This is a genomic window from Niveispirillum fermenti (genome assembly GCF_052474395.1).
The window spans coordinates 57,672-114,617 of record NZ_CP156679.1; the positions used below are offsets into that span (position 1 = coordinate 57,672).

Consider the following 56,946-nt stretch of genomic DNA (forward strand, 5'->3'; position numbering starts at 1 on the left):
GGACGCGCCTGTTTCCTCTGGCGCAATGGTTTTTCACCTATCCTTCCGGATGGTGGTCTTGCCATGCTTGCGCAGTACGCTGTTCCCGTTGTGGTTTCTGATCCAAATTGGCGTTCGCAATTGGCAGAACTCTGCACTAAATGTTAAAGAAACAGCGGAGTCCGTACCGGCTGCCTGATGGCCGGTATCGGCCACGCGGTCGATCCAGGGAGGGTGCGTCCACCCCATGTCCGACAAGTTGTCCCAGCAGGACGTGCAGCGTCTGCTGACCGATCCATCCCCCACCACCCGCGCCGAGATGGCGGGGAAGGTGGCCAAGCATTTCGCCCAGCCGAACCTGACGGCGTCGGAGCGGGTGCTGGCGGAGGACATCGTGCGCATCATGGCGCGCGATGTGGCCACGCGCGTGCGTTCCGCCCTGGCGGACAGCCTGAAGACGAACGCCGGCATCCCCCGCGACGTGGCCATTGCGATGGCCCGCGACGTGGAGGAGGTGTCGCTGCCCTTCATCGAGGTTTCGACCGTCCTGACGGATGAGGACCTGGTGGAGATCATCCGGTCCGGGTCGTCCGACAAGCAGACGGCCGTGGCCAAGCGGGCGAATGTCGCCGAATCGGTGGCCGATGCGCTGGTGGAACGCGGCAGCGAGAAGGCCGTCGCGACCTTGCTGTCGAACGAAACGGCGGCGGTCGGCGAAAAGGCCATGGTCAAGGCGCTGGACCGGTTCCCGGACAGCGAGGCTGTGGCCGCCCCGATGGTCAACCGGGCCAAGCTGCCCGTGACCGTGGCCGAACGGCTGGTGGCGCTGGTTTCCGAACAATTGCGTGAACGGCTGGTCGCCAAGCACGAGTTGCCCAACGATGTCGCGGCCGATCTGGTTCTCCAGACGCGCGAGCGGGCGACCTATGGCCTGGTGGGCGGTGCCGGTGATGTGGAGCTGGAAAAGCTGGTGGCGCAACTGCGCCGCAGCCACCGGTTGACCCCGTCGCTGCTGCTGCGGGCGCTGTGCATGGGCGACGTGCCGTTTTTCGAGACGGCATTGGCGCAACTGGGGCAGGTACCGGTGGCCAATGCGCGTCTGCTGATCCATGATGCCGGCCGGCTGGGGCTGAAATCCCTGTTCGACCGGACGGGCCTGCCGCCGAAGCTCTATCCCGCCCTGCGCATTGCGCTGGATGTGGCGAACGAGACGGATTTCGATGGGCTGGACCATGACCGGGAGCGGCACCGCCGCCGCATGCTGGAACGCATCCTGACCCAGTTCGAGGAACTGGCCAGCGAGGATGTGGATTACCTGCTGACCAAGCTGAGCGACCTGACGGCCGCTGCCTGAACCGTGTGGCGGCCTGGCCTGATGCGGGCGGGGCCTTTCGCGGTCCCGCACCGTGATGTCAGCCCCGAAGGTACCATTCCCATTCCAGCGGCGTGACCTGCTGGTTGAACTTGGCGCGCTCCGCCCGCTTGGTGATGGCATAGGTGTCGACGAACGCCTGGCCCAGCCAATGCCGCAGCACGGGCGATCCCTGGAACAGATCCAGGGCCACGCCCCATTCGGTCGGCAGGTGCGGCGCGTCGGCGGCATAGGCGTTGCCTTCAAGCGCCGGCCCGGGATCGATCCTGCCATCCAGCCCGTGCAGCAGGCCGGCCAGCATGCCGGCCAGCACCAGATAGGGGTTCGCGTCGGCACCGGCGATACGGTATTCCACGCGGCGGCTGTCCGGCCCGCCGGCCGGAATGCGCAAGGGGGCGGTGCGGTTGTTGACGCCCCAGGCGATGACCGTCGGAGCATAGGACCCGGCCTGGAAGCGGCGCCAGCTATTGGCGCCGGGCGCCGCCAGCGCCATGCAGGCGGGCATCGTCTCCGCCATGCCGCCGATGGCGTGCGCCAGCAGGGGCGAGCCCTGCGGCGCCTCGGCGGCGAAAATATTCTGTCCCTCACGGTCCAGCACGCTCATATGGATATGCATGCCGCTGCTGGCCTGATCGCCATAGGGCTTGGCCATGAAGGTCGCCTCGTACCCGTGGCGCCGGGCCACGCCATGGACCACGCGCTTGAACAGCACGGCATCGTCGGCGGCGCGCAGGGCGTCGGGCCGGTGGGCCAGCGTGATCTCGTACTGGCCGGGGCCATATTCGGCAATGGCGGTCCCGGCGGGGATGCCCTGGGCCTGGGCCGCCGCCGTGATCTCGTCCAGCACCTCCTCGAAATCCTCCAACTCGGCCAGCCCATAGACCTGCGTGCGGTTCTGGATCAGGCCGCTGCGCCTGGACACGGGCGGCGACGGGCGCACACCCGCCGGCCGGTCACGGTCCAGCAGGTAGAATTCAAGCTCGATCGCCACCATGGGCGTCAGGCCGCGCCCCGCCAGTTCGCCGACCAGCCTTTCCACCAGCGCGCGCGGCGCATAGGGGAAGGGGGAGCCGTCCCCGTCGCGCATGGACAGCAGAACCTGGCCCATCGGCCGGGCGGCCCACGGCACCGGGGCCAATGTGCCAGCAACGGGAAGACAGACGCGGTCGGGCACGCCCTTCTCCACCGACATGCCGGTTTCCTCCACCGTGTCGCCGGTAATGTCGACGGCGAAGGTGCAGCCGGGGAATGCGACGCCGTCCTTCCAAACCTTGTCCAGTTCCGCCACGGGCACACGCTTGCCACGGAAGACCCCGCAGAGATCGGGCAGCAGCACATCGACGGCCGTCACGGCCGGATAGTGCTGCCGGAAAAGATCGATCTCGCGAAGCAGGTCGGCGCTGGCGGTCATTCCGGGGACGATCCCATGTTGGTTCAGACGGCTGCATGGCAGCAGGGGCGGACCGCGCTGTCAAGGCGGTGACGGGTCGGGGCGGGCTGACGGCTTGCGGCATCCTGCCTCCTGCGCGCATAAAGGAACGGTATTTCAGGCACGGGGCCGTCCGGCATGCTCAGAACCATCCGTTTCAAGCTGGCGGCGGCTTTCGCGGTGGCGGTCCTTGCCGCCGTGATCATCGGGGTCGTTGCTGTCCTGGTGGTGCGGTCAACCGGCGATTTAGTCATCCGCATGTATGATCAGCCGCTTCAGGCCATCAATTATGCCCGGCTGGCACAGACCGATTTCGTCATGCTGGACCTGATGGTCGATCGGGCTCTGAAATCCCCTGGAGGGTTGCCGGAGACCTTCCGCGAGGATCTGGAGATCAGCGACGAGAATTTCCTGGCCAGTCTGGCGGTTGCCGAGGAGCGCGGCCTCAACCCGGAGATCGGCCGATATGTCGCCCGCATCCGTGAACAGAACATTGCCTGGATCGAGGCCGTTCGCGGATTGATCGACATGCCCGGCGGCGCCAGTCGTGAGGATGCGATGCGGTCGATGGAGCGGCTGGGCATCGGCATCATCAACAATCTGGAGATTGTCACCCAGATGGCGGCGGAGGATGGGTATCGCTTCCGGCTGTCAGCGGAGGAGACGATCAGGGCGGCGGCCGATCGCACCAGCATGCTGATCGCGGTGCTGTTCACGCTGGTGGTCGGCATCACCATCGCCCTGATCCGCAATATCGTCACGCCCCTTGACCGTCTGACCCGCGCCACGATCCAACTGGCCGGCGGCGATATGGAGGTAACGGTTCCGCACATGGCGCGACGGGACGAGATCGGCCGGGTGGCCGGCGCGCTGGGCGTGTTCAAAGGTGCCATGGCCGTGGTGCGGGAGGCCCAGGAAAAGGCCGAGGCCGCCACCCGTGCCAAGTCCGAGTTCCTGGCCATGATGAGCCACGAAATCCGCACACCCATGAACGGCGTGCTGGGGCTGACGCGGCTGCTGTTGCGGTCGGGTCTTGACGAGGAGCAGACGAAACTGGCGTCGACGGTCCTGCTGTCTGGTCAATCGCTGCTGCGCATCCTCAACGACATCTTGGATTTCTCGAAACTGGAGGCCGGCAAGGCCGATATCGAGGTGCTGGATTTCGAATTGGCGTCACTGGTTGCCGGCACGACCATGCTGATGCGCAACCGGGCGGAGGAGAAGGGGCTCTGGCTGCAGGAAGAGGTGGAGGAGGGGCTGCCCCCCTATCTGAAGGGCGACCCCAACAGGCTGCGCCAGGTGATGCTGAACCTTGTGGGCAATGCCATCAAGTTCACCGAGGAGGGCGGCGTCACCTTGCGTGCCCTGATGCTGCCCGATGGCGCCCGCCTGCGGGTGGAGGTGGCCGACACCGGCATCGGCATATCGGAAGCGGCGCGCGCCAAGCTGTTCGGCAGCTTCGTGCAGGCGGACAGTTCCATTACACGGCGATTCGGGGGCACCGGCCTGGGCCTGGCGATCTGCAAGAAGCTTGTGGAGGCCATGGGCGGGACCATCGGCGTCGACAGCGTTTCCGGCCAGGGCAGTACATTCTGGTTTGAAATCCCTCTGGTGGAAGGCAACCCGGTCGCGGGTGACGCGACAGCCGGCTTCGACGACCATGTCGTGAGGCCGTTGCGTGTGTTGGTGGCCGATGACAATCCGGTTAATCGCAAGGTTCTGGCCGGCGCCCTGGCGGAACATGGACATGAGGTGCTGTTTGCCACGGACGGGGAACAGGCGGTCGCCGCCGTCCGCGACGCCGTTCCGGCGCTGGACCTTGTGCTGATGGACGTGCATATGCCCCGCATGGATGGGATGACCGCCACGCGCGCCATCCGCGCCCTGCCGGGGCCGGCGTCCGGCGTCGTGATCGTTGCCGCGACGGCCAGCGTGGGCACCAGCGGCATTCAGCGCTGCCTGGATGCTGGCATGAATGGGCATGTCGCCAAGCCGATCGATCCGGCCAATCTGTTCAAGGTGATCCATCGCCTGTTCCCAGATGGGACCGAAGCAGCCGGCCAGGAAGAGATGGCATCGTCGCCGCATGATGATAGGGCCGCAGAGGCGGGTGCCGTCTCCCTGCTGACGGGAACCGATCCGTTCGTGCCGGAAATGCTGACCGACATGGCAGACAGCATGGGGCCTGAGATGGTCCTGGATCTGATCGAGACCATCCTGTCGATCCTCCCGGAGGTGGAACCCGATCTGTTTCCCGCCAACGGCATGCCGGACCCCCAGCAGGTCGCGGAGGTAGCCCATTCCCTGAAATCCGCGGCGGGCAGCCTTGGAATGGCCGGGGTCTATCGAACGGCGTCGAAGGTGGAGCTTGCGGGGCACGGGGGCGATGTCCCGTCCCTGGCCGTGCTGCTGCCGGCACTGCGCCATGATCTTGACGAAGGGCTGATCTGGCTGCGCGGGCAGCGCGACCGCCTGCTATCGCTATCCCCGGTCCCCGCGGAAGATGGGACATGATCCGGTTGGATACGTTGACTTCATTTGCCGGTTGCGGCCTGATGCCTGACGGCCTGTTCCAAGATAACCTGATGCTGAACCGTGACCAAATACCCGGCTTCGAGAAACTGAGCGTGCTGCTGGTGGAGGATAATGTCTTTGCCCAGCGCCTGGCGCGTCAGGTGCTGATCCATCTGGGAATCCAGAACATCCATATCGTCAAGGACGGAAAGGCGGCTATCGAGGCGTTGGAAGACAGCGAATTGCGCTATGACCTGATCATCTCGGACTGGAACATGCCCAACGTGACGGGATTGCAGTTGCTTCAGCATGTTCGCAAGACGTGGGAGAACATGCCGTTCCTGATGCTGACGGGGAACCAGACGGCGGATTTCGTCCATGCCGCCCGCGCCAACAAGGTCGATGCCTATATCGTGAAGCCGTTTTCCCCCATGCAGTTGCGCCAGAAAATCTGCGCCATTTTCAACATCAAGCCATGATCGCCTGCCCTTACGGATAGGTGACAGGCGCTTTCATTCTTCTACCTTATCATGCGGCCGACAATGGCATTGGGCCGGAGTCGTGTGGGGAGGACGCAATGAACAGGGGACGGGCGATCATTCTGACCGCGCTGGCATGGGCCGGCATGGCAGTTCCGGTGCAGGCGCTGGAAATTGCAGGTCTTAATCAGCGCAATGAACTGCTGCTGTTTTCCGACACGTCGCCGGGTATGGTGAAAGTGCTGCCCGTGACAGGTGTGAAGGGCAAGCTGCTGGGCATCGACGTGCGTCCGGCCAATGGTGCGCTTTATGGGCTGGCCAGCGACAACCATCTCTATGCCATCGATCTGGCGACGGGGGCGGCCACGGCTGGGCCCAGGCTGTCGGTCGCGCTGACGGCCATCGACCATGTGGTGGTCGATTTCAATCCCCAGGCGGACCGTTTGCGTGTCATGGGATCGGACGGCCAAAATCTGCGCGTCAATGTGGAGACGGGAGCGGCGGCCGTGGACAAGCCGCTGGCCTACCACCCGAAGGACAAGGTCAATGCAGGCAAAAAGCCTGCCGTCTATGCCGGCGCCTATATCAATTCCTTCGCCGGGGCGACGCAGACGCAGCTTTTCGACGTCGATAGCGCCGCCGGAGCGTGGCTGTCGCAGGACCCGCCGAACGATGGCGTCCTGCGCACCATCGGACCGCTCGGCGTGCCGGCCGGCACGATCGTGGAAGGGGTGGATATCTTCACCGATGCCGAGGACGAATATCACGGGCGGGCCGTTGCCGGCGGCATCCTCTATGATCTGGACGTGCAGCGGGGCGCGATGAAGCGCATGGGGCGCATCGGGGATGGAAGCGATGTGATCGACATCGCCATCCTGGACAAGCGCTGATCGGACGGGGGCGGGTTGATGGTCGGTCGGCGCAACCGCGTCTTCGCGCTTGTCCCGTTGGTGGCCCTGGGCATGCTGACGGGATCCGGTGGCGCCCAGGCACCCATGGTGATCGCCCAGCGGGACATCGCTTTCGCTCCCCGGTCGGTCACCATCAAGGTGGGTGATCAGGTCATCTTCCGGAACGAGGATCCGTTCGGCCACAATGTCTATTCGCCCAGCATGAACGGCGTCTTTGATATCGGGCTGCAGGACCCCGACACGGAAACGCCGGTGACCTTCACCGCGCCGGGCGAGTTCATCATCCAGTGCCGTATCCATCCCAAGATGCGGGCAAAGGTGCTGGTGGAGCCATGATCACGCCACCGCCGGCCGCACCTTCCGCCACGGCAGGATGGTGATGACGATCCCGGCGAACAGCAGCGCCATGCCGGTCAGACGCATGGGGCCGAAGGTCTCGCCAAAAGCAAAATGGGCCGCCACGGTGCCGGTGACCGGCACCAGCAGGGAGAAGGGGGCCACCAGGCTGGCCTTGTATTCCCGCAGCAGCATGCCCCAGATGCCGAAACCGACCAGGGTGGACAGCACCACGATGTAGAGCAGGGCCAGCCCGGCCGTCCAGGTGACCCCCGTCAGCGCCGCGGCCACTCGTTCCGGCCCTTCGAACAGCAGCGACAGGGTGAACACGGGCAGGGGCGGCACGACCGACAGCCAGACCATCAGCGGCAGGGTGGGGCTGGGCGGCAATTGCCGCATCAGCACATTGCCCATCGCCCAGCTTGCCGCGGCCAGAAGGGTCAGCCCGAAGCCGATCCAGGTCACATCCAGGCCCACCGTGGTGGCCGTGACCAGAAGACCCACGCCGGCCACGCCGGCCCCCAGCAATTGCTGGGGCCGCGGCCGTTCCCCCAGCATGCCTGCCGCGATCAGCATGGTCATGAAGGCCTGGCATTGCAGCACGATGGAGGCCAGACCCGGTGCCATCCCCTGGTCGATACCCATGAACAGGAAGACGTAATGGCCCGTGAACAGGAAGGTCGATACGGTGGCAAGCTGCTTCCAGCCGATCCCCGCCGGTCGGGCGATGAACAGGGCGGGCAGTGCCGCCAGGGCAAAACGCAACGCCGTCAGCAGGATGGGCGGGAAGCCGGTCAGCGCCAGCTTGATGGAGACGAAATTGACGCCCCAGATGATGGCGACCAGAAAGGCGAGGGCGATGTGGCTGGGGCGCATGGCGGTCACGTCGGTTGTGGATTTTGCGATGGAGACACCGGACCCGGCCTTGCGGCAATGCAAAACATGTCGGCATGACAATCGGCTTGCCGGCAGCATCGCGCCATATACGCATCTGCATTGATCAGAACCTATGGTGCTGATCAATGTATCCCCGATGCCGGGCGCCGCCATCCGGCGGCTTTGGCTTACGCGCGCATGGGCGCGCAGCGCAGCTTGATATTACACTGTTTCCCGGTGAACTGTACTCACCGGGGACTGTAATTATGGATAGGGTGAAGGTTTTTCATCCGTTGCCGGCAGGAAACGCCGGCGGATTTCCATGAAAACGGGCAGTGCATCCTGGTTCAGCACATGCAGAATGGTCAGGAACTCCAGAACATCGACCCGGCGTTGCCCATTCTCATACGATGATATGAAAGATTGAGGCTTGCCCAGGCGTGATGCAAGTTCCTGTTGTGTCACATGCGCGCCTTTTCTGGCGCTCTCCAGGCATTCCCCGACCAGACAATGCTCTCGCGGCGCAATCCACACTGCCTTCCTCCGGGCGTCATGTTATCCGAGCGCTGATAAATCGAAAAATCCGATATTGAAAAAACCGATATTGCTCGGCAAAGTGGGGCCGATCAGCCTGGAGAAAGGCAAAACAAGTCTAAAATTGTTGATACTGGTGCCGGGGAACAGTGAACATCTGTAGGGGGTTTGTATGTTTCGTGTTGTCGATATACGGATAAGTGTCAGGATACTGGCAATAATCTCCGTTATGATCTTGCTGTCTGGTGTCATATTCTTCATTGGCCAACGAAACATGGCCCATGGAAACAGTGAATATTCTTCCCTTATCAAAGATGAGGTTGCCGTGATGGTCAATCTCGCCCGTACTAACCGGACGGTTATTGCGATCGGAAGGCATACATACAAGGCAGTGCTGCTGAGCGGTACGGAACATGTGGCGTCCGCCGCCCGTGATGCTGTTACCGATTTCAATCAGGCCGCCGCCGATTATGCTGAAATGCGCGCCCGCCTGCCGCGCTGGAGCCGGGATATCCAGGCGCTTGAACAGCAACTGGCAGGATTGCGAGCCGAATTCGACAAGATCATGCCCCTGGCCACGGCCGGCCGCGGTCAGGATGCCGAGGATCTGGTGATGCGGTCCTTCGATCCGCGGATGGAAGGGCTGCGTGACGCCAATATCGCGCTGACGGACAATATTCGTAAGGCGATAGACGATGGCGCTGCCGCTGCCGCCGCCAATGTCGATGCGGCCACCTATTCCATGCTGCTGGTGGCGGGGATCGGGTCGCTGCTGTCCGTTGCCCTGTCGCTCTATGTGGCGATCATCACCATCACGCGGCCGCTGGGTGCCGTGACCGACGCCATGGACAAGGTGGCCAGGGGTGATCTGGCCCTGTCCGTGCCGGGCCTGGACCGGGGGGACGAGGTCGGGCGGCTGGCAACGGGACTGGAGCAGTTCCGGCAGAACGCATTGGAGTCACGCCGCATGCGGGAGCAGATGGAGGAAGCGGAAAAGCAGGCCGCCGCGGACCGCCGCCGTGCCCTGCACCAGATGGCCGACCAGTTCGAAAGCAGCGTCTCCTCGGTGGTGTCGCAGGTGGCGTCGGCCGCCACGCAGCTTCAGGGCAATGCCCGCGACCTGTCGGGCATGGCGGAAACGACGCGCAACCAGACCGGCATGGTCGCGGCCTCCACCGGCCAGACCTCGGCCAATGTCCAGACCGTCGCCGCCTCGGCGGAGGAAATGACAGGGTCCATCGGCGAGATCACGCGGCAGGTCGGCTCGGCCGCCACCATCTCCCGCACGGCCACCGAAAGGGCGGAGGAAACCAACCGCACCATCCAGGCCCTGGCTTCGGAGGCCAATGCCATCGGGACCGTCGTGCAGTTGATCGCCGACATTGCCAGCCAGACCAACCTGCTGGCGCTGAACGCCACCATCGAGGCAGCCCGCGCCGGGGAAGCCGGCAAGGGTTTTGCCGTCGTGGCGTCGGAGGTGAAGTCGCTTGCCACGCAGACTGCCAAGGCCACGGACGACATCGCCTCCCGCATCGCCTCCATGCAGCAGGCCACCAACAGCGCGGTGTCGGCCACGGTGGAGGTGACGCACACGATCGGGGAGATCAACGAGATCGCCACGGCGATTGCGGCGGCGGTGGAGCAGCAGGACGCGGCCACGCGCGAAATCGCCCGCAATGTGCAGCAGGCGGCCGTCGGCACGCAGGAGATCGCCACCAACATCAGCGTTGTCGATGAGACGGCGCAGAATACGGGCCAGGCCGCGAACCAGTTGCTGGGCGCTGCCGGTGAATTGTCGCGGGAGGCCGACCGGCTGCGGGTGGAGGTCGACCGCTTCCTGGCAGAGGTGCGGGCGGCCTGACGGCATCCGGACGGGCGGCGCCTTTTGGGGGGTTGCCGCCTGTCGCGGGGCCGGGCACTCTGGCGCCTGACAGCGGGCCATCCGCCCGCGCCGGATGCCATTGCCAAGGAACGATCCCATGGACGCCCTATCCGCCACCGACTGGCAGGACCGCGCCGCGCGGCTGAGTTTCCGCACCCAGGCCTTCATCGACGGGGCCTTCGTGCCCGCCGCCAGCGGCAAGCAGTTCGACTGTATCAGCCCGCGGGACGGCAAGGTGCTGACGCGCGTCGCCGAATGCGACGTGCAGGATGTGGACCGTGCCGTCGCCGCCGCGCGGCGGGCCTTTGAAAGCGGCGTGTGGCGCGATGCCCACCCGCGCAAGCGCAAGGCCGTGCTGCTGAAGCTTGCCCGCCTGATCGAGGAGAATGCCGACGAGCTGGCCCTGCTGGAGACGCTGGACATGGGCAAGCCCATCCGCGACAGCCGGTCCATCGACGTGCCGCTGTCTGCCCGCTGCGTGCAGTATTACGCGGAGGCGATCGACAAGCTCTATGACCAGGTCGGTCCCAGCGGGCCCGATGCCATGTCGCTGATCCTGCGGGAGCCGCTGGGCGTGATCGGTGTCGTCGTGCCCTGGAACTTCCCCCTGATGATGGCGGTCTGGAAGCTGGCGCCGGCCCTGGCCACGGGCAATTCCGTCGTGCTGAAGCCGGCCGAGCAATCGCCGCTGACCGCCCTGCGCCTGGCCGAGCTGGCCGATGAGGCCGGCGTGCCGAAGGGGGTGCTGAATGTCGTGCCGGGCTTCGGGGAGACGGCGGGCCAGGCCATTGGCCGGCACATGGATGTGGACATGCTTGCCTTCACCGGATCGACGGAGGTGGGCAAATTTTTCATGCGCTATTCGGGGGAAAGCAACCTGAAGCGCGTGTCGCTGGAATGCGGCGGCAAGACGCCGCATATCATCATGCCGGATGCCGCCGACCTGGACAAGGCGGCGGCAAACGCCGCGGGTGGCATCTTCTTCAACCAGGGGGAGGTGTGCAATGCCGGCTCCCGCCTGCTGGTGCATGAAAGCATCAAGGACGAGTTCCTGGAGCGCGTCATCCACCATTCCCGGCGCTGGCAGCCCGGTGACCCGCTGGACCCGGCCACCACCATGGGCGCCATGGTTGATGCCCGCCAGCACGAGCGCGTTCTGTCCTACATCGCCAAGGGCACGGCGGAGGGGGCGGCGCTGCGCCTGGGCGGCAATGCGGCGCGCACCGATACGGGCGGCTTCTACATCGAGCCGACCCTGTTCGACGGCGTGGACAGTTCCATGACCATCGCGCGGGAGGAGATTTTCGGGCCCGTCCTGTCGACCCTCACCTTCAAGACCACGGAAGAGGCCTTTCGCATCGCCAATGACACGATCTATGGCCTGGCCTCGGCCATCTGGACCCGCGACATCTCCGTTGCCATGAAGGCCGCCCGCACAATCAAGGCCGGCAGCGTCTGGATCAACTGCTTCGATGCGGGTGATATCACGACGCCGTTCGGCGGTTTCAAACAGTCCGGCTTCGGCCGCGACAAGAGCCTGCATGCGATGGAGAAGTACACGGACTTGAAAAGCGTGTGGATCGACCTTTCATAACAGGCGGCGGGCCCTTCCGGCCGTCGTGCCGCCAATGACCTGTTGAACCGCGACCGATTTCCCGCTAGGTCAGAACATGAGATCGAGTTACCCAACCAGGAGTGCCGCCTTGCTCGTCAATCCGATGCGTCTTGAGGACGAAAAGCCGGGGTCCGATACCCAGGACGAAAAGGCGAAGACGCCGCCGAACGTGGCGCAGAACCTGTTCAAGGCCCGCACCATCCTGCTGTTCGGCGAGATCAACCAGAAGGTCGCTCAGGCCGTGACGGCCCAGCTTCTGGGGCTGGCCGCCGAGAATGACGAGCCGATCAAGCTCATCATCAACTCTCCCGGCGGGCACGTCGAATCCGGCGACACGATCCATGACATGATCCGCTTCGTGAAGCCGCGGGTCCTGGTGCTGGGCACGGGCTGGGTGGCCTCGGCCGGTGCGCACATCTTCCTGGGTGCCGCCAAGCAGGACCGGTTCTGCCTGCCCAACACGCGCTTCATGATCCACCAGCCGGCCGGCGGCGTGGGTGGCCCCGCTACCGACATCGCGATCGAAGCGAAGGAAATCATCAAGATGCGCAAGCGCATCAATGAAGAGATCGCGCGGGAGACGGGCCAGCCTGTGGAACGGGTTGCCGTCGATACCGACCGTAATTTCTGGATGTCGGCGGAAGAGGCCAGGGAATATGGCATCGTCAGCCACATCATCGAGAATGCGGACGCCTTCAGGTAGGGCCGGGCTACGGTGGTGACCTGAAATGGGGACGGGCCGTCCGGGTCCGCCCCCATTTTCATTTCCGGGTCAGGCACTTTCCGCGGCGGCCCCGGTCGCCTTGGCGGCGGCGTTCAACCGGCGGCGCTGGTTGGCCATTTCCAGGATGGCGGCCCGCACCTCCCCATGCTGGCGGGTGAACTGGTTGAAGTCGCGCCGGTCCAGCACCAGGAACTGGCAGTAATCCACGGCGGTGACGTCGGCATTGCGGCGGTTGCCGCTGAGCAGCGCCATCTCCCCGAAGAAGCTGCCGGTCTCCAGGCGGAAGGTGGTGCGGTCTGGCAACTGCACCTCCACGGCGCCGGAGGCGATGAAATACATGCTGTCGGCGCGGTCGCCATTGCGGATCACGCGGGCCCCCGGTGTCGCCGATCCCGGCCGGAACATCAGCAGCAGCCGGTCCAGTTCCGCCATGTCCAGTTGCGCCAGCACGGGGAAGGTTTCCACCAGCTTGCGAACCTGCAGGCTGTGAGCCTTTTCCCGTTCGGCCATCTTGTCGCGGACACGGTTGACCTCCTGCGTCAGTTTCCGGAACTTTTCCTGTCCATAGGATGATGCCTGTCCCCGCTGGGTCTTGCGTCTGACGGCCACCTTTTCCACCGCGGCGAAGACCAGGGGGTTCAAGGTGATGGACAGGAGCGCGCCGGCCAGCACCAGGTCGCGCCCTTCCTCGGGCAGGAGGCCCAGGGCCACGCCCATTCCCGCCAGGATGAAGGAGAACTCGCCGATCTGCGCCAGGCTGGCCGACACCATCAGGCCCGACGCGACGGGATAGCCCAGCAGCAGGACGATGCCGAACGCCACCAGGGACTTGCCGACGATGATGGTTAGCAACACGGCGGCGACAGCCAGCGGCTCCCGCAGCAGGATCGACGGGTCGAACAGCATGCCGACCGACACGAAGAAGATGACGGAAAAGGCGTCCTGCAGGGGCATGCTGTCGGCCGCGGCCTTATGGCTGAAACGGCTTTCGCTCAGCACGACACCCGCGAAGAAGGCGCCCAGCGCGAAGGACACGCCGAAGACATGGGCCGACCCGTAGGCGATGCCCAGGGCGGCGGCCAGGACGGCCAGCGTGAAGAGTTCCCGCGAGCCGGTGCGGGCCACCTGGGTCAGCAGCCACGGCACCACGCGCGGCCCCAGAAGCAGGGCCAGCGCGGCGAAGATGGCGACCTTGCCCAGCGTGATGGCCAGCGTCAGGGCCACGGACCCGTCCTGCACCCCGTCGCCCATGCCCTGTCCGCCCAGCAGGCCCGCCGTGGCCGGCAGCAGCACCAGCGCCACGACCATGGCCAGATCCTCCACGATCAGCCAGCCGACGGCCACCCGCCCGTTGGGCGTCTGCAGCAGGTTCCGCTCCTCGAGCGCTTTCAGCAGCACCACGGTGCTGGCCACCGACAGGCTGAGCCCCAGTACAAGCCCTGCGCCAAGGCCCCAGCCCCAGAACTCGGCCAGCCCTACCCCCATCAGGGTTGCGATGGCGATCTGAGCCACGGCACCCGGGATGGCGATGCCCTTCACGGCCATCAGGTCGGCCGTGGAGAAATGCAGGCCGACACCGAACATCAGCAGGATAACGCCCATTTCGGCCAGTTCGATGGCCAGGTCGCCATCGGCCACGAAACCCGGCGTGAAGGGGCCGACCAGCACCCCGGCCAGAAGATAGCCCACCAGGGGCGGCAACCTCAACCGGTCGGCTGCTAGGCCGAAGGCGAAGGCAAGAACGAAGGCGACCGACAATGTCACGAGAAGATTGGCTTCGTGCGGCACGCAAATATTCCTGCGGACGAAAGTGATTGGGCAGCAGTATGCGGGCTGGCGTCACGGCGGCCACGGAAAAAAGCCGGTGGCCGGCCTATATCTTGCGTATAGAGGATATCCGTGTGGCGATCCGGCACCATGTTCGTAACTGCTCACGGGGCTGGCGAAATGAGTTGCGCGCGCTCGTTGGATATGAGTCAACGTTCGGATGGAAGAGCGGTCGCGCTACCGTCTGAGTGAAGCCGAGAAGGACGCCCTGCTTTTGGAGCAGGCGGCGTTGATCGAGCGCTTGGCCGCGCGGATCAAGGAACTGGAGGCGCTGGTCGGCAAGCCGCGCAAGAATTCGTTGAATTCCCACACTCCGCCGTCGCAGGACGGTCCCGGCCGCCCCGGCCGCCCCGGCCGCCCCGGCCGCCCCGGCTCGAAGGCGGTGGCCAAGCGCCGGCACAAGCCGCGCCTGTCCCGTTCTGGCGTATCGCGCCCGCTGGCCGAGGAGCCGGACAAGACGGAACGGTGCCTGGCCGCGATCTGCCCCCATTGCGGGATGGCGGCCTCAGGGCTGCCCCAGCGCTGCCGACACCGCTACGACCACATCGACCTTCCCGTCATCCGCCCGGTGGTGACGCGGGTGGAACTGTTCGGTGGGCGCTGCGGCGACTGCGGGCGGCGCTACCGGGCCGAAGCTCCGGCCATGATGCCGCCGGGCACGCCGTTCGGGCCGGGGATCCGCTCGCTGCTCGCCTACCTTCACCACAGCCATCACGTCGGCTTCGAGCGTCTGTCGCGGATGCTGAAGGAACTGTTCGGGCTGACCATCTCCGAAGGCGCCATCGCCAACAGCTTCCGGCGGATGGGGGCAACGTTCGACACGGCTCGCGCGGCGATCAAGGCCAGGCTGCTGACGGCGCCGGTCATCGCGTCCGATGAAACCACCACGCGGGTGAACGGCGTCACCCAGTGGCAATGGGTCTTCCATTCCGACAAGGCGGTGCTGCACGACATTGTCCCCAGCCGGGCCCGGAGCGTGGCAGCCCAGCTTCTCGGCGATCATCGGCCCGAGGTCTGGGTGTCGGATCGCTATGCCGGGCAGCAGGAACTCGCCCGCGCCCACCAGGTCTGCCTCGCCCATGTCCTGCGCGATGTCCAGTACGCCATCGACTGCGGCGACACCGTCACCGCCCCCAAAATCCGTGACCATCTGCGCTGGGCCATCCGCATCGGCAAGCGACGCCCCACCTTGAAGGATAGCACGCTCAAAGCCTACGCCGCCAGGGCCGACCGCGGCCTCGATGCCCTGCTCGGCGTTCCCGCCGCCCATCCCGCCGGCCGCGACCTGCAACGCCAGATCAAAGCGTGGCGCGGCAAGTTCTTTGTCTTCCTCGACGACCGCCGCGTCCCCCCAACCAACAACGGCAGCGAACGGGAAATCCGACCTTCCGTCATCTTCCGCAAGGTCACCAACGGCTTCCGATCAACCTGGGGGCCCGGCATTCATGCCGGTTACCGATCCGTCACCGGAACCGCTCGCTTGCATGGCCAGTCCCCCTGGAACGCCATTCGCGCGCTCATCGACGGCAACTTCGCCCTCGCCTGAAACCTCCCGCCGCCAGCCACGTGAGCAATTACCCATGTTCCGGCCGGGTGCACAGTCGCAAGGGGTCCGACACCATGTGGCGTCGGACCCCGGTGGAAATCAAAGAATATCAGCCTTCCAGGCTGCGGGAGACGATCTCGTACACGTCGCGCGACAGGTCCGGCGTATGGGCCACCCGTTCCAGCGCCACCTTGGCGGCGGCCTGCCGTTCCGCATCATAATTGCGCCAGCGGGCGAAGGCCTTGGCCATGCGGCTGGCCACCTGCGGGTTCAGGCGGTTCAGCTCGATCACGCGGTCGGCCAGGAATTCGTAACCGGCCCCGCCCGCGGCGTGGAAGGCCACGGCATTGCCCGTGAACGCGCCGATCAGCGCATAGACCTTGTTCGGATTGCGGATGTTGAAGCCGGGGTGCGACAGCAGCGCCCTCACTTCGGCCAGCGTCTCGGGGCGAGCCGAGGTGGCCTGGATCATGAACCATTTATCCATGACCAGCGGCTCCTGCCGCCATTTGGCGGCGAAGGCGGAGAGGGCGTCGGCCCGTTCCGGCATGTCGCTGTCTGCGATCAGGGCCAGCGCGGCGATCACGTCCGTCATGCCCGTGGCCGTGCGGTACTGCGCCAGCGCCAGTGCCCGGCCTTCCCCGTCCCCGGCCGCCATCAGATAGGCCAGCGCGGCATTCTTCACGGCGCGACGGCCGATGGCTTCGGGGCTGACGCTGAACGCGCCCTGCCCGGCATTGCCGTGATAGGTGGCCAGCAATGAAGCGCGATGGCTGCGGCCTATCGTGCCGCGGACCAGTTCGCGCGCGGCATGGATACCATCCACATCGATCACGCCCATCAACTGGCCCAGATAGTTCTCCGACGGCAGGGTCAGCGCCAGGGCCGTGAAGGCCGGGTCCTCGCCCGCCCGGCTCAGCGTCTGGCCGATGGCGTCGACGAAGCTGGCCGGCACGATCATGTCGTGGCCGGCCGCCCGATCGGCCACCAGGCCCAGCAGCAGGCGGGCCGCCAGCGTCTGCCCCGCTTCCCACCGGTTGAACGGGTCGCTGTCATGGGCCATCAGGAATGTCAGGTCGGCATCCGTATAGTCGAAGCTCAGCTTGACCGGCGCGGAAAAGCCGCGGAACAGCGACGGCACGGGGGACGCCGCCACGCCGGTGAAGGTGAAGTCCTGCTCCGCCTCCCGCAGGGCCAGGACGCGGGTGCCCGTCACGGCCTCGTCCTCCCCGGCCAGCTTCAGCGGCAGGTCGCGGCCATCGGGGCCGACCAGCCCCATGGAAACGGGGATCAGCATGGGCCGCTTATCCGGCTGGCCGGGCGTGGGGGCCAGGGTCTGGCGCAGGGTCAGGCGGTAGGTGCGCGACGGTGCGTCATAGGTGCCTTCCCCGCTGACGGCGGGCGTGCCGGCCTGGGCATACCAGCGGCGGAACTGATCCCAGTCGACGGCCCTGTCGGGGTTCGCGTCGCGCATGGCGGCCAGGAAATCATCCGTCGTCACGGCCTGACCGTCATGGCGGGCAAAATAGAGGTCGATACCGCGCCGATAACCCGCCGCGCCCAGCAGCGTATGGTACATGCGCAGGACCTCCGCCCCCTTCTCGTAAACCGTGGGCGTGTAGAAGTTGTTGATCTCGATATAGCTTTCGGGTCGCACGGGATGGGCCGTGGGGCCCGCATCCTCTGCGAACTGCACCTGACGTAGCCGCGTCACGTCCTGGATGCGCTTCACGGGGGCCGAATTCATGTCCGCGCTGAACTGCTGGTCGCGGAAAACGGTCAGCCCTTCCTTCAGCGAAAGCTGGAACCAGTCGCGGCAGGTGACGCGGTTGCCTGTCCAATTATGGAAATATTCATGCGCCACCACGGTCTCGATGCCCAGGAAATCGGTATCGGTGGCCGTGTCGGGGCGGGCCAGGATGTATTTCGTGTTGAAGATGTTGAGCGACTTGTTCTCCATGGCGCCCATGTTGAAATCGCCGACGGCTACGATGTTGAAAATGTCCAGATCATATTCCAGGCCATAGGCCTCCTCGTCCCAGCGCATGGACTTGATCAGGCTTTCCATGGCGTGGCCGCACTTGTCCTCGTTCCCCGGCTCCACATAGATGCGCAGCGCGACGTCGCGGCCGGACCGGGTGCGGTACCGGTCCTCGATATGGACCAGCTTGCCGGCCACCAGCGCGAACAGGTAGCAGGGCTTGGGCCAGGGGTCCTCCCAAAGGGCCCAATGGCGGCCGTCCGCCGCATCCCCCTGGTCCACCAGATTGCCGTTCGACAGCAGCACGGGATAGGCCTGCCGGTTCGCCTCCACCCGCACGCGGTACGTCGCCATCACATCGGGACGGTCCTGGAAATAGGTGATCTTGCGAAAACCCTCCGCCTCGCACTGGGTGCAGTAATTGCCCGAGGATTTGTATAGCCCTTCCAGCGCCGTGTTGCTTTCCGGGTGGATGCGGGTCACCATCTCCACCACCGCCCCGTCGTCCGGCAGGTCGTTCAGGGTCAGGTGGTCGGGGGTGCAGGCATAATCATCGGGTCCCAGCGGCCGGCTGCCGACGGCGACAGACAGCAGCTCCAGCTCCTGTCCGTCCAGCACGAGCGGGCCGCGCGGCACTTCATGGTTGCGGCGGATGCCCAGACGGGCGGTGACGATCGTCTCCCCCTCATGCAGATCGAACGACAGATCGACCGTATCGATCCACCAGGCCGGGGCGACATAATCCTTCAACAGGATGGCCTTCGGCGAACCCTTGTCCATGACCAGCATCCCTAAATGTCAGAGGGCGCGGAGGCGGTCTCCGCCCCCCCGCGCGGCCCCCCCGCGCGATTGCCGGGCAGGATAGGGCATCGGCGGTCACGAGGGGTGAAAAATTTAACACGCACTTTCATACAACCACCCTATCATTGTACCCCATCGGAGGGACCGCAATTCGCGCGGGCAGGCGGGAGGTGCAATGTATCTGGAATTGTCGGCGGCCGACGTCGTGATCCTGTCCACCGCCGCGGCCAGTCTGGTCGCCGCCGTGATCCTGGAAATGCTGCGGGTGGTGATCCCCGACATCTATGAATGGGTCGCCGACCATCAGAAGATACGGCGCGAGATCGCCGAAGGGCAGGTGGCCCTGGCCCGGCTGCGGGAGACGAACCGCGTTCAGGCCGCCCACCGCGACCGGCGCAATGCCGAGCGTTTCCGCATGAAATCGCAGTTGAGCCGGCTGGAGATGACCCTGGCTGCCGTGGAGCGTGAGCGGGTGGAGGTCTGGCACGAACGGGGCCAGCAGGGCGTGGCCGATCAGTTGTTCACGGCCAGGCTTGCCAATCGGCGCCTGGCCGACCAGTCGGCGCGTGACTTCGACAGCGCCCCCGTCATCTGGCGTTACGGCAACAATATCCGCGTCTGGGCACCCGCCGAGCGGGTGGCGCGTCAGATGCTGTCGGCGGCCTTTCCCGCCGATGACGGGTTCATGATCCTGGATTTCGCATCGGCCGGCAGCACGGCGGCGCGGCCATGATGGTTACCTGGATGAACCTGACCAACCTGTTCGCCCTGGCCATCGCCGGATCGGCCCTGGTCATGGCGGCCCGCCGCATCATGCGCGTCATCCGCACCACGGAGCGCAAGCTGTCCCGCGCGGTGGACGAGAAGAACATGGTTGCCGCCGCCCTGCGCCATGCCAAGCGGGAGGAGACGGCGATTCGTCAGGCGCTGGATGAGGCGGACCACCATATCAGCCTGATGACCAGTGTCATCGCCACGGCAGAAGGCCGCATCGAGCGGCTGCGGGCCCAGCCCCGCCGCACGGTGACCATGATCGATGGCGAGTGGCAGCGATTCGACCGGCTCTGGTCCGTTCTGGTCACAAATCCCGCCCTCGCTGCGGGCCGCCAGTCGGGTGGCGGCTGGGCCGACGGAAAGAGGCTGTACGGATTCGCACGCTCGGGCGATGATCTGGCCCTGCGGGTCGGGACGCAGTATCGGCCCGGTGATGGTTTCATCATTGGCGCACCAGCCATCGTCGATCTGACGGATGACGGCGGCGGGTCGGTCGCGGTAGACCCATCCGGGCGCGGCGCATGACAGAAGGCGGGGGGAAGATGGATTTCCAGGTGGCCGGTGACACGCTAGACGAGGCGGAACGCAGCCGAATCGCAGTGGAACTGGGCCTGCCCTTAGCGCGGCCCGGTGCCACCATCCCCGACGCCGCCCGGGTCCGGGTGACGGCGGAGGGGGCGGCGGTCGAGCTGGTGACGGCTTTGCGCGGGAATAGTGCCGCCATCGTGGAACAGGGGCCGCCCGGAACCCTGCCCGTGGGGGCGTTGCGTGCGGCACTGGACGGTGGACGGCTGCTGATCTCCATGACCACGCGGCTGGCCTGGACGCTGGATACCGCCGCCCAGATTTGCGAGGGACTGCTGGCCCGCGGCATGCTGCCGGCGGCGCTGCGCCATGATGTGGAATTGTCGCTGCACGAGGCGATCATCAATGCCGTCCTGCATGGGAACCTGGCCATGGGCGGTTCCCTGGTCGATGACCCCCGGCAGTTCGATGCCTTCTGCCAGCGCCTGACGGCAACCCTGGCCGATCCCGAGCGGGCGGCCCGGCGCATCGATGTCTTCGTCTGGCTGGCCGACGGCTTGCTGCATATCAGCATCAGTGACCAGGGGGCCGGATACGACCCCGCCGCCATCCGACCCCCCGTCAATGTGGAGGCGAAGTCGGGTCGGGGGCTGGAGATCATGCGGGTGATGTCGTCCGGCCTGACGGTCACCGATGGCGGGCGCACGGCCACGCTGGTCTTTGCCATCTGACCATGACACCCGCCCTGGCGGGTGGTCGGGGCCATCTGACCATGACACCCGCCCCGGCGGGTGGTCGGGGAGGGGGGACGGTGGCGGGAACCGGTGGCCCGGCCACCTGTTTCCCCTGATATGGGGTCCGGTCTGGTGTGCCGGCCTTGGCGGCCGGCGGCATCGGGCATAGTCTGGATGCGATCCATCGCCCCGTAGCGCAGAGGGAGGCGTCATGCCCGTACTTGTCATATCCGGTGCCAATCGCGGCATCGGGCTGGAATTCGTCCGGCAATATGCCGCCGATGGCTGGACCATCGTCGCCGGCGTCCGTGATCCGGGCAAGGCCGGGGATCTGGCGGGGCTGAAGGGGGTGGAGGTTGTGGAACTGCGGGTGGATGACCCGCTGTCCATCCGGGCCTTCGCGGATGGACTGGCCGGCCGGCGGGTCGATCTGCTGATCAACAATGCCGGCGTGATGGGACCGGAGGGTCCCGACCAGTCGAAGGAGCGTATCGACGTGGCAGGCTGGATGCAGACCCTGCAGGTCAATGCGCTGGCGCCCATCCTGCTGGCCCAGGCCCTGAAACCCTCGCTGGCGGCGGGGGCGAAGGTGGTGACGCTGTCCAGCCAGCTTGGCTCCATCACAGAGAATGAAGGGGCCGGCCTGTACGCCTACCGTGCGTCGAAGGCGGCCGTGAACATGGGCAATCGCTGCCTTGCCGTGGATTGGCGTGATGACGGGATCACCTGCATCGTCCTGCATCCCGGCTGGGTGCAGACCGACATGGGCGGTCCCAAGGCACCTGTGAAGCCGCCGGACTCGGTGGCCGGCATGCGCCGGGTCATCGCCGGGGCCGGTCCGGCCGACAGCGGTGCCTTTTTCGGCTTCGACGGTCGTCGCATCCCCTGGTGATCCCTGGTCCGGAAAGGACAAGCGTCGCATGAAGGCCCCCATCGAGTTCTATTTCGATTTCGCCTCTCCCTATGCCTATCTGGCGGCCACGCAGGTGGAGGCGCTGGCCGCCCGGCTGGATCGGCCGTTGCACTGGCGCGCCATCCTGATGGGGGCCGTGCTGAAGGTGACGGGCGGTGTTCCCAACCTGGCCAAGCCCCTGCAGGGTGACTACCTGCGCCGCGACGTGCCGCGCTGCGCCCGGCGGCTGGGGGTGCCGCTGGCCCACCCGCTGCCATCCCCCTTCGCGTCGCTGGCGGCATCGCGGGCTTTCTACTGGCTGGACGCCGTGGGCGGCGAACATTCACCTGTGGCCCTGGCCCATGCCGTCTTCAACGCCCATTGGGCCGACGGCCGCGACATGGCCATGCCGGAGAATGTTCTGGATGTGGCTGCCGGGCTGGGGCTGGACCGGGCGGCCGTGGAAGCCGGGCTGGCCGACCCGTCGGTGAAGGAGCGGCTGCGCGTGGAAACGGAAGCGGCCATCGGCCGCGGCGTTTTCGGCGTGCCCTATTTCATCGTCGATGACGAGCCCTTCTGGGGCGCGGACCGGATGGGCGAACTGGAAGCCTGGGTCGGCGGCGGCTGGTAGCCGCCCCGGCATCAGTGCAATAGCCAGCGCGTCATGGCCGGGAACGGGGCCAGGCCGTTTTGATGCAGCAGCGCCATGACCCCGCAGGGCCCCGTCATACCCAGCATGGCCAGGTGCGCGATGCCGAACTGGTTGCCTGTTTCCAGCAGGTACATGAACCGGTCCCGCTGTTGTTCTTCCAGCCGGTAGCCGCCTGCGAAGAAAAGGGTTTCCGGCGGCAGGTCCAGCGCCTTCATCGCGGCGTAGGACCAGGCGATGGCGGCCGTTTCCGTATGCATCAGCGCGATCCGCGCCTGCGGGTCGGGGTCGTCGCCGGCCGCCTCGCGCAGGCTGGTTTCCAGGTTGGTGCCCAGCAGGGGGCGCAGACGGGCCGGCACGATGGCAATGTGCCCCGCCTCGTGCAGCAGGTCTCCGGATACGTGGAGATGATCCGGATCGACATGCATCACCCCCTGCCGGATGGTGACGCCGGGCAGGAAGCCCTCCGGCCCGAACGGCCCCACCTCCAGCGGCAGCCCGATGCCGCGCAGGAAATCCACGATCCTGTCGAAATGCTCTGCCCCCAGCATATCAGGTCCTGTTCTGTTGTGGTTTTGCAACCATAGCTTACAGTTGGGCCGATGACCATGCCAAGCCCATACAGTGCCGCCTGACCCGCCCGTCCGCCCGGTGCCGGGGAGGGCGGAGAATTGTTTCTGGATCATTTCAAGGGGAGCAGGCCCCTTGCAGCCCCATGGCGATGCGCTAGGCTGGCAGCCGCGCAATCCAGACACGCCGGTTGGCGAAGAAACAAGGATAAAAGACGTGCGGACTATCGGACATTGGGCGCGGGGCAGTGCCCTGGCCCTGGTTATGGCTCTGACAGCCACGGCTCCCGTGCTGGCCCAGGCCAGCGCCCCCGCGGTGGAGCGGGTGCAGAACGGCAATCTGGTCACGGAGAATGTGCCCGCCATCGATGCGGCACTGGGAGAGCGGCTTTCCGCCTACCTGAACGCGCGCTCGGCCGGGTTTCTGGACTGGACGCCGGATGGCAAGGGCATCCTGATTTCCACCCGGTTCGGGGAGACGGCACAGCTCCATCTGGTGTCCGGCCCCATGATGGCGCGCCAGCAGCTCACCTTCGCGGCCGAGCCGATCACCCGCGCCAGCTTCCGTCCGGCCCGCGACAGCAGCGATCTCGTCTATGTCTGGGACAAGGGCGGGTCGGAGAATTTTCAGTTCTTCCACATGGACATGTCCACGGGCGTGTCCACGCTGATCACCGACGGCAAGTCGCGCAACCAGGGACTGGTCTGGAACCACAAGGGCGACCGCTTCGCCTTTTCCAGCACGCGCCGCGATGGCCGGAACACCGACGTCTATGTCGCCGGCCTGAAGGATGCGGCCACGGCGGCGCCCCTGGTGGCGCAGACGGGGTCCTACGGCGCTGTCGCCTTCTCTCAGGATGACGGCAAGCTGCTGGTCGGCCAGTATCTGGCCATCACCAAATCCTATCTGTCGGTCGTAGATGTGGCCACGGGCGCCATCACCCGCATCAAGCCGGAGCGCGACGATATCGCGCTGGGCGGCATCGGCTTCACCCCTGATGGCAGGGGCGTATTCCTGACCTCTGACGAGGAGGGGGAGTTCAAGCGTCTGGGCCTGCACGATCTGGCGTCGGGACAGACACGCTGGATCACCGCCGACGATCCCTGGGACGTGGAGGAAGCAGCCCTGTCGCATGATGGCCGGCGCCTGGCCTATGTGCTGAACGAGGGGGGCTGGTCCACCCTGCGCGTCATCGATACGAAGTCGCTGAAGCCCGTCAAGCTGCCCACCCTGCCCAAGGGGGTGATCGGCGGCGTTTCCTTCAGCCCCGACGGCAAGCGTTTGGCGCTGTCGCTGACCCGGCCGACCGCGCCGGCCGACGTCTATGTCGTCGATCTGGCCAGGGGGGCGGTCGAACCCTGGACCCGGAGTGAGGTCGGGGGCCTGAACACCGACAATTTCGCCGATGCTGAACTGATCCAGTTCCCCACCTTCGACCAGGTGGACGGCACGCCCCGCCAGATCCCGTCCTTCCTCTACAAGCCCACGAACGGGCCGGCCAAACTGCCGGTCATCATCCTTGCCCATGGCGGGCCGGAGGGGCAGAGCCGGCCGACCTTCAGTTCCACGGTGCAGTTCTGGGCCAATGAGCTGGGGGCCGCCGTGCTGCTGCCCAATATCCGGGGCTCCGACGGATACGGAAAGACCTATCTGGGCCTGGATAACGGCTTCAAGCGGGAAGACAGCATCAAGGATATCGGCGCCCTGATCGACTGGATCGCCACCCGTCCCGACCTGGACAAGGACCGGGTGGTCATCGCCGGCGGCTCCTATGGCGGCTATGTCACGCTGGCGGCCATGACCCATTACAATGACCGGCTGGCCGGCGGCGCCAACACGGTCGGCATCTCCAACTTCATTACCTTCCTGGAAGCCACGGCCGACTATCGCCGTGACCTGCGCCGTCCCGAATATGGTGACGAGCGCGATCCGGAGATGCGTGCCTTCCTTCAGCGTATCTCCCCCCTGACCAATGTGGACAAGATCACCAAGCCCATGCTGGTCATCCAGGGCTATAACGATCCGCGTGTGCCGGTGGGCGAGGCAGAGCAGATGGTGGCTGCCATCCGCAGGAACGGTGGTGACGTTGCCTATGTCCTGGCCATGGACGAGGGGCATGGCTTCCGCAAGAAGTCCAACCAGTTCGTGGCTCAGATGGCCCAGGCACAGTTCTTCCAGAGGGTGTTCGGGCAGAAGTAATAAACATACAAAATAACTCAATGGCCATTTGATTGTTTTGAATAAATACAATCAAATGGCCTATTTTATTTCTGGTCAATTTCGAATTGTCGTCAATATGTGTTCTTAGATTGAGAGTTGTGGCAGAATCTAAGTGGTGATATATGTGTGAGGTCAATTTTGGAGGTCAAAATGGCTCACGAAGTTATCATAAAGTGCATACCAGAGTTTGAGTTATCGTCAAAGGACATGGTTCTGATGATTTCGGATCATGATGGAAAGATTGGAGAAATACATATCAGTAAGGGAAATATTGACTTCTGGCCTTCAGGAAATTCGGTTAATCATTTTCAGCTTTCGTGGCGCAAGTTCGCGGAAATCATGAAGGAAAATGGCGCTCAGGTGCGTATGCGTAACTGAGCCAGAGGCATTCGGGCGCTGGCCTTCAACGAGGTAAGCCAGCGCCCCACCCCCCCGATAACGCCGCCCTGCCATGGCCTGTCCGGGTGGTTCCCGACCTTGCATTGAAGCCCTGTCGGCATTAGGTTCCGGCCGCATCGGGGGGCCGTCCCGGTGACGGTTCGCCGCCTCCCATCCACCAACAGGAACGGGTTCGCGGGATGAAGTCCGCCGTCATCGTCTTCCCCGGTTCCAATTGCGACCGCGATATTGCGGTTGCCTTGGAACAGGCTTCCGGCAAGAAGCCCCACATGGCTTTCCACAAGGACACGGACCTGCCGGACGTCGATGTCATCGCCGTCCCTGGCGGTTTTTCCTATGGCGATTATCTGCGCTGTGGCGCCATGGCCGCCCATTCGCCCATCATGAAGGTGGTGAAGGAACGCGCGGCCAAGGGCGTGCGCGTTGTCGGCATCTGCAACGGTTTCCAGATCATAACGGAAGCCGGTCTGCTGCCGGGCGCCCTGATCCGCAACAAGTCGCTGAAATATGTGTGCCGCACGGTCGGCCTGCGCGTCGAAACGACGGACAGCGACTTTACCCGGAAGTACGCCAAGGGGCAGGTGATCGGCATTCCGGTCGGCCATGGCGAGGGCAATTACGTTGCCGACGAGGAGACGCTGAAGCGCCTGGAGGGCGAGGGGCTGGTGGCCTTCCGCTATGCCGCACTGCCGGGCCAGGACGCCGGTCAGGCGAACCCCAACGGTGCAACCAACGACATTGCCGGCATCTTCAACGCTGAGCGCAACGTGCTGGGCATGATGCCGCATCCCGAACGCGCCTTCGATCCGCTGCATGGCAATACCGACGGCCGTGCCTTCTTTGATAGTTTGGTGGAGACCCTGTCGTGAGCGCCCGCAAGGAACCCGTTGTCAACGAGCAGCTTGCCGCCGAACATGGCATCAAGGCCGATGAATATGTCCGCCTGCTGGAAATCGTCGGCCGTCAGCCGAGCTTTACCGAGCTGGGCATCTATTCGGTGATGTGGTCGGAGCATTGCTCCTACAAGTCGTCGCGCGTCTGGCTGAAGAAGTTCCCGACCAAGGCCCCCTGGGTGATCTGCGGTCCGGGGGAGAATGCCGGCGTCATCGATATCGGCGACAATCAGGCCGCCATCTTCAAGATGGAAAGCCATAACCACCCCTCCTATATCGAGCCCTTCCAGGGTGCTGCGACGGGCGTGGGCGGCATCCTGCGCGACGTGTTCACCATGGGTGCGCGGCCGATCGCCAACCTGAATGCCCTGCGTTTCGGGGAGCCGGGCCACCCCAAGACCCGTCAGCTGGTGGCGGGCGTCGTGTCGGGCATCGGCCATTACGGCAATTGCGTCGGCGTGCCCACCGTGGGTGGCGAGACCAATTTCCACAAGGCCTATAACGGCAATTGCCTGGTCAATGCCATGACCGTGGGCATCGCCGACCAGGACAAGATTTTCTATTCCAAGGCGGCGGGTGTCGGCAATCCGGTGGTCTATGTCGGGTCCAAGACGGGCCGCGACGGCATCCATGGCGCCACCATGTCCTCGGCCGAGTTCACCGAGGATAGCGAGGCCAAGCGTCCCACGGTGCAGGTCGGCGATCCGTTCACGGAAAAGCTGCTGATCGAAGCCTGCCTGGAACTGATGAACACCGACGCCATCCAGTCCATCCAGGACATGGGCGCCGCCGGCCTGACCTCCTCCTCCGTCGAAATGGCTGGCAAGGGTGGCCTGGGGATCGAACTGCATCTGGAAAAGGTGCCGCAGCGTGAGACGGGGATGACCCCGTATGAGATCATGCTGTCGGAGAGCCAGGAACGCATGCTAATGATCCTGAAGCCCGGTTCCGAAGACGTGGCCCGCGCCATCTTCGAGAAGTGGGAACTGGATTTCGCCGTGATCGGTCACCTGACCGATACGGGCCATTTCGTCCTGAAGATGAATGGCGAGACCTATTGCGACCTGGAACTGGCCCCGCTGTTCGACGCGGCCCCGCTGTATCATCGCCCGACAGAAGAGACGCCGGCCCAGCCGCCGCTCGACCTGGACGAGGATGAGTTGTGGCCGGAAGATCTGTCGCTGGGCGATATCCTGACCAAGCTGGTCGCCTGCCCCGATCTCGCCTCCAAGCGTTGGATCTGGCAGCAATATGACGCCCAAGTTGGCGCGGATACCCGCTTCCTGTCGGGTCAGGCCGATGCGGCCGTCGTGCGCGTGCATGGGACGAACAAGGCGCTGGCCATGTCGTCCGACGTGACCCCGCGCTATTGCTTCGCCGACCCGGTGCAGGGCGGGCGTCAGGCCGTGGCGGAGAGCTATCGCAACATCTGCGCCGTCGGCGCCCTGCCGCTGGCCATCACCGACAACATGAATTTCGGCAATCCCGAAAAGCCCCGCATCATGGGGCAGTTCGCCGGCTGCGTCGAAGGTATGGCCGAGGCTTGCCGCGTCTTGGACTACCCGGTCGTGTCGGGCAATGTCTCGCTCTATAACGAAACCAACGGCGTTGGCATTCTGCCGACCCCGACGGTGGGTGGCGTGGGCCTGCTGGCCGATGGGCACAAGGCCGTGGGTCTGGGCTTCAAGAATGACGGCGACGTCATTCTGCTGGTGGGGGAGACTGAGGGTCACCTGGGCCAGAGCCTGTACCTGCGCGAAATCCTGGGTCTGGAGGAAGGTCCGGCCCCGGCCGTCGATCTGGAGACGGAGAAGCGTCACGGCACGTTTGTGCGCGATGCCATCCAGGCGGGCCTGATCACGGCGTCGCATGACGTGTCGGATGGCGGGTTGCAGGTGGCGCTGGCCGAAATGGCCATGGCCGGCAACAAGGGTGCGGACCTGTCCGGCCTGGACGGCTGGCACGTGGCGGAGCTGTTCGGCGAGGATCAGGGCCGCTATATCCTGACCGTCAAGCCGGCCGATCTGGAAGCGATGGAGACCAGGGCCGCGGAGGCCGGGGTTGCCCTGACCCGCATCGGCAGCGTGGGTGGCGACGCCCTGACGGGTGCGTCGGGGGCCATTATTTCGGTCGCTGACCTGATTGAGGCGAACGAGGCTTGGTTGCCCAACTATATGAATGGCAAGGTGGGCTGAGTACCACCCTGTGACCGCCTCTTAACGTCATTCCCGCTTGCGCGGGGATGACGATTGGGGGGTAATTGAAAGGACCCGACCCATGGCGATGCACGCATCCGAAATCGAGGCCCTGCTGCGCGAGGCGTTCCCCGACGCGGTCGTCCGTATCGATGATCTGCGCGGCGATGGCGACCATTACGCGGCCTATGTGGAAAGCCCCGCCTTCAAGGGGAAATCCCGCGTGGCCCAGCATCAGGCCGTCTATGCCGCCCTGAAGGGCCGCATGGGCAATGAACTGCACGCCCTGATGCTGACGACAGCCGCTCCCAAGGACGCATGATTGCCCCGCCGAACGATCCCCCTGTAAAGGCCGGGCGTTCGGCGCTATATGTCAAGGGATTTGCCGCGGTGCCGTTCGGGCGCGCCGGTGGCACTGCCAAGGAAGTGACGAGATGGATCAGACGGTTGCCGAGCGCATCAAGCGCGATATCAGCGACAATGACGTCGTTGTCTATATGAAGGGGACGCCCGTGTTCCCGCAATGCGGCTTCTCCGCCGCCGTGGTCCAGGTGCTGAGCCATATCGGTGTCAAGTTCAAGGGCATCGACATCCTGGTCGACCCCGCCCTGCGCCAGGGCATCAAGGAATTCACCAACTGGCCGACCATTCCCCAGCTTTATGTGAAGGGGGAGTTCGTGGGCGGTTGCGACATCGTGCGCGAGATGTATGAGACGGGTGAGCTGCAGGACCTGCTGCGTGACAAGGGCGTCACCTTCGAGGATGCCGCCTGAGGATTGCCGCAGGATTTCCGGTAAAGGAAAGGGCCGCTCCGGTGACGGGGCGGCCCTTTCTGCGTTGTCGGGGAAGGGGGGAGAGTTCGGGGGAGAGACAACACCATCGGTCGGAATGTCTGCCCGATGGTGTTGGAACGCCGGCGGTCATTCATGCCGACGGTACAGGATCAGGCGCGCTTCTCCAGCAGGTTGTCCACCGCCACGGCCCCGGCACCATTGCCGGCCAGGACCAGGAAGCCACCAGCCATGGCGACGTTCTTCCAGAACATGATGGACTGGAAATAGGCCATCTGCGCATCGGTCAGCGCCCAGTAATTATGGAACAGGATGGCGGAGACGATGGAGAAGCCGGCCATGACCAGCGCGGCGGCGCGCGTCTGGAACCCGGCGATGATGAAGGCACCGCCCACCAGCTCCGTCACGATGGCGGCCAGCAGCAGCAATTCAGCCGGCAGGGGCAGGCCGGCGGAGCCGACATAGGCCAGGCTGCCCTCCCAGCCTGTCACCTTCGACAGGCCGGACGAGATAAAGATGGCGGCCAGCAGGATGCGGCCAGCGACGGGCAGATATTTGGCGTTACTGGCGATCAGTTTGTTCATGATGAATGTCCCTTCGGTTCTCTGGGGTGGGCGCCGGCATCGGCGCCGTCGTCTTGGGATGGAAGATACGCCCAGTGAACCGTTGCGACAATGTGTGCCGATCAGGATTAATTGTCCCGGAATTTGGAACAATGCGGGGACAAAAAAGGCCGCACCCCGAAGGGCGCGGCCTGATCTGTCGTTGCCCGAGGGCGCCGGACCTTAGCGCGAATAGAATTCGACGACCAGGTTCGGTTCCATCTGGGTCGGGTACGGCACGTCGGCCAGGTTCGGGGCGCGCAGGTAGGTGCCCTTGAAGTTGCCGGTGTCGACGGTCACGTAATCCGGGAAATCACGCTCGCCGGACTGGATGGCTTCCATGATGAGCGCGAAATTCTTGGCCTTGGAGCGCACTTCGATCACGTCGTTGTCCTTGACCTGGTACGACGGGATGTTCAGGCGCTTGCCATTGACCAGGATGTGGCCGTGATTGATGATCTGACGGGCCGAGAACGGGGTCGGCGCGAACTTCATGCGGTAGACGACGGCGTCCAGGCGGCGCTCCAGCAACTGGATCAGGTTCTCGCCCGAATCGCCCTTGCGGCGCACGGCCTCCTGGTACAGCTTGCGGAACTGCTTCTCGCCGATATTGCCGTAATAGCCCTTCAGCTTCTGCTTGGCCATCAGCTGCAGGCCGAAATCCGACGGCTTCTTGCGGCGCTGGCCGTGCTGGCCGGGGCCATATTCACGCTTGTTGATGGGGGACTTGGCGCGGCCCCACAGGTTGACGCCCAGACGGCGGTCAATCTTGTACTTGGCTTCCTGACGCTTGCTCATTGACATGCTCCGTTTGGCTGGTCGTGACGACCAGCCTTGTTGTCCCGGTAGTTCCCCGCCCTTTGCATGCCGACCCCGACGCGCGGGACCGGAACGCAAAAACGGGGACGGGGCACCAGATGACCGGTGCCCGCCTTCCCAGGAATGCGGGGGGTATAGGGGAACGCCCGCGTCCTGTCAAACCCAACCCGCCCCTGTCCGCCGCAACCCAGCCGGGCCGGCTGGGGATATCACAGCCCGGTGATGGCCCGCACGATCAGCAGCAATGCTGCGGCCAGCAACATCAGCCAGGTCAGCAGCACGCCCCACAGGCGCCCGAAGCTTTTCCCGCCGGGATTGCTGGTCAGGCCCTGGGCATGCAGGACGCGGCCCAGGAACAGCGCGGCCCCCAGCGCATGCAGCAGGGCGGGCGGCTGGCCGGACAGTTCCAGCAGCACCAGCAGGATAAGGGCCAGCGGCACATATTCCACGAAATTGGCCTGCACGCGGATGGCCGCCTGCAGCGCAGGCTTCCCGCCATCGCCCAGCGACACCATGTGCCGCCGCCGCTGCATGGAGACACGGAAACTGAGCACCAGCAGCAGCAGCCCCAGAAGCCCCGCATAGAGGGGGGTGATGGTCACGGGCATGATCTTCCCTGTCCGTTTATCGTTGAGGCGGCGAGAATAGCGGAGAAATCACGCCGACGCCAAGGCGAAGCCCAGCACCAGCCCCTGCACGGCCGGATCGGACAGCAGCCGGCGATGACCCAGGCCCTCCACCAGATGGACGGCCATGCCGGGCCAGCCGGCGGCCAGATGCAGGGCGTCGGCCACCGGCATGATGCGATCGTCGCTGCTATGGATCAGCAGGGCCGGCACCTCGGCATTCCCCCGCACGTGCAGCCCTGCCAGCGGCCGGCCCAGCGCCTGGTCGATGGCCAGCGTCAGATCATGTTCCCCGTCGGTATCCAGGCGCAGGACCTGCGCGATCTGCCGCACGGGCAGCATCAGGTCGGCCAGGGGTGCCAGCAGCACGGCACGGCCGGGATCGAAGCCCTCCTGCATGGCCAGGGCCAGGGCTGTGGCCCCCAGCCCGTGGGCGATGCTGGCCGTGACGCTGCCGCCGGCCGCCATGGCCACGGCGCGGATGGCCCGCACCATGTCCAGCACATGCGTCTCCTCGCCGGCACTGCGGCCGTGGGCCGGGGCGTCGAACGCCACGACCCGGGCGCCGGCGTCCAGCAGCGGCTGCACGAAGGGCATCATGTCGTAGATTTGCCCCTCCCAATCATGCACCAGCACTATCAGCGGCGCGGTGGGACCCCGGTCCGCACCCCAGATGCGTGCTGCCAGATGGGGGGTGAAGCCTGGGACCACCAGCACCATGCCGCCGGCCGGTTCCGGCAGGGCGGGCGGCGCCAGCCGGCGCTCGGGCAACAGGTAGAGGTCACGGCCTTCCATCACCCTGCTTCTGCTGCGCGGGTGAAACAGTGCGGTGACCCCATCCCACCAGCTTTCCAATCCAAAGTCACGAACGTTCGTGCTTTTTTCAAGGCTCAAAAAGGACACCATGAGACTTCTCCCCGATGAATATGGGCGCCCCGGATCGGGGTCAGCCCGCAATGATGCAGGTGGGGCCGCCGCCAGCGGCCCCGGTCAAGCCCTTGCCCGGTCGATAAGGCCACGCACCGCGGTGCGTGCCCATTGTTCCGCCTTGGGATTCTTCAAAAGCCGGTAGCTTTGTGCAAAGCCGTAACAAAGCGAGATGCCTTCAAACGCGAACTGTTCGCTATCCAGGTCGGCCCGCAGATGCCCTTCCTCCACCGCGCGGCGGACGGCGCCGATCACGACGCGCCGCATCTCTTCCTGATGGCGCACGATCTGGTCGCGGATGGGTCCGGGCCGGTCATCGAACTCGATGGAGGCCGCCTGGATGGGGCAGCCGCCGGGCAGCACGGGTTCCCGCGTCCAGCCAATCCAGTTCTCGAACAGAGCCAGCACGCGGGGCAGCCCGCGCGGCTGGGTGAGGGCAGGGCGCACGACCGTTTCGGCGAACAGTTCCGCCGCCCGGCCCAGTACAGCGGCCTGAAGCTGTTCCTTGCTGCCGAAATGCGCGAACAGCCCGCTTTTCGACATGCTCAGCCGGTCGGCCAATGTCCCGATGGTCAGGCCGGTCAATCCGTCCGTGCTGGTCATGGCCAGCGCTTCGTCCAGGATTGCGGCGCGCGTGCGTTCACCCTTGCTCATAGGACACAAATAATACGAACGGTCGTTCTATTGTCAAGTCCCATGGCAAAATCCGCCTGTTCGGCGTAATGCTTGGCGGCCCTGCGCCCGACGCAGCCCTCTCTGGCCCTGGATGCGAGGAGCCGTCATGTCCGCCGCCTTTGAACGCCGAACCTTCGCACCGGGCGAGCCGATCTTCAAGGAAGGTGATCCCGGCGACAGCCTTTATGTCGTGGAAAGCGGGCGGGTGCGCATCTGGCGTGGCGATCTGGAACATCCCACCATCATTGGCCGGATCGAGAGTGCGGGCATATTCGGTGAAATGGCAATCTTCGACCGCAAGCCCCGCATGGCGCATGCCTCGGCAGAGGTGGAATCGGTGCTGATGCGCATGCCGGCCAGCGTCCTGCGCGAAAGCCTTTACGGTGCCGACCCGTTGTTGCGACAGTTGGTGCAACTGCTGATCGACAATATCCGCACCATGGCTCGCCGTCTGGATGAACTGGAGGGCAAGGCCGGCTGACCGGAGGCTGCGGCCGCGGGCCGGGCCCTCATTGCATGGGACCGTCCGCTTCGACCCGGATGCCAGCTGCTGGTGGCGTCACCGGATATCCCTGCCACGGCTCCGCCTCCGGCACCGACAGGGGACTGTCGGCCAGCGGCACCAGGGCGCGGCCCAGGTCCAGCATGAACAGGGCATCCGGCCGCCCCGGCCGCGGGGCAGGGCAGGCGGCGGAACGGTAGCGAACGACGAGACCATCCCCCGCCGGCCTGTCCCAGGCATAGACGGTGCAGGGGCCATAAGGCGAGGGGTGTATTTCCCCCGTGGCGAAGGTGGGATAATTGCCGTGTTCGCTGCCCCTGCCGGCCGCGACCGTGGGCGGCGGGCCGGCCTGCCGCGGGGGTGGTGGCTGTGCGACCTGGGCGCATCCCGCCAGGGCGGCACAGATCAAGAGGATGGCCAAACCCTTGCGCTGATCCATGACGCCCTGTCTTCCCCCGTTTCAGGCGCCGGTACAGCGCCTGATTGATTGGCCGACATGGAATTACATCCGATTGCGGCAAATTTCGGGGGAACCTGACGGCCCTACCGCTTGCCCTTCGCCTTGGCGGCTGCGAAGGCGGCGGCAAAGACGCTGTCGGCCGGGACCGGTGCGGGCGATGGGGCTGGGGCTGGCTGTTTGCGGGGCGCGTTGGTCTGCTGGCGCGGCGGTCCGCTGCGCCTTTCGTCCCGGCGGCCATCCTCGCGCCGCTGGTCGTCACGCCGTGGATCCCCGGACCGGACGGGGCCGCGGTCGGGCCGGGCGGCGGGTGCGGGACGCTCGTCCAGCTTCATGGTCAGCGCAACGCGCTTACGCTTCAGGTCCACCTCCAGCACCTTGACCTTCACGATGTCGCCGGCCTTGGCAACCGTGTGCGGGTCCTTCACGAAGCTGTGGGAAAGCTGGCTGATATGGACCAGCCCATCCTGATGCACGCCGACATCGACAAAGGCGCCGAAGGCGGTGACGTTGGTCACCACGCCTTCCAGCACCATGCCGATCACCAGATCCTTCAGTTCCTCCACCCCGTCCTTGAAGGTCGCGGTCTTGAATTCCGGGCGCGGATCGCGGCCGGGCTTTTCCAGTTCGCGCAGGATGTCGGTCACGGTGGGAAGGCCGAACCGCTCGTCGGTGAAATCGGCCGGGTCCAGCGACTGCACGAAGGCCACGTCGCCGATCAGCTTCGACAGCGGCCTGCCAGTCCTGGTCAGGATGCGTTCCACCACGGGATAGGCTTCCGGATGGACGGACGATCCGTCCAGCGGGTTCTCTCCGTCGCGGATTCGCAGGAAGCCGGCCGCCTGTTCGAAGGCCTTGGGCCCCAGGCGCGGCACGTCCAGCAATTGCCGGCGGCTGCGGAAGGCGCCCTTCTCGTCGCGCAGCGCCACCACATTCCTGGCAACACTTTCCGACAGGCCCGACACGCGGGCCAGCAGCGGCACCGATGCGGTGTTCAGGTCGACGCCGACGCCATTCACGCAATCCTCCACCACGGCGTCCAGGGCGCGGGACAGTTTGGCGGGGCTGACATCATGCTGATACTGGCCGACACCGATCGATTTGGGATCGATCTTGACCAGTTCGGCCAGCGGGTCCTGCAGGCGCCGGGCGATGGACACGGCGCCGCGAAGCGACACGTCCAGCTTGGGAAATTCCAGGGCCGCCACCTCCGACGCGGAATAGACGGAGGCGCCGGCTTCCGAAACCATCACCTTGGTCAGGCGATGGTCGGGCAGGCGGGCGATCAGATCGGCGGCCAGCCGGTCGGTCTCGCGGCTGGCCGTGCCATTGCCGATGGCGATCAGGTCGACGTCATGGCGCTTGACCAGAGCGGCCAGTACCGCCAGCGAGCCTTCCCAGTCGCGGCGCGGTTCGTGCGGGAACACGGTGGCCGTGTCCAGCAGCTTGCCCGTGGCGTCCACCACGGCCACCTTCACGCCGGTGCGGATGCCAGGGTCCAGGCCCAGCGTGGCGCGCTGCCCGGCCGGCGGCGCCAGCAGCAGGTCCTTCAGATTGCGGCCGAACACGTGGATGGCCTCATCCTCGGCCTTTTCCCGCAGGACATTCAGCAGGTCCAGTTCCAGGTGCAGGGAAATCTTTGTCTTCCAGGCCCAGCGGCAGCAATCGGACAGCCAGCGGTCACCCGCCCGGCCCCGGTCCTGGATGTTGAAGGCGGCGGCGATCAGGCCTTCGGCCGGGTGCGGTGTACCGGCCGGCGGCTCGTCGCCGACCGCCAGCTTCAGGTCCAGCACGCCGGCGGCCCGGCCGCGGAACAGGGCCAGCGCCCGGTGCGAGGGCATCTTGCCCACGGGCTCGCTGAAATCGAAATAATCGCTGAATTTGGCCCCTTCCTCGGCCTTGCCCTCCACCAGGGCGGAAACGACCCGGCCCTGCGCCTGGGCGAAGTCGCGCAGGCGGCCGACCAGGCCCGCATCCTCGCCCATCCGTTCCACCAGGATGGCGCGGGCACCTTCCAGGGCGGCCTTCACATCCGCCACGCCCTTGTCGGCGTCGACGAAACCGGCCGCCTCCGTTTCCGGCGACAGGGTCGGCGTGGCCAGCAGCCGGTCGGCCAGCGGCTCCAGCCCGGCCTCGCGCGCGATCATGGCCTTGGTGCGGCGCTTGGGCCGATAGGGCAGATAGAGATCCTCCAGCCGGGTCTTGGTGTCGGCCTCCTCGATCTGCTTCAGCAGGTCGGGGGTCATCTTGCCCTGTTCATTGATGCTGGCCACGATCGTGGCGCGGCGTTCCTCCATCTCCCGCAGATAGCGCAGCCGTTCCTCCAGCGTGCGGAGCTGGGTATCGTCCAGCCCCCCCGTCGCTTCCTTGCGGTAGCGGGCGATGAAGGGAACCGTTGAGCCCTCGTCCAGCAGGGCAACCGTCGCCTCGACCTGGGCCGGGCGGACGGAAAGCTCGTTGGCAATGCGGTGGGCGATGGACAGCATGAACCGAACCCTTGGGGCAATGACCGGGGTTGCGGTCATAGCGCATCGGGCCGGGCGGGAAAAGCATCCAGGCGGGATAGGCGGGATGGCCGCCGGCCCCGATCGGCCCCGACACCAGCGCAGGACAGACCAGCGTTGGCGGCCCCGGCTCTTAACCAATCCATAACGGTCCCGGCTTATAACCCGTGTTCAGCAACATCTTCTGTTGTTTCCCTCCCAGAAGTTCCCGCCTTCAAACCCCGCCGTTTCCAACGGCGGGGCTTTTTTTGGCCTTGACCCTCCCATGATGGGAAGGTCCAGAACGGGAAGCGATGCCGATGCTTGCGGGATTCCGGCGGGCCTTGCCCCAGGTCAATGCGCGGCCCCACCCTGATCCTGTCTGCTTGCGGCCATTCACGGACCGGTCATTCCTGGCCGGGGGGAGATGAATGATGTTGTCCAGCATCCTGTCCCTGCCCGTCACGGGCATGCGTTGTGCGGCCTGTGCTGCCCGCGTGGAAAAGGCCGTGCAACAGGTGGCAGGCGTGGCTTGGGTCAATGTCGACCTGGCCGGGGGGAAGGTGATTGTCACGCCCGCGTCCGATGCCGGGCCGTCGCTGCCGGCCGCGATTGTGGAGGTATTGTCGCAAGCCGGATACCCAGCACGCACCGACAGCCATCGCTTGGCATTGACGGGGCTGCGCTGTGCGTCCTGCGCCGTCAGGGTGGAAAAGGCGCTGCGCGCCGTGCCCGGTGTCATCGATGTGACCATCTCCCAGCCCACGGGCATCGCCCTTGTGGACGGTGCGGGCGTGGATCGCATCGATTTGGCGGCGGCCGTGACGGATGCCGGTTATGGCGTGGCGATGGCGGAGGACGCGCCGTTCCCCACCGCCGGTCCTGTGCCGGAAGCGGGCGGGACCGTCGCCGCTGGCCCCGGCCGCACCCTGGCCGATACAGCCTGGCGGGGGGAAGGCGCGCGGGCGGGTGTGGCCTTGGCACTCTGCCTGCCACTGCTGTCGCCGATGCTGGGAGGGCCGGCCTTGCCGCCGCTGGCCCAGTTGGCGTTGGGGTCCATCGTGCAGTTCGGGCTGGGCTGGCCCTTCTACCGGGGGGCGTGGCGGGCCTTGCGCCACGGAACCGCAAGCATGGATGTGCTGGTGGTGCTGGGCACGCTGGCCGGCTGGGGCCTGTCCGGCTGGCTGCTGCTGACCGCCCATCCCGGTCACATGCCCCATCTTTACTATGAGGCATCGGCTGTCATCATCGCGATGCTGCTGCTGGGCCGCTGGCTGGAGGACCGGGCCCGGCGCAGGACGGGGGCCGCCATCGAGGCCCTGATGGCCCTGCGCCCGCAGGTGGCCCGCATCCGCCGCGACGGTGGGGAGCAGGTGCTGCCGCTGGAACAGGTGCGGCGTGGCGATGTCGCCCTGGTCCGTCCGGGAGAGGTGGTGCCTGTGGATGGCGCCATTCTGGAAGGGGAGACCCATCTGGATGAAAGCATGATCACGGGCGAAAGCCTGCCGGTGGCGCGGGGGCCGGACGGGCGGGTGACGGGAGGCGCCATGAACCTGGACGGGTTCATCGCCGTGCGCGCCGACGCGCTGGGGGCCGACAGCACCCTGTCCCGCGTCATCCGCATGGTGGAGGCGGCCGGCGCCGCCAAGGCGCCCATCCAGCGTCTGGTGGACAAGGTCAGTGCCGTTTTCGTGCCCGTGATCCTGGTCCTGGCGATCCTGACCCTGGCCGGCTGGCTGCTGGCCGGGGTGGGGCTGGAACGGGCGATGGTCAATGCCGTGTCCGTCCTGGTCATCGCCTGTCCCTGTGCGCTGGGACTGGCCACACCCACGGCGCTGATGGTGGGCATGGGGGTCGCCGCACGCGCCGGCATCCTGATCCGGGATGCCGAGGCGTTGGAACGTGCCCGCGACATCACCTGTGTGGCTTTCGACAAGACGGGGACGCTGACGGACGGGAAACCGGCCGTGCTGGCGGTGCGCCGGGCGGCGGGGCTGGGGGAAGCGGATATTCTGCGCCTTGCCGCTGCGCTGCAGGCCGGCAGCGCCCACCCCCTGGCCCGCGCCGTGTTGGATGCCATGCCCGATGTTCCGGCCGCGGCGACCGTCCGCACCCTGGCCGGCCGTGGGGTGGAGGGGCGGGCCGACGGGCGCGCCCTGCTGCTGGGCAATGAACGGCTGATGGTTGAGCGTGGCATCGATATCGGTGTGCTGGCCGCGGCGGCGGCCGACCCGGCCGTGCGGGGCCGCACCCTGTCCTATCTGGCGGCGGACGGGCAGGCGCTGGGCCTGATCGCCTTTGGTGACAGGGTCAAGCACACGGCGCCGGCCGCCATCGCCCGGTTGCGGGCGCTGGGCGTGCGCAGCATCATGCTGACGGGGGATAGTCAGGGGGCGGCCGCGGCCGTTGCCGCCGGTCTGGGGCTGGATGATGTCCAGGCCGGTCTTTTGCCGGAGGATAAGGGAGCGGCTCTGGCCCGGTTGAAATCCGCCGGCAATGTCGTGGCGATGGTGGGGGATGGTATCAACGATGCCCCGGCCTTGGCCGCCGCCGATATCGGCATCGCCATGGGCACGGGCACCGATATCGCCATGCGTGCGGCCGGGGTGACACTGATGCGCGGCGATCCGTCCCTGGTGGCCGATGCCATCGCGGTTTCACGCCGGACGGTGATCAAGATCCGTCAGAACCTGTTCTGGGCCTTCATCTATAATGTGGTGGGGGTGCCGTTGGCCATGGCGGGCTTGCTCAATCCGATGCTGGCCGGCGCGGCGATGGCGCTGTCCAGCGTCTGTGTCGTCACCAATGCCCTGACGCTGCGCCGCTGGCGCCCCGGAGGATGATATTGTCGGTCAAAAGGTTTGGCCAGAACACGATCATTCATGCCGACGGTAAAAGGAAGGAGGTCCCATGAATATCGGCGAGGCGGCCCGCACGTCGGGCGTGTCGGCCAAGATGATCCGGCATTATGAAGCGATCGGCCTGATTCCGTCGGTGGCCCGCACGGCGGGCGGCTACCGCATCTATGACACGGCCGACATCCACGCCCTGCGCTTCATCCGCCATGCCCGTGACCTTGGCTTCCCGCTGGCCGATCTGGATGGGCTGCTGCGCCTGTGGCGCGACCGGTCGCGGAGCAGCGGCGAGGTCAAGAAACTGGCGCTCGCCCATATCGACACGCTGGATCGCAAGATCGCGGAGCTGCAGGCCATGCGCGCCACCCTGCGACAACTCGCCGACCGCTGCCATGGCGATGACCGGCCGGATTGCCCCATCCTGGAAGGGCTGGCGGGGTAGCACACCGCCATAGATTGCCAATCCCCGTCCGGTCGCTCCACCGATCGGCCGCCGGGTCGTGGATTGTCCCGTCCATACCGATGGCCATTGCCGTAAATCATTGAATTTGATGGCCCTAGACATGTCCCACAGGAACCGCTTGTCTGTTTCGCCAATAATTTGCGCATGCATGGCCCCGCCGCGCCCTGGGCGGGTATTGTCTGCATATGTGCCTATTTCATGCTGTCCGGAATAAAACTGCTTGACGATCCCCGGCATTTGAAAGAAATAGTCCTCACGCAGGTCGGTGCCGTCAGCTTGTTGCGCAAGCGGGGTTGGTGGCGCGCCTTGGCAGCGGCCAAAAGAAAAGGCCGCTACGAGAGCGGCCTGAGTTTAGGGAGGAAACGCCCGATAAGGGCAAGCAGCACAACGTGCTGCGATGCACAATATGACTCCGTTACCGGTATCGTGCAAGTGCCAAGACGACCCCCACCCCATGGCAGGGTCGTGGGCAGGGTCGTGACGATGGTTACCGGTGGACATTTCCCGCGCTATATCGCCGCGGCCCCCGGAATCCCCGATACTTCCCCCTGCATTCCCCAAACGGGCTAAGCCCTTACACTTGAAGGGCGATTCAGGTATCCGCGACATGGCGCCACCGTGCCTGGGTATGGTGCAGTGCAAAAGAAGCCATGTTACAGGGCTTGCGTTGCCCTGCGTCTGGCGCATGGGTGTAGCGATGCGCCCGACCCCATTTCTCCGCGGCGCCGGCACCTCCTCCGCCCCTTAGGGTTCCGCCTGTTCAGATGACAAGGCTTGTCCGCTTGGGGCGTGTGCCGGTGGTTGGGTTTCATTGAAACGAAATTAGGGCCAATTTTCAAATAAGGCACACCATTTTTCTTATGACAGAGTAACTATCACCCTCGGCCGTAAGTAAATGATTATGGAACTTCAGGTTCGGAAAAAGGACACATCCGCGGCCTAAATCGGGCGATTCTGTGGCCATTAGGCTGTTATATGCCTAAAGTAAACGCGAATTAATGCCTTCGAAGGGTGTTGGTCTCGTTCGCTTGAGGCTATTCTCTGAAGGGATTGAACTTGCCCATGGCCAGACTACCCACGACCGGGAGGGACTTGCCAGGCGATCGGGCGCCACGGGCTGTGCTGGAGTGAGCGATATGGAGATGCAGAGCGTCATTCTGATCGACGTGAACAAGTTGTTCCGCGAGGGGTTGGCCCGGCTGCTGCTGGATGTGCCGTTCAGCGTGGCGGGCGAATATGGCAGTGCGGACGAAATTCTGGCGCTCGACCAGCCGAAGGCCGACCTGATCCTGATCGATCCGGGTGAGGACCCGTCCGCCCTGGCCCAGATCGCCCGGGTCCGGCGGCATGTGCCCGGCGCCCTTGTCGTCATCCTGACGGCCAGCCTGTGTGCCCGCCGCCTGACCGGGGCGCTGGAGGCCGGCGCTGCCGGCTATCTGCTGAAGGACATGTCGGCGGAGGCGCTGGCCCAGTCGCTGAAACTGGTCATGATGGGGGAGAAGGTCTTTCCGACGCATCTGGCCGATCTGCTGGTCGCTGGCCAGGTCCAGTCGCCGCCGTCTGAATTGAATACCCTGCGAAAGGGGTTGTCCCAGCGGGAAATGCAGATCCTCCGCTGCCTGATCGATGGCGACAGCAACAAGGTGATCGCCAACGCATTGGGGATCACCGAGGCCACGGTGAAGGTCCATCTCAAAAGCCTGCTGCGCAAGATAAACGCCGTGAACCGTACCCAGGCCGCGATCTGGGCCATGAACAATGGAATCGGGCAGAGTGATTCTGTCACGGCGGCGAACTCCGACCAGGCCGAAGAGGCTGTCGGGGCCACGGCTTGAGCGTCCCCATCCCCTGTCGTTATGGGTGTCGCGTTTACGAACGCCGTGCCCACGGCAGGGCATATGGCTGATGCTAGTCCCACATAATCGTATGTTTTCAATTGCATGGTGGCGACTTCAAATGAAGTCGCCACCTGTTTTTCTTCGGCGGGGCGGCTCCTGTGCGCTATCCTGACGCATAGCATGTTGCCGGGGCATTACCTTTTAAAAAAAATCCATTAGAATTGGCGGTCAAGGGGCGCATAGCCTCGTGGCGGTGAAAAATTTCTGCGGATTTCAGGTAAATCCCGTGGAAAGAATAGAGGATGCATGTTCATGATTTGGTCAGAAAACTGAAAGTATACTCCCACCCTTGGGGGTTGGGGTCGCCTTGCGACCTGCGGTTGGTCGCCGGTGGCGATGCCGGCCTCCCATGGACGGAGGCAGCACCGGCGGTTATCCGCCGCTCTTGCCAAGTTCATCATGGGCGCTGCATAAAATTGTAGGAAGCAGAAAGCTCGTGTATAGTGGGGAAAATCTGGTGTCCCGCATCCATGGCAGGTTGCGGATTGAGCCTAGAGGCCGTAAGCAATGCGTCTTATACTGATCGATCATGAAGCTGCCTTCGTCACCCGTGTCCGGCAACTTGTCCGCCGGATCAATGGGGTGGAGGCGGTGGATGAGGTGCCGGACCTGGCCGAGTTGCGCCGTTATGCGCAGGCATATCCCGATGCGGAACTGGTGGGCCTGGTGTCGATCACCATGGCGGCGCGCGGCATCATCAAGGAATTCGTGCAGCATTGCCCGCAGGTGCCGCTGGTGGCCATCGGCGGCAATGATCCCGACCGTATGCGGGCGGCGCTGGGCGAGGGCGCGCGCGCCTATGTCCGGCGCAGCGATGTGGCCGACGAACTGGCCAACGCGCTGGACGTCGTTCGCGATGGCGGGGTGTTCGTGCCGCCCGTCGTGGCCATGCGGCCGGGCGGGGAGCCCCTGATGACGGTTGCAGGCCCGGTACCGGCCGGTTTCTTCCGTGAGGATGCGGGCAAGCAACTGACCCCGCGCCAGCGTGAGATCCTTTCCATGATCCGCACCGGCCGCAGCAATCTGGAAATTGCGGAGGCGCTGGATCTGACGGTTGGCACCGTGAAGATCCACATCACCGCCATTTTCAAGGCCCTCGGCGTGCGCAACCGTACCCAGGCGATGGTTGCTGCCGATTGGCTGGACCTGCCCGCCATTGACCCGGTTGCCACCCAGGCGTGATGCCGCTTGCCCGCACTTCCTGTGCGCGACCCGCCGCGGGACGTCGGGGCGGACAATCGGCGGGCGGACAAGGGGCGGGGCGGGCAAGGCATGATGGACCCAGATGGGCGGGCGCAGCCGACAGGCACCGCCCGCCTTCGCTTTTTGCCCTGCAATTGCCAGAAAGCATCGTATGGTGGTGCCGGCCACGCCGCTTGTTATGCCGGGAACCGGCGTGCAAGTGGGGTGGCTGCGGGGCAGCCGCCTTGACCGGGGGCGGGGTGTCTGCTATCGCCGCCCTTTGTTCAATCGGTTCGGCGACCGGCCGAGGGTGATGCATGTCCGATATCTTTCGTGAAGTTGACGAAGACCTCCGTCGTGAACAGCTTCTGTCTTTCTGGAAGCGGTATGGCGGTATTGTCATCGGCGCTGCGGTTCTGGTCGTCGCGGCCACGGCCGGCAATGTCGGCTGGAAATACTGGCGTTCGGCCCAGATGGAGAATCGGACGGCGGTGCTGAGCCAGGCGCTGGCGCCGCTTCGGCCGGCGGCGGAAGGCACCGCACCCGATACCAGGGCTGCGGCAGAGGCGCTGTCGCAGGCCGCCGCCAGGCTGGGCGGCGGCCATGCGACCCTGGCCCGCCTGTACGAGGCCGGGCTGCGTGCCCGTGATGGCCAGCGTGACCAGGCCCTGGCGCTTTACGATGCCATCGCCGGTGATGGCGGTGCCGATCCCGCCTTGCGGGACATGGCCTTGCTGCTGTCCGTTCAGCATCAGGCGGATGACGGCGATGCCAAGGCGCTGCGCATCCGGCTGGAGCCCCTGTTGAAGGCGGGCAATGCCTGGCGGGCTTCCGCCCTGGAGACGGCGGCCTTGCTGTCGATCCGTGCCGGCGACATGGTCGACGCCCAGGCGCTGCTGAAGCAGCTTTCCGAGGACAGCACGGCGCCACAGGCGTTGCGCGCCCGTGCCACCGAACTGGCCGCCCTGCACGCGGCGCCGCAATAAGTCCAGGAACCAGGATCAGATGGTCATCACCACCCATTCCACCGCCCCGTCCCGCCGCCCCTACCGGCTGGCCGCCCGGGTGGCCGCGCCGCTGCTGGCCTGCCTGCTGTTGTCGGGCTGCGGCATCACCGACTGGTTCAGCAGTGACGACGATGCGCCCAAGCTGGGCGGCAGCCGCATCTCGGTGCTGCAATTCCAGCAGCAATTGGAAGTCGACCCGCAGGTCGCGGCCACGGAGGTTGCCCTGCCGGAAGCCGTGGTCAATGCCGATTGGGCACAGGCCGGTGGCAATCCCGCCCATAATCCCGGCCATGTGGCGCTGGGCGCCAACCTGAAGCGGGTATGGAGTGCCAGCGTCGAGGGGTCGAGCAGCAGCCGGCGCCTGCTGGCCGGTCCCGTCATCGCCGGGGGCCGTGCCTATGTGCTGGACACCGACTATGATCTGCATGTGCTGGACGCTGCCACGGGCCGGCGTGTCTGGCGCCGCAATGTCCTGCGCGAGAAGCAGGAGGGTTCGGCCTTCGGTGGCGGGGTGGCCGTGCATGGCGGTCGCGTCTACACCACCAACGGGTTCGGTGAAGCCGTCGCGATGGACAGCGAAACCGGCGATGTCGTCTGGCGCCGGCGGATTGCCGGCCCGATTCGCTCCGCTCCCACGGTGCTGGAGGGGCGTGTCTTCGTCTCGGCTGTCGATAATCAGGTGATTTCCCTGTCGGCCGACAATGGCGCGCTGCAATGGTATCACACGGGCTTTCTGGAGCCGGCGGCCCTTCTGGGCGGATCGGCGGCGGCGATCGAGGGTGACACGGCCATTGTGCCCTATTCCTCTGGCGAGCTTTTCGCGCTGCGCGTGGAGAATGGGCGACAGGCCTGGCAGGACAGCCTGGCGGCCTTCCGCCGTGGCGAGAACCTGACGGGTCTGGCCGATATTCGCGGCCTTCCGGTCATCGCCGGCGGCGTGGCCTATGCCATCAGCCATTCCGGCCGCATGGTGGCCGTGGATATCCGGTCGGGCCAGCGGGTCTGGGAACAGGATATCGGCGGCATCACCACGCCGGCCGTGGTCGGGGACTGGATCTTTGTGACGACGAACGATTGCCAGGTCGTCGCCATGACCCGCGCGGATGGCCGTATCCGCTGGATCAGCCAGCTCGACCAGTGGGAAGACCCGGAGGACCGGGAAGACCCGATCCTGTGGACGGGGCCGCTGGTGGCTGGCGGACGGCTGCTGCTGACCAACAATCAGGGCGAGCTGGTGGAACTGTCGCTGTCCGACGGGGGCGTCCAGAAGCGCACGAAGCTGCCCGGCCCTGCGATACAGGCGCCTGTGGTGGCCGGCGAAACGCTGTATATCCTCACGGAGGATGGCGATCTGGTCGCCTATCGGTAACGGAGTATTAGAGTGATCAAGGCCACGCACCGACTGACGGTCGCCATCATCGGGCGACCGAATGTCGGCAAGTCCACCCTGTTCAACCGGCTGGTCGGCAAGAAGATCGCGCTGGTGGACGATACGCCCGGCGTGACGCGCGACTGGCGCGCCGCCGACGGGCGCGTGGGCGGGCTGGAGTTCACCGTGGTCGATACGGCCGGGCTGGAGGATGTGTTCGACAATAGTCTGGAGGCGCGGATGCGCCAGCAGACCGAACGCGCCATCGAAAGGGCCGACGTGGCCCTGTTCCTGGTCGATGCCCGCGCCGGCATCACGGCCATGGACCGGCATTTCGCGGCCTGGCTGCGCAAGGCCGGCAAGCCGACCATCCTGGTCGCCAACAAGTGCGAGGGTGTCGCCGGCCGCCCTGGCCTGCTCGAAGCCTTTGAACTTGGCCTGGGTGAGCCCGTTCCGCTTTCCGCCGAACATGGGGAAGGCATGGCCGATCTGGTCGAGGCGCTGGAACCCTTCATGCCGAAGGAGGACGAGGAGGAGCAGGACGCTGCCGATGCGGCCGAGGCCGACACCTTCTTCGCGGCCGATGACGAGGAGGCTGCGGAGGCCGCCGCCGCCGAGGAGGAGGCCAAGGCCCTCCAGCTTGCCATTGTCGGCCGCCCGAACGTGGGCAAGTCCACGCTGCTGAACGCGCTGGTGCGGGAGGAGCGGGTCCTGACCGGGCCCGAGGCCGGAATGACCCGTGACGCCATCGCGGTGGAATGGGAATGGAAGGGCCGTCCGATCCGTCTGGTCGACACGGCCGGCCTGCGCAAGCGTGCGAAGGTCGATGGCAAGCTGGAGAAGCTGGCCAACCAGGACACGCTGCGCGTCATCCGCATGGCCCATGTCGTGGTTCTGGTGCTGGATGCCGACGGCATCCTGGACAAGCAGGATCTGACCATCGCGCGCTTGGTGGTGGAAGAGGGGCGTGCCCTGGTCATCGCCCTGAACAAGTGGGACGCCGTGGCCGACAAGAATGCCGCGCTGCGCCGGCTTTCCGACCGGTTGCAGACCTCCCTGCCGCAGGTCAAGGGCATTCCCACGGTCACCATCTCCGCGCTGAAGGGACAGCGGCTGGAGGAGTTGCTGGACACGGTGGTGACGGCCTATGGCCTGTGGAACCGCCGCATCCCCACCTCTCAGCTGAACCGCTGGCTGATGGGCATGACGGAAAGCCATCCGCCGCCGCTGGTCGATGGCCGCCGTCTGAAGATCCGCTATATGACCCAGGTGAAAAGCCGGCCGCCGACGTTCGCCCTGTTCGTCAGCAAGCCGGTCGATCTGCCGGAGAATTACGCCCGTTATCTGGTCAACGGGCTGCGCGACAGCTTCGATCTGCCCGGTGTGCCGATCCGCATGCTGTTGCGCAAGGGCAGCAGCAGCAATCCCTTCGACTGAACATACCTTCGTGACCGTTGCGAGAAGTGTTGGCGAAAGGCCATTACCCCATTAGACTATGCCTGATTGGGTAGGGGTGTCGTCGATGCTTTTCGGGGTGAGCTTCTGGGACAGGAAGCGGACCTACGAGGTCTTCCTTCAGAAGGAAGGCCGGTGGCAGTTGCATGTCTTATGCGACGATGAAAAGGACGCCATCGACGAGGCGCGCCACCTGTTGATGACGGGCAAGACGCTGGGCGTGAAGGTGGTGCGCCATCGCACCCTGTCCAGCCTGGTCAGCTCGGAAACCGTGGTTTATGAGGCGACGGCCAATCCGCCGAAGGACAAGCCCCTGACCGTGCTGACCCCCTTCGGGGAGGTGGCGTTGTGCCGGACCGTGGATGATCTTTTCACGGCCGACGGGCGCCGCACCATCGGGCAGGTGCTGCGTGACTATCTGACACGGGTCAACCTGTCCCCGACGGAATTGCTGCATAGTTACAGCCATTTGCGCAAGTTGGGCGAGGTGCAGGGGCTGGTCAATGCCGGCCTGCACCGGGTGGCCGCGGCCCAGGCCGGCACCATGGGCGTACCCGCGAAGGAACGGCTGCAGGTGCTGGACGGGCTGGTCACGCAGGCCCAGCAGAAGGCCCGTGCCTTTGCCGCCGAACGCGCCGGCTATCCTGATTGCAAGGGTGGCGACCTGGGCCCGCTCAGCGGCTTCATCCTGGACAAGGTCGGGATGGACCATCACGATTATGTGCTGGCCGCCCTGATCAGCGTCTGGCTGTTCGAACAGCGGTCGCTGCTGGCAAAGGTGGAGGTGCTGGCCGCAGTGGCACAGCAGAATCTGGAAAACGGGCTGGTCCGGCAGGTGGATGCCATCCTGGCCGACATGCTGTCATTTGCCACTGTCGTGCAGGAATTGTTCGCACCAAACCCCAATCTGGGCACGGCCCTGATGCAGATGGGGGCCGTGATACTCTGCCGCAAGGCGGCGGTGGAGCGGCTGACGAACCCGTCCCTGCGAATGATCGCGGAATTGATCCGGCAGGGGCATCTGCCGCAAAGTCAGGGCGCGCTGGCGGAACGCCTGCTGCGCGAGATCGGCAGTGACCGCCCCCTGGACCAGCGGGCCCCGGATCAGGAAGGGGCATTGCTGGATCAACTCGTCGCGTCGCTGACGGGGGATGACGGAACCATCCTGGGCGGGGACAGCACCCATAAATCGGTCGAACGCCGCCGTCTGCGACAGCGCCAGGAACTGCTGCGCGCCCAGGGACTGCACAGCGTCGCCGATAATCTGCGCTGAACGCCCGCCGTATGGTGGGATGCCCCCGTCAACGGGGAGGGCGGCATCACGCGAACCAGAAAGAAGGTGCGCCGCGCCGCCCCGGAACCGCTTCAGAATGGCCGCCGGCGATAATCCTGCAGGCGGGTGACGCGCAGGGCCTGCACGCCATGCCGGTCGATGGTTTCCTGCCAGGAATTGAATTCCTCTTCCGACAGGCCGTAACGCTGGCAGGCGTCCGCGACGCTCAACAATCCCGCGCGCACGCCCGCGACCACCTCGGCCTTGCGCCGCATGACCCAGCGGCGGGTATCCGGGGGGGGCAGGTCGTCCAGGGTCAGGCGGTCGCTGCCCGCCTCAATCTTGGCCACCTCGCCGCCCGACTCTGCGCGCAGACGTGTCGTCGCGGCCTTGTTGAGGGGTTTCATGGTGGATCTTACCTCCGATCACTGGTGTTCAGTCATCGATAGGCCAACCACCTTTAAGAAACAGTGAAGGCAATGCGGAAAGCATACATTTGCGATCATTCTATCCATCAAGGGGCGACGGAAAGAACATTGTCAGTGGTGACATACATCTCACCCAGTGCCAGATAGGGCTTGCCCGCCGTCATATCGACACCCGTAACGCGACCGAAGGACATGACGACGGAATTGACGGCCTTGCCGTTGGCATCGGTGGCCTTCACCTCCACCTTGTAGGCACCATCCTTCATCTGCTCGCCACTTTCATTCTTGCCGTCCCAGACGACTTCCTGCGTGCCGGCTGTCTTGGTCAGGGTCAGGGTGCGAACCACCTTGCCGGTCTTGCCGTCGGAAATTTCCATGACGGAGGTGGCGGCCGGCACATCGGTGGAGACATTCATCTTCGCTGATCCATCCTGCAGAGGCACGCCGTTGGACTGCACCTCCACCATGCGCCCCATATAGCTCAATGACTGATTGATTTCGCTATTGTTGATGGCGCCCAGAATATTGTCCAGTTTCTGGTTGGACTGGATTTGCTGCTCGACCTGTGAATATTGGACAAGCTGCTTGGTGAATTCCGCCGTGTCGGTCGGCTGCAGCGGGTCCTGGTTCTTGAGCTGCGAGGTCAGCAGCGTCAGGAATGTTTCATAATTGGATGTGAGCGAACTGAATGCCGACTGTCCGGCATTGTTCGCCCCCGTATTGGTGTTGTTGTTGACGCCGGAGATCGACATGGCAGGGCCTTCCCGTCAAGGGTGCTGATCAAACCCTGACATCCAACCGCCCCAGTTCCAGAATCTGGGTCTGGGCGATTATTGCCGGGTCCTGTTCCTCTGCTTCAACAGAAGCAACTACCGTGCCAGCCGGACCGTCATTCTGGTCGCGCTGGCGTTCCTGGGCCTGTTCACCCTGATCGTGCAGGGAGAAGGACAGGCTGTCCTGGTCCGCCGTCAGGCCGGCTTCCTGCAGGGATTTCACAAGGTCTTTCACATCCTTTTGCAGCATTTCCAGGGTCTGCGGGCTTTCCGCGATCACCTTGGCCCGCAGGCGGCCTTCGGCGCCGATCTCAAGCTGGACATCGATGCGACCCAGATCGAGGGGGCGAAGCTGGATGGACAGCCGGTCTGTCCCGTCCTGGACGGCCCGCTGGACCTGGATGGCCATCTGCTGCGTGGGGGGCATATAGACGCCGGGGCGGTGCGGGGCGGTGGTGGCGCGCAGCGACTGGGCGAAGTCGGGGCCCTGCGCCTTGCCGGGGTCGGCAGCATGGAGGTTGGTGGGGGTGGCGTCTGCCGTATCGGCCATGCCCGAACCGCTATCCGGGTGGCCATCACTACCGGCAGTGCCGCTGTTTGCGCTGTCCGTCGCCGCACCCACCGCCCGGACCAGCAGATTGTCTGCCGTCCGGTCCGGGGCCGGGCCATTCTGGTCCGGTCGGGGCTGGACCTGATTTTGCCCGGCATTTTGTGCCGCGCCTGCCAGGCCGGCCTTGTCGGCCGCCTCCGCATCATCCTTGACATGCAGCGGGGCCAGCATGCGCTGGTTGGTCACCCCGTGGGTTTCAGCCTCATCGACGCTGGCCGCGGGCTCGATTTCCACCGTCGCGGGGGTCACATCCCCTTCGGCCTGGGCCGCTGCCGGTCTGGCGGTGACCGTCAGGGGCTGGCCCGCCTCATGGGAAGGGGCGTGCGCACCCTCCTTGCGAACGGGGGACGGGGCTTGCGTGCCTTCCGTCTCTCCCGCCATCACGGTGGTGCTGCCGGCCGGTTCGTCGGCCCTGTCATCGGAAGGCGTAGCGGTTGCGGGCGGGATCGCCATGCCGGCATCCGTGGTGCCCGGCACATGTTTGGCCGTGGCGGTGCCATGGCCAGCCGTGGCTGACAGGGCGGGGCCGGCCGATGTCGGCATATGGGTGCCGGGTGCCGGCGCACCGGTTTCCAGGGTCGTTCCGGCGATGGTTTGTGTGACCGGTACGCCGGGCGTCCCGTTCTCCGGCTGCATGGGGTCCCCAGTGGCCATGGTGGTGTCCGGACCCTCGCTGCCGGCGGCCATACCTTGCACACGGGGGATGACCGGTGCGGTGGTCTGGCCGTGGGGTGCGGGGGAAGATGGCGCCGCCCCGGCCTGAAGGCCCGGTGCGAGACCGGCGCCCTCGGCCGGCATGGGTGTGCCCAGCCGGCTTGGGATGCTGTCGGGCCGCAAGGTGGGGATCACCGGGGCCGGCCGGCCGTCAATGGCGGCAGGCGTGACATCCTTTCCGGGCCCAGGTTGCGTTGTCACATCCCCTTGCAGCAGGGCCAGCGCTGTGGCCGCGTCGCTTTGCGTCATCGCCCCGGTCATCACCAGCGCCGCCGCCGGGTCCGCCACGACCGGTGTCCCGGCCGATCCGTCACCCTCACCGTTGGCGGCGCCCGCGGCATCCGTGTCCTCGACCTCCTCGCCGGCTTCCGGTGTCTTGAAGGCCGTGGCCAGTTCATTGAGGAAGGCGGTGACCTCCTCGCTCATTTCCTGCCCGGCCAGCATGCCGCCATCCATCAGGAACAGGCCGGACTGGCCCCAGCGCTGCGATGCTTCGCCCAGGGGGCGGCCGTTCTGCAGGATGCCGCCGCCTGGAGAGCGCAAGGCTGTGCCGGCCATCAGCATCGGCGCGCCGCCGGCATTCTCCATCCCGTCGGTCCGTGCCGCGTCAAGAGACCCGCCGCCCGCGCTACCCGTCAGGTTCAGGAAATTGGCCAGCAACTGGTTGAAGCGGTCCGACGCCTCCTGCCCGTCCCCGCGCAGACCGTCAGCCGTCAGGCCGGCGCCGCCGATGGACAGGGCCGTGGGAGAGGCCGCCGACGATGCGGGAAGGGCAAAGATGTCCATGAATGGTGCTCCTGCGCTGGAAACCAAGGGGACCAAGCATCTATCGTGCCAACAGAAACCCCTTGGATTCTGCGGCATTCACGGGACCTTCCGGCAGTGTCGGCCGGCAGAAGCTGCCCGGTGGCGAGGGCAAGCCTTGCCGGGTCCGGCGGCCTTGTCGTTGATGGCGTTGCACGCACTCACCCCACCGCCCGTTGCGCGGGTAAGGGGGGACTGCACGGTCGGCCGATCCGGCCGCCGTCCGTTCAAGGAAATGACACCGCAGCGCGGGTAGATCAGAAGGAGCGGTTGTACGCCATCGACGGTGCGCCCTTGCGGGTATAGGCGGCCGGCATCACCGCACCGCCGCGGCGCGTATACATGCCATCGTCGGCACGGGCCTTGTTGATGGCGTTGACCAGGGTGTTGACGGTGGATTGCGTGACCTGCGTTGCCGCGCGGACCAGCCGGGCATGTTCCAGCGTGGCGTCCACGAACCGGTCGCTGGCCTCCTTCAGGGTGCGCTTGCACTCGTCGCTGAGCATGCGCAGGCTTTCCGCTTCGGCGCGGAAGGAACGGACGCAATCCTCATAGGTGCGCACGACCAGCGGCTTCCTGTCGGCCACGACGGTCAGGGCCGGGATGTCGCGGCGGCGGATGGCGTCATTCTCCTCCTGGAACAGCTCGGTCAGGCGGCTCATGGTCTGGACCAGGGTGGCCACGCGGGGATCGGTGGTCATGGCGTGTCCTTCTTGGTTGATTGTTCCTGCATGCGGATCATCTCCGCCATCACCTGATCGGCGAGGCCCAGGCCACCGGCCCGGGCGATCTGCTTGCCATATTCCTCGACCATCATGCCGCGCCAGGTGTTCTCTGCCTCGCCGCCGCCGAACGTGTCATCGGCTTCCACGCCCTGCCACATCTGCGACAGCATCTGCGACAGGAACACGGCCTCGAATTCCTGTGCCGCCTTGCCCACGTCCTGGACGCCGGGCTTGCCGCCCTGGCCGGTGGCCCTGTTCAGCCCTCCGCTTTGTGCCAGGGCCTGCATATCGAAACCGGGGGTGGACAGCTTCACTTCCGACATCACATCACCTCGATCTCAGCTTGCAGCGCACCGGCCGCCTTGATGGACTGAAGGATGGCGATCATATCACGCGGGCCGACGCCAAGCGCGTTCAGGTTATGCACCAGTTCCTGAAGCGACACCCCGGCCGGCATGACGGCCAGCTTGCGGTCGGCACCTTCGTCCACCTGGATGTCGGTGCGCGGCACGACCACGGTCTGTCCACCCTGGCTGAGGGGGGCCGGCTGGGACACCTGCGGCGTCTCGGTGATGCGGATGGTCAGGTTGCCCTGGGCGATGGCCACCGTGCTGATGCGCACATTCTCGCCCATCACGATCACACCCGATGCCTCGTCGATGACGACGCGGGCGATCTGGTCGGGCTGCACGCGCAACTGTTCGACATCGCGCAGGAAGCTGACAAGATCGGCCTTGCGTGGCATCGGCACGTCGATGAGGATGGAAGTCGGGTCGGTGGCGCGGGCCGTCTGTGGCCCGAAATTGGTGTTGATTGCCTCGGCGACGCGCACGGCGGTCGTGAAGTCCGGGTTGCGCAGGGACAGGCGCAGATAGGGCAGGTCGGTCAGCGCGAAGTCGATCTCGCGCTCCACGATGGCGCCGCCGGCGATACGGCCGCTGGTCGGCACCCCGCGGGTGATGGAGGCGCCGGCCCCCTGCGCCGCAAAGCCGGATATGGCGACGGCCCCCTGCGCCACGGCATAGACCTCGCCATCGGCGCCCAGCAGCGGCGTCACCAGCAGGGTGCCGCCCTGGAGGTTCTTGGCGTCCGCCATGGCGGCCACGCTGATATCGATGCGGGCCCCTTGCGAGGTGAAGGGGGGAAGGGTGGCTGTGACCATGACGGCCGCGACATTCTTGGTGCGGATCGTGTCGCCGCGGACATTGACACCCAACCGCTCCAGCATGCCGATCAGGCTCTGTTCGGTGAAGGGGGAATTGTTGATGGTGTCGCCCGTGCCGTTCAGGCCGACGACCAGGCCATAGCCGATCAGCATGTTGTCGCGCACGCCCTCGACATCGGCGATGTCCTTGATTCGGCTCTGCGCATGCGCCATGCCGGGGGTCATCAGGACCAGCGCCGTCAGCAGGGCGGCGGCCATCCGGCCGATACGGGTCCTGGCTTTGTTCGCGGGCGTCACCATGGTCGTCATTCCGATCTGTCGCTCGGGGCTTCGGTTCGGGGACAGTTCGTCCCTTCTCGGTCGGTCAAGCAGAATGCGAGAAACATGCCAATGGCGGCATTGCACGCCTTTCGGGCCGGTGGATCAATATCTGCCGGCCTGTACAAAGGGGCAGGCCATCCGTCGGGGCAAAAATTGCCCTAGGACGGGAAGGCGCTGGGGTGATACCTATATTCAACCGGCAGCCGCGTCCCCATATATGGGAATGGCGATGCCATCCGACCGCAGGAAAAGCCACCGTCCACGCCATGAAGATCGAGGGTCCCGCCTCCGCCCGTCCCGGCCAGGTCAAGAAAGCCACCCGTAGCGGCGGCGGCGATTTCCTGCGCCATATTCCGGGAGAGGACGGGGACGATGGCGTGTCCCGTTCATCGGGAACGCAATCGGCATCCGGCATCAACCCCCTTTTCGCCCTGCAGGAAGTGGACGATGCCCTGTCCGGCAAGAAGCGCCGGGCCCAGGCGCGGGGTGAGGATATCCTGGACCGGCTGGACGAGTTGCGCCTGGGCCTGTTGACCGGGCGCTTCCCCGTGGAAAAACTGCACGAGCTGGTGCGCATGGTCCAAAGCCGGCGTGAGGATCTGGATGATCCGCGCCTTGCGGAGATTCTGGACGAGATCGACCTCCGGGCTCAGGTGGAAATCGCCAAACTGACACAGCAGGCCTGACCACCCGCTGCGCCGTGGTCATGGAGGCCCGCAGGCCACTCCGCTTTCGCACCATGCTGCGGGCTGATATATGACCAGTGGGATAGGTGTTCCGGAAATTGTTTCGATTCAGCACATTAGAAGTTTGAGGCCATTATTCTCGGCTGTTGCGGGCCGCGCGCACTCTCCATATACTCCGCGCCGTTTCCAGGCCCAGGATCGGACCAGACAAATGTCGTCGACTACCTCGCCTTTGCTCCCCCCCGGTTACCGCCCGTCGGAAGACGAGGATTACATGAACCCCGTCATGCGGGAGTTCTTCCGGCAGAAGCTGCTGCAATGGCGTGCCGAGCTTTTGCGGGAATCATCAGAAACCCTGAATAGCCTGCACGAGGATGGCGGGTTGCAGGAACCGGACATCGCCGACCGTGCGACACTGGAAACGGACCGGGCGCTGGAACTGCGCACCCGTGATCGGGAGCGCAAGCTGATCTCCAAGATCGATGCGGCGCTTCAGCGAATCCATGATGGTGAGTACGGCTATTGCGAGGAGACGGGGGAGCCGATCGGCGTTCGCCGTCTGGAGGCGCGGCCCATCGCCACGCTGAGCCTGGAGGCGCAGGAGCGCCATGAACGCATGGAGCGCACCCATCGCGACGATTGAGCCGCCTGATGGCGCCCCGGTAATCGGGCAGATGTCCTCCCTCTGATGAAGCAAGGGCCGGCGGATCGCTCCGCCGGCCCTTCTTTTGTCCGATACCGGCGATAATGCGCCGGGCGGTTCAGATGCGGGTGATGGCCTCCTTCACCCCGCCATCCAGAAGCGCATAGGCGCGTTCCAGGGCGGCGCGAAAGGCGGTGTTGCCGGTCAGGGCCGGCGGAAACACCTGTTCCAGGGTGAAGAAGCAGGATATGTCCGCATGCGCGTTGCCGGTGCAGCCGCGTCCGATGGTCAACAGCATGTCGGCCAGCGGGTCGGTCAGCTTGTCCCCCGCGGCCGCCTTGGCCCGGATGAACCGCATCCAGGCGGCGACGGGCAGGGCCAGCTTGTCCACGGCCGCCCCGGCGGCCAGCCGGTCGGCGATGGTGCCGAACAGCCGGAAGGGCAGCTTGGCCGACCCGTCCCAGGCGATCTGGGACAGCAGATGGCGGATGCCGGGGTTGGCGAACCGTGACAGGATGGCATTGATATAGGCGTCGTAATCGATGCCGGCATCGGGCGACAGGGTGGGCTTGATATCTTCCAGCATCAGGCGGCGGACGAAGCCGGCGAGGTCCGGATCGGCCATGGCGTCGGCCACGCTTTCAAAACCCGCCAGGCTGCCCAGATAGGCCAGGGTGGAATGCGGGCCGTTCAGCAGGCGCAGCTTTGCCCGGTCATAGGCGCTGACATCACGGGTCAGCGTCACGCCGATGGCTTCGAAATCGGGCCGGATATTGCAGAAATGGTCTTCGATCACCCATTGGGTGAAGCGTTCCCGCTGGATGGGCCAGGCGTCCGACAGGCCCGTTTCGGCCGTCACGCGGGTGCGCAGCGCGTCGTCGGTCGCCGGGGTGATGCTGTCCACCATGGTGCGGGGAAAGGCCACCGCCGTCCGGATCCAGGCGGCCAGCGCTGCATCCTGGCGTTCGGCCAGGCCCGCCACGGCCCGGCCCAGCTTGTGTCCATTATCGACCAGGTTGTCGCAGGATACCACGGTGAAGGGGGCGGTGCCGGCCCCATGGCGGCGGCGCAGGCCTTCGACCAGATGGCCGACCAGGCTGGCGGGGTTGCGCGGGTCGGCCACATCATGGGCGATGTCGGGATGGTCGAAATCCAGCGAGCCGTCGCCCTTCAGGCAGTATCCCTTCTCTGTGACCGTCATGGTGACCATGACCGTGGCGGGATCGGCCAGCCGGTCCAGCAGGGCCGGCCGGTCGGCGGGGCCGGCCAGCGTCTCCTTGATGGCGCCGATGACGCGATAGCGCGTTTCGCGCTCCAGTTCCGCCAGGATATAGAGATTGTCCTGCGGGCGCAGCGCGTCGCGCACATCGGTGCTGCGCAGCGCGGCGGCGCAGATGGCCCAGTCGCCGCCCCGGCCCAGCGCCTCATCGAAATAAAAGGCCTGATGGGCGCGGAAGAAGGCGCCGGGGCCGAAATGCACGATGCCGATCCCGGCCTTGTCCCGGTCATAGGCGGGGCGGGCCACGTCGCTGCTCAGCAGGTCCAGGTTGGCGGCGGAAAGGGACGGCATTTACAGGGTCACTCCGTTCTTCCAGATGGCAATCTCGCGCTGGCCGTTCTTCTCGGCCCGTGTAGCCTGACCGGAAGCCGTGGCCAGGATCAAGGACCAAAGCGCATCGGCGGCATGGTCGGACCCGGTATCGGACAGGGCCGATCCCGCGTCGAAATCGATCCAGTTCGGCTTTTGCCGGGCAAGCGTGCCGTTGGAGGCGATCTTCAGCGTCGGGGCGGGAAAGCCCAGCGGCGTTCCGCGTCCCGTGGTGAACAGGATCACCGTCGCGCCCGCTGCCGTCAGGGCCGTGGCGGATACGCCGTCATTGCCCGGCGCCGCCAGCAGGGTCAGCCCCCGGTGGCGCAGGCGTCCGCCATAGGCGATCACGTCGGCCAGCGGCGCCCGGCCGCCCTTCTGCACGGCACCCAGCGACTTTTCCTCCAGCGTGGTGATGCCGCCCGCGATGTTGCCGGGGGACGGGTTC

52 protein-coding genes (1 of these 52 cut by a window edge) are annotated in these 56,946 nt (G+C 65.5%); 31 read left to right on the forward strand and 21 right to left on the reverse strand.

Features of this window, described 5'->3' with window-relative positions; genetic code table 11:
• Positions 1-226: 226 nt before the first annotated feature.
• Complete coding sequence (locus ABC728_RS04720; protein ID WP_416621513.1) at positions 227-1,333, forward strand: DUF2336 domain-containing protein; 1,107 nt, start codon at positions 227-229, stop codon at positions 1,331-1,333.
• 58 nt (positions 1,334-1,391) lie between these two features.
• Here ABC728_RS04720 and ABC728_RS04725 read toward each other — a convergent pair whose 3' ends face one another.
• Entirely contained in the window at positions 1,392-2,762 is a 1,371-nt protein-coding gene (locus ABC728_RS04725; RefSeq protein WP_416621512.1) for a glutamine synthetase family protein, read from the reverse strand.
• 156 nt (positions 2,763-2,918) lie between these two features.
• Between ABC728_RS04725 and ABC728_RS04730 the strand changes: the two genes are divergently transcribed.
• From ABC728_RS04730 to ABC728_RS04745, 4 genes are all read left to right on the forward strand, one after another.
• On the forward strand, positions 2,919-5,294 hold the full coding sequence (locus ABC728_RS04730; RefSeq protein WP_416621511.1) for an ATP-binding protein: 2,376 nt from the start codon (positions 2,919-2,921) through the stop codon (positions 5,292-5,294).
• A 71-nt stretch (positions 5,295-5,365) separates the two neighbouring features.
• A complete protein-coding gene (locus ABC728_RS04735) occupies positions 5,366-5,773 on the forward strand; it encodes a response regulator (RefSeq protein ID WP_416621510.1) in 408 nt (135 codons plus the stop codon).
• A 98-nt stretch (positions 5,774-5,871) separates the two neighbouring features.
• Entirely contained in the window at positions 5,872-6,663 is a 792-nt protein-coding gene (locus tag ABC728_RS04740) for a DUF4394 domain-containing protein (protein WP_416621509.1), read from the forward strand.
• Positions 6,664-6,681: 18 nt separating this feature from the next.
• Positions 6,682-7,020, forward strand: coding sequence for a plastocyanin/azurin family copper-binding protein (locus ABC728_RS04745; RefSeq protein WP_416621508.1), 339 nt, complete (start codon positions 6,682-6,684; stop codon positions 7,018-7,020).
• Here the strand turns inward: ABC728_RS04745 and ABC728_RS04750 are convergent, their stop codons facing one another.
• Together ABC728_RS04750 and ABC728_RS04755 are read right to left on the reverse strand one after the other, a co-directional pair.
• A complete protein-coding gene (locus ABC728_RS04750) occupies positions 7,021-7,896 on the reverse strand; it encodes an EamA family transporter (RefSeq protein ID WP_416621507.1) in 876 nt (291 codons plus the stop codon).
• Positions 7,897-8,160: 264 nt separating this feature from the next.
• A complete protein-coding gene (locus ABC728_RS04755) occupies positions 8,161-8,430 on the reverse strand; it encodes a helix-turn-helix domain-containing protein (RefSeq protein ID WP_416621506.1) in 270 nt (89 codons plus the stop codon).
• Positions 8,431-8,659: 229 nt separating this feature from the next.
• Between ABC728_RS04755 and ABC728_RS04760 the strand changes: the two genes are divergently transcribed.
• The 3 genes from ABC728_RS04760 to ABC728_RS04770 all read left to right on the forward strand — a co-directional run bounded on the left by ABC728_RS04760 (position 8,660) and on the right by ABC728_RS04770 (position 12,630).
• The gene (locus ABC728_RS04760) at positions 8,660-10,291 is read left to right on the forward strand and encodes a methyl-accepting chemotaxis protein (protein ID WP_445376367.1); all 1,632 of its coding nucleotides are present in this window, start codon (positions 8,660-8,662) and stop codon (positions 10,289-10,291) included.
• Positions 10,292-10,409: 118 nt separating this feature from the next.
• Complete coding sequence (locus tag ABC728_RS04765; RefSeq protein WP_416621504.1) at positions 10,410-11,906, forward strand: aldehyde dehydrogenase; 1,497 nt, start codon at positions 10,410-10,412, stop codon at positions 11,904-11,906.
• Between the two features lie 124 nt (positions 11,907-12,030).
• Entirely contained in the window at positions 12,031-12,630 is a 600-nt protein-coding gene (locus ABC728_RS04770; RefSeq protein WP_445376410.1) for an ATP-dependent Clp protease proteolytic subunit, read from the forward strand.
• Positions 12,631-12,699: 69 nt separating this feature from the next.
• Here ABC728_RS04770 and ABC728_RS04775 read toward each other — a convergent pair whose 3' ends face one another.
• Positions 12,700-14,439, reverse strand: a complete 1,740-nt coding sequence (locus tag ABC728_RS04775) for a cation:proton antiporter domain-containing protein (RefSeq protein WP_416621502.1) — start codon at positions 14,437-14,439, stop codon at positions 12,700-12,702.
• A gap of 199 nt (positions 14,440-14,638) precedes the next feature.
• Between ABC728_RS04775 and tnpC the strand changes: the two genes are divergently transcribed.
• Entirely contained in the window at positions 14,639-16,024 is a 1,386-nt protein-coding gene (gene tnpC / locus ABC728_RS04780; RefSeq protein WP_445376368.1) for an IS66 family transposase, read from the forward strand.
• 109 nt (positions 16,025-16,133) lie between these two features.
• Here the strand turns inward: tnpC and pepN are convergent, their stop codons facing one another.
• Positions 16,134-18,785, reverse strand: a complete 2,652-nt coding sequence (gene pepN, locus ABC728_RS04785) for an aminopeptidase N (protein ID WP_416620707.1) — start codon at positions 18,783-18,785, stop codon at positions 16,134-16,136.
• 196 nt (positions 18,786-18,981) lie between these two features.
• On the opposite strand from pepN, the gene ABC728_RS04790 reads away from it, so the two are divergent.
• The 5 genes from ABC728_RS04790 to ABC728_RS04810 all read left to right on the forward strand — a co-directional run bounded on the left by ABC728_RS04790 (position 18,982) and on the right by ABC728_RS04810 (position 22,362).
• Positions 18,982-19,539, forward strand: coding sequence for a hypothetical protein (locus tag ABC728_RS04790; protein ID WP_416620706.1), 558 nt, complete (start codon positions 18,982-18,984; stop codon positions 19,537-19,539).
• The gene (locus ABC728_RS04795) at positions 19,536-20,105 is read left to right on the forward strand and encodes a hypothetical protein (protein WP_416620705.1); all 570 of its coding nucleotides are present in this window, start codon (positions 19,536-19,538) and stop codon (positions 20,103-20,105) included. The genes ABC728_RS04790 and ABC728_RS04795 overlap by 4 nt, the downstream gene beginning before the upstream one ends.
• A gap of 17 nt (positions 20,106-20,122) precedes the next feature.
• Entirely contained in the window at positions 20,123-20,836 is a 714-nt protein-coding gene (locus ABC728_RS04800) for an ATP-binding protein (protein ID WP_416620704.1), read from the forward strand.
• A gap of 214 nt (positions 20,837-21,050) precedes the next feature.
• The gene (locus ABC728_RS04805) at positions 21,051-21,731 is read left to right on the forward strand and encodes an SDR family oxidoreductase (RefSeq protein WP_416620703.1); all 681 of its coding nucleotides are present in this window, start codon (positions 21,051-21,053) and stop codon (positions 21,729-21,731) included.
• 28 nt (positions 21,732-21,759) lie between these two features.
• Positions 21,760-22,362 carry a 2-hydroxychromene-2-carboxylate isomerase gene (locus ABC728_RS04810; RefSeq protein ID WP_416620702.1) on the forward strand — a complete coding sequence of 201 codons (603 nt, stop codon included), beginning with the start codon at positions 21,760-21,762 and terminating at the stop codon, positions 22,360-22,362.
• 11 nt (positions 22,363-22,373) lie between these two features.
• Here ABC728_RS04810 and ABC728_RS04815 read toward each other — a convergent pair whose 3' ends face one another.
• Positions 22,374-22,931 carry a hypothetical protein gene (locus ABC728_RS04815; RefSeq protein ID WP_416620701.1) on the reverse strand — a complete coding sequence of 186 codons (558 nt, stop codon included), beginning with the start codon at positions 22,929-22,931 and terminating at the stop codon, positions 22,374-22,376.
• Positions 22,932-23,166: 235 nt separating this feature from the next.
• On the opposite strand from ABC728_RS04815, the gene ABC728_RS04820 reads away from it, so the two are divergent.
• The 6 genes from ABC728_RS04820 to grxD all read left to right on the forward strand — a co-directional run bounded on the left by ABC728_RS04820 (position 23,167) and on the right by grxD (position 29,430).
• Complete coding sequence (locus ABC728_RS04820) at positions 23,167-25,149, forward strand: S9 family peptidase (protein ID WP_416620700.1); 1,983 nt, start codon at positions 23,167-23,169, stop codon at positions 25,147-25,149.
• A 171-nt stretch (positions 25,150-25,320) separates the two neighbouring features.
• A complete protein-coding gene (locus ABC728_RS04825) occupies positions 25,321-25,548 on the forward strand; it encodes a hypothetical protein (RefSeq protein ID WP_416620699.1) in 228 nt (75 codons plus the stop codon).
• Between the two features lie 200 nt (positions 25,549-25,748).
• Complete coding sequence (gene purQ / locus ABC728_RS04830; protein ID WP_416620698.1) at positions 25,749-26,438, forward strand: phosphoribosylformylglycinamidine synthase subunit PurQ; 690 nt, start codon at positions 25,749-25,751, stop codon at positions 26,436-26,438.
• Positions 26,435-28,657, forward strand: a complete 2,223-nt coding sequence (purL, locus tag ABC728_RS04835) for a phosphoribosylformylglycinamidine synthase subunit PurL (RefSeq protein WP_416620697.1) — start codon at positions 26,435-26,437, stop codon at positions 28,655-28,657. The genes purQ and purL overlap by 4 nt, the downstream gene beginning before the upstream one ends.
• 82 nt (positions 28,658-28,739) lie before the next feature.
• Positions 28,740-28,979, forward strand: coding sequence for a BolA/IbaG family iron-sulfur metabolism protein (locus ABC728_RS04840; RefSeq protein ID WP_416620696.1), 240 nt, complete (start codon positions 28,740-28,742; stop codon positions 28,977-28,979).
• 112 nt (positions 28,980-29,091) lie between these two features.
• Positions 29,092-29,430, forward strand: coding sequence for a Grx4 family monothiol glutaredoxin (gene grxD / locus ABC728_RS04845; RefSeq protein ID WP_416620695.1), 339 nt, complete (start codon positions 29,092-29,094; stop codon positions 29,428-29,430).
• A gap of 170 nt (positions 29,431-29,600) precedes the next feature.
• Here grxD and ABC728_RS04850 read toward each other — a convergent pair whose 3' ends face one another.
• The 5 genes from ABC728_RS04850 to ABC728_RS04870 all read right to left on the reverse strand — a co-directional run bounded on the left by ABC728_RS04850 (position 29,601) and on the right by ABC728_RS04870 (position 33,076).
• A complete protein-coding gene (locus ABC728_RS04850; RefSeq protein WP_416620694.1) occupies positions 29,601-30,032 on the reverse strand; it encodes a DoxX family protein in 432 nt (143 codons plus the stop codon).
• 201 nt (positions 30,033-30,233) lie between these two features.
• Positions 30,234-30,848, reverse strand: a complete 615-nt coding sequence (gene rpsD / locus ABC728_RS04855; protein ID WP_416620693.1) for a 30S ribosomal protein S4 — start codon at positions 30,846-30,848, stop codon at positions 30,234-30,236.
• 230 nt (positions 30,849-31,078) lie between these two features.
• The gene (locus ABC728_RS04860) at positions 31,079-31,471 is read right to left on the reverse strand and encodes an MAPEG family protein (RefSeq protein ID WP_416620692.1); all 393 of its coding nucleotides are present in this window, start codon (positions 31,469-31,471) and stop codon (positions 31,079-31,081) included.
• 54 nt (positions 31,472-31,525) lie between these two features.
• On the reverse strand, positions 31,526-32,290 hold the full coding sequence (locus ABC728_RS04865) for an alpha/beta hydrolase (RefSeq protein ID WP_416620691.1): 765 nt from the start codon (positions 32,288-32,290) through the stop codon (positions 31,526-31,528).
• A 195-nt stretch (positions 32,291-32,485) separates the two neighbouring features.
• A complete protein-coding gene (locus tag ABC728_RS04870) occupies positions 32,486-33,076 on the reverse strand; it encodes a TetR/AcrR family transcriptional regulator (protein WP_416620690.1) in 591 nt (196 codons plus the stop codon).
• A gap of 127 nt (positions 33,077-33,203) precedes the next feature.
• On the opposite strand from ABC728_RS04870, the gene ABC728_RS04875 reads away from it, so the two are divergent.
• Positions 33,204-33,578, forward strand: a complete 375-nt coding sequence (locus tag ABC728_RS04875; protein ID WP_416620689.1) for a Crp/Fnr family transcriptional regulator — start codon at positions 33,204-33,206, stop codon at positions 33,576-33,578.
• Between the two features lie 28 nt (positions 33,579-33,606).
• On the opposite strand, the gene ABC728_RS04880 is transcribed toward ABC728_RS04875, so the two are convergent.
• Together ABC728_RS04880 and ABC728_RS04885 are read right to left on the reverse strand one after the other, a co-directional pair.
• A complete protein-coding gene (locus tag ABC728_RS04880) occupies positions 33,607-34,038 on the reverse strand; it encodes a hypothetical protein (RefSeq protein ID WP_416620688.1) in 432 nt (143 codons plus the stop codon).
• A gap of 104 nt (positions 34,039-34,142) precedes the next feature.
• Entirely contained in the window at positions 34,143-36,542 is a 2,400-nt protein-coding gene (locus ABC728_RS04885) for a Tex family protein (RefSeq protein WP_416620687.1), read from the reverse strand.
• Between the two features lie 428 nt (positions 36,543-36,970).
• Here ABC728_RS04885 and ABC728_RS04890 point away from each other — a divergent pair, with 428 nt between their 5' ends.
• The 8 genes from ABC728_RS04890 (at position 36,971) to ABC728_RS04925 (ending at position 48,041) form a co-directional block, all read left to right on the forward strand.
• Positions 36,971-39,382: a heavy metal translocating P-type ATPase gene (locus tag ABC728_RS04890; RefSeq protein ID WP_416620686.1), complete on the forward strand. Its 2,412-nt coding sequence runs from the start codon at positions 36,971-36,973 to the stop codon at positions 39,380-39,382.
• A 67-nt stretch (positions 39,383-39,449) separates the two neighbouring features.
• Complete coding sequence (gene cueR / locus ABC728_RS04895) at positions 39,450-39,836, forward strand: Cu(I)-responsive transcriptional regulator (protein WP_416620685.1); 387 nt, start codon at positions 39,450-39,452, stop codon at positions 39,834-39,836.
• 1,157 nt (positions 39,837-40,993) lie between these two features.
• Positions 40,994-41,692, forward strand: a complete 699-nt coding sequence (locus ABC728_RS04900; RefSeq protein ID WP_416620684.1) for a LuxR C-terminal-related transcriptional regulator — start codon at positions 40,994-40,996, stop codon at positions 41,690-41,692.
• Between the two features lie 570 nt (positions 41,693-42,262).
• Complete coding sequence (locus tag ABC728_RS04905) at positions 42,263-42,937, forward strand: helix-turn-helix transcriptional regulator (protein WP_416620683.1); 675 nt, start codon at positions 42,263-42,265, stop codon at positions 42,935-42,937.
• Between the two features lie 317 nt (positions 42,938-43,254).
• Complete coding sequence (locus ABC728_RS04910; RefSeq protein ID WP_416620682.1) at positions 43,255-43,923, forward strand: tetratricopeptide repeat protein; 669 nt, start codon at positions 43,255-43,257, stop codon at positions 43,921-43,923.
• A gap of 19 nt (positions 43,924-43,942) precedes the next feature.
• A complete protein-coding gene (locus tag ABC728_RS04915; RefSeq protein WP_416620681.1) occupies positions 43,943-45,313 on the forward strand; it encodes a PQQ-like beta-propeller repeat protein in 1,371 nt (456 codons plus the stop codon).
• Between the two features lie 12 nt (positions 45,314-45,325).
• On the forward strand, positions 45,326-46,750 hold the full coding sequence (der, locus tag ABC728_RS04920) for a ribosome biogenesis GTPase Der (RefSeq protein WP_416620680.1): 1,425 nt from the start codon (positions 45,326-45,328) through the stop codon (positions 46,748-46,750).
• Positions 46,751-46,835: 85 nt separating this feature from the next.
• Complete coding sequence (locus ABC728_RS04925) at positions 46,836-48,041, forward strand: hypothetical protein (RefSeq protein WP_416620679.1); 1,206 nt, start codon at positions 46,836-46,838, stop codon at positions 48,039-48,041.
• 92 nt (positions 48,042-48,133) lie between these two features.
• On the opposite strand, the gene sciP is transcribed toward ABC728_RS04925, so the two are convergent.
• The 6 genes from sciP to ABC728_RS04955 all read right to left on the reverse strand — a co-directional run bounded on the left by sciP (position 48,134) and on the right by ABC728_RS04955 (position 53,569).
• Positions 48,134-48,448 (reverse strand): CtrA inhibitor SciP, encoded by a 315-nt coding sequence (gene sciP, locus ABC728_RS04930; RefSeq protein WP_416620678.1) that lies wholly within the window; start codon positions 48,446-48,448, stop codon positions 48,134-48,136.
• A 107-nt stretch (positions 48,449-48,555) separates the two neighbouring features.
• The gene (locus ABC728_RS04935; RefSeq protein ID WP_416620677.1) at positions 48,556-49,221 is read right to left on the reverse strand and encodes a flagellar hook assembly protein FlgD; all 666 of its coding nucleotides are present in this window, start codon (positions 49,219-49,221) and stop codon (positions 48,556-48,558) included.
• A gap of 28 nt (positions 49,222-49,249) precedes the next feature.
• On the reverse strand, positions 49,250-51,352 hold the full coding sequence (locus ABC728_RS04940) for a flagellar hook-length control protein FliK (protein ID WP_416620676.1): 2,103 nt from the start codon (positions 51,350-51,352) through the stop codon (positions 49,250-49,252).
• Positions 51,353-51,627: 275 nt separating this feature from the next.
• The gene (locus ABC728_RS04945; RefSeq protein WP_416620675.1) at positions 51,628-52,071 is read right to left on the reverse strand and encodes a hypothetical protein; all 444 of its coding nucleotides are present in this window, start codon (positions 52,069-52,071) and stop codon (positions 51,628-51,630) included.
• A complete protein-coding gene (locus ABC728_RS04950; RefSeq protein WP_416620674.1) occupies positions 52,068-52,418 on the reverse strand; it encodes a rod-binding protein in 351 nt (116 codons plus the stop codon). The genes ABC728_RS04945 and ABC728_RS04950 overlap by 4 nt, the downstream gene beginning before the upstream one ends.
• Complete coding sequence (locus ABC728_RS04955) at positions 52,418-53,569, reverse strand: flagellar basal body P-ring protein FlgI (RefSeq protein WP_445376369.1); 1,152 nt, start codon at positions 53,567-53,569, stop codon at positions 52,418-52,420. The genes ABC728_RS04950 and ABC728_RS04955 overlap by 1 nt, the downstream gene beginning before the upstream one ends.
• A 278-nt stretch (positions 53,570-53,847) precedes the next feature.
• Here ABC728_RS04955 and ABC728_RS04960 point away from each other — a divergent pair, with 278 nt between their 5' ends.
• Together ABC728_RS04960 and dksA are read left to right on the forward strand one after the other, a co-directional pair.
• Positions 53,848-54,267 (forward strand): flagellar assembly protein FliX, encoded by a 420-nt coding sequence (locus tag ABC728_RS04960; RefSeq protein ID WP_416620672.1) that lies wholly within the window; start codon positions 53,848-53,850, stop codon positions 54,265-54,267.
• 211 nt (positions 54,268-54,478) lie between these two features.
• Positions 54,479-54,910 (forward strand): RNA polymerase-binding protein DksA, encoded by a 432-nt coding sequence (dksA, locus tag ABC728_RS04965; protein ID WP_416620671.1) that lies wholly within the window; start codon positions 54,479-54,481, stop codon positions 54,908-54,910.
• A 118-nt stretch (positions 54,911-55,028) separates the two neighbouring features.
• Here the strand turns inward: dksA and ABC728_RS04970 are convergent, their stop codons facing one another.
• Positions 55,029-56,480 (reverse strand): mannitol dehydrogenase family protein, encoded by a 1,452-nt coding sequence (locus tag ABC728_RS04970; RefSeq protein WP_416620670.1) that lies wholly within the window; start codon positions 56,478-56,480, stop codon positions 55,029-55,031.
• On the reverse strand, positions 56,481-56,946 hold the 3' end of the coding sequence (locus tag ABC728_RS04975; protein ID WP_416620669.1) for a UxaA family hydrolase. Its footprint extends 1,067 nt past the window's final position; the window shows 466 of its 1,533 coding nt (coding positions 1,068-1,533); the start codon falls outside the window, past its right edge; the stop codon is at positions 56,481-56,483.

What these genes read in the sequence shown, in the direction of transcription:
- ABC728_RS04850 (WP_416620694.1), bottom strand. Translation starts at nt 30,032, where the DNA reads ATGAACAAACTGATCGCCAGTAACGCCAAATATCTGCCCGTCGCTGGC.
- rpsD (WP_416620693.1), bottom strand. Translation starts at nt 30,848, where the DNA reads ATGAGCAAGCGTCAGGAAGCCAAGTACAAGATTGACCGCCGTCTGGGC.
- ABC728_RS04790 (WP_416620706.1), top strand. Translation starts at nt 18,982, where the DNA reads ATGTATCTGGAATTGTCGGCGGCCGACGTCGTGATCCTGTCCACCGCC.
- ABC728_RS04810 (WP_416620702.1), top strand. Translation starts at nt 21,760, where the DNA reads ATGAAGGCCCCCATCGAGTTCTATTTCGATTTCGCCTCTCCCTATGCC.
- sciP (WP_416620678.1), bottom strand. Translation starts at nt 48,448, where the DNA reads ATGAAACCCCTCAACAAGGCCGCGACGACACGTCTGCGCGCAGAGTCG.
- dksA (WP_416620671.1), top strand. Translation starts at nt 54,479, where the DNA reads ATGTCGTCGACTACCTCGCCTTTGCTCCCCCCCGGTTACCGCCCGTCG.
- ABC728_RS04735 (WP_416621510.1), top strand. Translation starts at nt 5,366, where the DNA reads ATGCTGAACCGTGACCAAATACCCGGCTTCGAGAAACTGAGCGTGCTG.
- ABC728_RS04795 (WP_416620705.1), top strand. Translation starts at nt 19,536, where the DNA reads ATGATGGTTACCTGGATGAACCTGACCAACCTGTTCGCCCTGGCCATC.
- ABC728_RS04885 (WP_416620687.1), bottom strand. Translation starts at nt 36,542, where the DNA reads ATGCTGTCCATCGCCCACCGCATTGCCAACGAGCTTTCCGTCCGCCCG.
- ABC728_RS04950 (WP_416620674.1), bottom strand. Translation starts at nt 52,418, where the DNA reads ATGTCGGAAGTGAAGCTGTCCACCCCCGGTTTCGATATGCAGGCCCTG.
- ABC728_RS04875 (WP_416620689.1), top strand. Translation starts at nt 33,204, where the DNA reads ATGTCCGCCGCCTTTGAACGCCGAACCTTCGCACCGGGCGAGCCGATC.
- ABC728_RS04960 (WP_416620672.1), top strand. Translation starts at nt 53,848, where the DNA reads ATGAAGATCGAGGGTCCCGCCTCCGCCCGTCCCGGCCAGGTCAAGAAA.
- ABC728_RS04870 (WP_416620690.1), bottom strand. Translation starts at nt 33,076, where the DNA reads ATGAGCAAGGGTGAACGCACGCGCGCCGCAATCCTGGACGAAGCGCTG.
- ABC728_RS04900 (WP_416620684.1), top strand. Translation starts at nt 40,994, where the DNA reads ATGGAGATGCAGAGCGTCATTCTGATCGACGTGAACAAGTTGTTCCGC.
- ABC728_RS04945 (WP_416620675.1), bottom strand. Translation starts at nt 52,071, where the DNA reads ATGACCACCGATCCCCGCGTGGCCACCCTGGTCCAGACCATGAGCCGC.
- ABC728_RS04825 (WP_416620699.1), top strand. Translation starts at nt 25,321, where the DNA reads ATGGCTCACGAAGTTATCATAAAGTGCATACCAGAGTTTGAGTTATCG.
- pepN (WP_416620707.1), bottom strand. Translation starts at nt 18,785, where the DNA reads ATGGACAAGGGTTCGCCGAAGGCCATCCTGTTGAAGGATTATGTCGCC.
- ABC728_RS04765 (WP_416621504.1), top strand. Translation starts at nt 10,410, where the DNA reads ATGGACGCCCTATCCGCCACCGACTGGCAGGACCGCGCCGCGCGGCTG.
- ABC728_RS04720 (WP_416621513.1), top strand. Translation starts at nt 227, where the DNA reads ATGTCCGACAAGTTGTCCCAGCAGGACGTGCAGCGTCTGCTGACCGAT.
- ABC728_RS04905 (WP_416620683.1), top strand. Translation starts at nt 42,263, where the DNA reads ATGCGTCTTATACTGATCGATCATGAAGCTGCCTTCGTCACCCGTGTC.
- ABC728_RS04750 (WP_416621507.1), bottom strand. Translation starts at nt 7,896, where the DNA reads ATGCGCCCCAGCCACATCGCCCTCGCCTTTCTGGTCGCCATCATCTGG.
- ABC728_RS04770 (WP_445376410.1), top strand. Translation starts at nt 12,031, where the DNA reads ATGCGTCTTGAGGACGAAAAGCCGGGGTCCGATACCCAGGACGAAAAG.
- ABC728_RS04955 (WP_445376369.1), bottom strand. Translation starts at nt 53,569, where the DNA reads ATGACGACCATGGTGACGCCCGCGAACAAAGCCAGGACCCGTATCGGC.
- ABC728_RS04730 (WP_416621511.1), top strand. Translation starts at nt 2,919, where the DNA reads ATGCTCAGAACCATCCGTTTCAAGCTGGCGGCGGCTTTCGCGGTGGCG.
- ABC728_RS04760 (WP_445376367.1), top strand. Translation starts at nt 8,660, where the DNA reads ATGATCTTGCTGTCTGGTGTCATATTCTTCATTGGCCAACGAAACATG.
- grxD (WP_416620695.1), top strand. Translation starts at nt 29,092, where the DNA reads ATGGATCAGACGGTTGCCGAGCGCATCAAGCGCGATATCAGCGACAAT.
- ABC728_RS04745 (WP_416621508.1), top strand. Translation starts at nt 6,682, where the DNA reads ATGGTCGGTCGGCGCAACCGCGTCTTCGCGCTTGTCCCGTTGGTGGCC.
- ABC728_RS04925 (WP_416620679.1), top strand. Translation starts at nt 46,836, where the DNA reads ATGCTTTTCGGGGTGAGCTTCTGGGACAGGAAGCGGACCTACGAGGTC.
- cueR (WP_416620685.1), top strand. Translation starts at nt 39,450, where the DNA reads ATGAATATCGGCGAGGCGGCCCGCACGTCGGGCGTGTCGGCCAAGATG.
- ABC728_RS04880 (WP_416620688.1), bottom strand. Translation starts at nt 34,038, where the DNA reads ATGGATCAGCGCAAGGGTTTGGCCATCCTCTTGATCTGTGCCGCCCTG.
- ABC728_RS04865 (WP_416620691.1), bottom strand. Translation starts at nt 32,290, where the DNA reads ATGGAAGGCCGTGACCTCTACCTGTTGCCCGAGCGCCGGCTGGCGCCG.
- ABC728_RS04970 (WP_416620670.1), bottom strand. Translation starts at nt 56,480, where the DNA reads ATGCCGTCCCTTTCCGCCGCCAACCTGGACCTGCTGAGCAGCGACGTG.
- tnpC (WP_445376368.1), top strand. Translation starts at nt 14,639, where the DNA reads ATGGAAGAGCGGTCGCGCTACCGTCTGAGTGAAGCCGAGAAGGACGCC.
- ABC728_RS04935 (WP_416620677.1), bottom strand. Translation starts at nt 49,221, where the DNA reads ATGTCGATCTCCGGCGTCAACAACAACACCAATACGGGGGCGAACAAT.
- ABC728_RS04805 (WP_416620703.1), top strand. Translation starts at nt 21,051, where the DNA reads ATGCCCGTACTTGTCATATCCGGTGCCAATCGCGGCATCGGGCTGGAA.
- ABC728_RS04915 (WP_416620681.1), top strand. Translation starts at nt 43,943, where the DNA reads ATGGTCATCACCACCCATTCCACCGCCCCGTCCCGCCGCCCCTACCGG.
- ABC728_RS04840 (WP_416620696.1), top strand. Translation starts at nt 28,740, where the DNA reads ATGGCGATGCACGCATCCGAAATCGAGGCCCTGCTGCGCGAGGCGTTC.
- ABC728_RS04890 (WP_416620686.1), top strand. Translation starts at nt 36,971, where the DNA reads ATGATGTTGTCCAGCATCCTGTCCCTGCCCGTCACGGGCATGCGTTGT.
- ABC728_RS04725 (WP_416621512.1), bottom strand. Translation starts at nt 2,762, where the DNA reads ATGACCGCCAGCGCCGACCTGCTTCGCGAGATCGATCTTTTCCGGCAG.
- ABC728_RS04740 (WP_416621509.1), top strand. Translation starts at nt 5,872, where the DNA reads ATGAACAGGGGACGGGCGATCATTCTGACCGCGCTGGCATGGGCCGGC.
- purQ (WP_416620698.1), top strand. Translation starts at nt 25,749, where the DNA reads ATGAAGTCCGCCGTCATCGTCTTCCCCGGTTCCAATTGCGACCGCGAT.
- ABC728_RS04800 (WP_416620704.1), top strand. Translation starts at nt 20,123, where the DNA reads ATGGATTTCCAGGTGGCCGGTGACACGCTAGACGAGGCGGAACGCAGC.
- ABC728_RS04815 (WP_416620701.1), bottom strand. Translation starts at nt 22,931, where the DNA reads ATGCTGGGGGCAGAGCATTTCGACAGGATCGTGGATTTCCTGCGCGGC.
- ABC728_RS04940 (WP_416620676.1), bottom strand. Translation starts at nt 51,352, where the DNA reads ATGGACATCTTTGCCCTTCCCGCATCGTCGGCGGCCTCTCCCACGGCC.
- ABC728_RS04910 (WP_416620682.1), top strand. Translation starts at nt 43,255, where the DNA reads ATGTCCGATATCTTTCGTGAAGTTGACGAAGACCTCCGTCGTGAACAG.